Here is a 55,911-nt window from a genome sequence, read left to right as displayed (position 1 = left end):
ACGTCGCGCATTAGGTTGCGATCGACGAGACAAGAGCAGGAGAGTCTTCCGGCTTCGGACCGCTCGGGACCGCTGCCACAGCCGCCGCCCCCTGCGCGGGGCGACGGCCGCCCCCTTGACCCGAGGGGGCTCCAAGAAGCGACGCCGACCACGAAGCGGAGCACGACCATGAGCCAGCGACCCGACAACGCCGAGATCGCCGCCCGCCGCAAGGCGGCGCGCCGCACCGCGCTGTGGATCGCCGGCGTGGCGGTGTTGATCTACGTCATGTTCATCCTCAGCGGGGTGGTCGGCCGATGAATGCGCCCGAGCCACGGCCCCCGCAGCAGCCGGCCGGCGCACGCCGCGGCGCCGGGCTGGGCAAGCTGGTGCTGGTGTCGGTGGGCGCGTTCGCGCTGACCTTCAGCCTGGTGCCGCTGTACCGCATCGCCTGCGAGAAGGTGTTCGGCATCCGCCTGGAGCGGGGCGCCGCGCCGTCGGGCGAGGCGCAGGCCGCCGCGCCGGCGGCCAAGCGGGTGGTCACGGTGCAGTTCGACGGCGGGGTCAACTCCAAGCTGCCCTGGGAGTTCTGGCCCAACCGCACCAGCATGCAGGTGGTGCCGGGCGAGCCGTACGAGACCACCTACCACGCCCGCAACATCGCCGACCGCCCGATCGTCGGCAGCGCGGTGCCCTCGGTGGCGCCGGCGCGCGCGTCCGGCTACTTCAGCAAGACCGAGTGCTTCTGCTTCACCGCCCAGACCCTGCAGGCGGGCGAGACCCGCGACATGCCGGTGCGCTTCATCGTCGACCCGAACCTGCCGGCCGACGTGACCACCGTGACCCTGTCGTATACCTTCTTCAAGAACGACGCCCTCACCGCCCGCGCCGCCCAGGCCGCGCCCGGCTCGCCGCCGGCGGCGCCGTGAGGCCCACCCCTTCCAGGTAATCGCAGCACAACGGAACGCCGCCATGGCCCAAGCGCATACGCAAGACGCCAACATCTACTACGTGCCGCACAGCAGCCGCTGGCCGTTCCTCGGTTCGATCGCGCTGTTCACGACCATGATCGGCCTCGCCAGCTGGTTCAACGAGGCCGGCTGGGGCAAGCCGGTGTTCTTCTTCGGCATCGCGCTGATGGTCGGCGTGCTGTTCGGCTGGTTCGGCGACGTGGTGCGCGAGTCGGTGCGCGGCCTGTACAACCGCCAGGTCGACGTGTCGTTCCGGATGGGGATGATCTGGTTCATCTTCTCCGAGGTGATGTTCTTCGGCGCGTTCTTCGGCGCGCTGTTCTACGCCCGCCAGTACGCGCTGCCGTGGCTGGGCGGCGAGGGCGACGGCGTGCTCACCAACAGCCTGCTGTGGCCCGGCTACAGCGCGTCCTGGCCGAGCAACGGCCCCGGCGCGATCGGCGGCACCTACCAGACCATTCCCGCCTGGGGCCTGCCGCTGCTGAACACCCTGATCCTGCTGACCTCGGGCGTGACGATCACCGTCGCCCACCACGCGCTCAAGGCCGGCCAGCGCGGCAAGCTGCTGCTGTTCCTCGGCCTGACCGTGCTGCTGGGCTGCGTGTTCCTCGGGTTCCAGGCCGAGGAGTACATCCACGCCTACACCGAGCTCAACCTCACCCTGGGTTCGGGCATCTACGGCTCCACCTTCTTCATGCTGACCGGCTTCCACGGCGCGCACGTCACCCTGGGCACGATCATGCTCGCGGTGATCTGGTTCCGCTGCCTCAAGGGCCACTTCAGCAAGGACAACCACTTCGCGTTCGAGGCGGTGGCCTGGTACTGGCACTTCGTCGACGTGGTCTGGCTGGGCCTGTTCCTGTTCGTCTACGTGCTGTAAGGCCGGAACGACGCGGCGCCGGCGCACGCCGGCGCCCGGAAGCGGAAAAGCGACGGCATGCCGTCGCTCTTTTGCTTTTGCGGGATGCGATCCGCGCGGGCGTGCGTCAGGGATTGCGGCCGACGCCGTGGAACTCGATCCAGCCCATGTAGTTGGCGAGCACCACCAGCAGGATCAACGCGACCGAGAAGGCGATGCGGCGGGTCAGCGCGTTCACCGTGCGCTTGCTCTCGCCCTTGTCGACCAGCATGTAGTACAGGCCGGCGCCCAGGTTCCAGAGAATGACGATCAGGAAGGCGATGATCAGCAGGGTTTTCAGCGAATCGTTCACGGCGGCCTCCGATCGGCGCCTGGGGCGAAACAGCGATTATCGCAGGCGGGAGCGCGGCGCGTCGTGAGCCGCGCGCGCACCCTCGCGGTCGGCTGGCTGCTGGCGCTGGCGGCATTCGCCGCGTTCGCCTCCCTGGGCCTGTGGCAGGCGCGGCGCGGGCAGCAGAAGCAGGCGATGCTCGACGCCGCGGCGCAGACGCTGCGCGAGCGCCGCGCGCGGCCGCTCGCCGCCGCCGCCGAGCCGCGGCGCGCGCGCGCCTACGACTGGGCCGAAGGCGCGGGCGAATTCGACCCGCGCGGCGCGCTGCTGCTGGACAACCAGCAGCGCGACGGCCGCGCCGGGGTGCAGGTCTACCGGCTGTTCCGGCCGGACGCCGGCGCGCCGCTGCTGGTCGACCTGGGCTGGCTGCCGCTGGACGGCGCGCGCCGCCTGCCGGCGGTGCCGCGGCCGGCCGGACCGCAGCGCCTGCGCGGGCTCCTGGCGCCGCCGCCGTCCACCGGGCTCGCGCTCGGCCCGGCGCTCGCGCGCGAAGGCGAGGCCTGGCTGATGACGCGCGTGGACATGGCGGCGATCGCGCAGGCGACGGGCCTCGAACGCATGCCGGCGCCGCGGGTGCTGCGCCTGGACCCGGGCCTGCCGCTGGGCTACGCGCGCGACCTGCGCCTGCTCGCCAACACCCTGCCGCCGGAACGGCACCGCGGCTACGCCGTGCAGTGGTTCGCGCTGGCGCTGACCGTGCTGGTCGTCGCGCTGGTGCTGAGCCTGCGCCGGCGGCGCGCCTGACGAGGACGACCCGATGAGCGACGACGCCACCCGCCTGCGCAACCGCAACCGCCTGCTGCTGATCGGCCTGTTCGCGCTGTTCTTCGGCAGCATGGCGCTGGCCGGCCTGCTGCGCTTCTCCGGCTGGCGGCCGGCCGGCATGAAGAACCACGGCGAACTGCTGGAGCCGCCCGGCGACCTGCGCCAGGTCACCCCGCAACTCGCCGACGGCGGCGATTACCGCTGGGAGCCGGCGGCGCGGCGCTGGCGCATCGCGGTGATGCCGCCGGCGGACTGCGGCGCCGCCTGCGCGGAACTGGCCCGCGAGCTCGACGTGGTCTGGCAGCTGTTCGGCAAGGACGCGGACGACGTGCACGTGCTGTGGATCTGCGGCGAGCCCGGTTGCCTGCCCCCGGCCGGCGCGCCGCGCCCCGGCAGCCTGCGCGTGCTGCGCCCGAGCGCGGCGCTGCGGGCCGGGCTGCCGCGCGCGGACGACCCGCGCGGCGTCCCGGCCTACGTGATCGATCCCTACGGCTTCGTCATACTGCGCTACCCTCCCGGCTTCGATCCGGCCGGCCTGCGCGCCGACGTGGCCAGGCTGCTGAAAGTGAAATGACCGCGCCCGCCGAACGCCGTCCGGAGAGCCGAACCGCATGACCCGAGCCGTTGCCTACCGACACTTCCACCGCATCGCCTGGCTGGCGGTGGCGCTTGCGCTCGGCGTGATCGTGTTCGGCGCGTTCGTGCGCCTGTCCAACGCCGGCCTGAGCTGCCCGGACTGGCCGACCTGCTACGGCCGCGCGACCTGGCCGACCGCCGCGCACCAGGTCGGCGACCACGCCGCCGTCGCGATCCGCCCGGTCGAGGTGCACAAGGCCTGGCGCGAGCAGTTCCATCGCATGATCGCCGGCCTGCTCGGCGTGCTGGTGCTGGCCCTGGCGCTGCTGGCCGCGCGCCGGCGCCGCTTCGGCATCGCCCGGATCCTCGCCGCGGCCGCGCTGGTGGCCGCGGCGATCCCGCTGTACATGCACGGCGAGCACGTCGCGGCCTCGGCGCTGGCGGTGCTCGGCGAGGCGATCCTGCTGTTCGCCGCGCTGCGCTGGAGCAACCTCGACCTGGCCCGGGTGGCGGCCCTGACCCTGGCGGTGATCGTGTTCCAGGCGCTGCTGGGCATGTGGACGGTGACCTGGCTGCTCAAGCCGATCGTGGTGATGGGCCATCTGCTCGGCGGCCTGCTGACGTTCTCGCTGCTGCTGTGGATGGCCTGGCGCGCGACCGACATCCCGATCCGCCTGGCGGAAGCGGCGGCGGTGCGGCGCGGCGTGATCGTCGCGCTGGTCCTGCTGGCGGTGCAGATCGCGCTCGGCGGCTGGGTCAGCGCCAACTACGCCGCGCTCGCCTGCGGCAACGACTTCCCGACCTGCGTCGGCCGCTGGTGGCCGCCGCACGACTTCCGCGAAGGCTTCGTGCTCTGGCGCGGCATCGGCGTCGACTACGAGGGCGGCATCCTCGACGGCGAGGCGCGCATCGCGATCCAGCTCGCGCACCGGATGATGGCGGTGGCGGTGTTCGTCTCCCTGCTGTGGCTGGCGGCGAAGCTGCTGCGCACGCCGGGCATGCGCGGCTGGGCCACGCTGCTGGGCGCGCTGGCGCTGGCCCAGGTCGGCCTCGGCATCGCCAACGTCAAGCTCGGCCTGCCGCTGGCGGTGGCGGTGCTGCACAACGCCGGCGCGGTGCTGCTGCTGTTCGTGCTGGTGTCGCTGCTGGCGCGGCTGCGTCCGCCGGAGCCGTGAGCGCCGCCATGTCCGCCGTCCGCCAGTACTGGGACCTGACCAAGCCGCGCGTGGTGGCGCTGATCGTGTTCACCGCGCTGGTCGGCATGTGCCTGGCGGTCGACGGCCTGCCCGACGCCGAACAGGCGCGGCGCGGCGCGCTCGGCCTGCTCGGCATCTGGCTGGCGGCCTCGAGCGCGGCGGCGATCAACCAGCTGCTGGACTCGCGCATCGACGCGAAGATGGCGCGCACCGCGTGGCGGCCGATCGTGTCCGGCCGGGTCACGCCGCTGCAGGCGCTGGTGTTCGCGCTGGTGCTGGCGGCGCTGTCGATGGCGGTGCTGTGGTTCGGCGTGAACGGAATCACCGCGGCGCTGACCTTCGCCTCGCTGATCGGCTACGCGGTGGTCTACACCGCCTTCCTCAAGCGCGCCACGCCGCAGAACATCGTGATCGGCGGCATCGCCGGCGCGGCGCCGCCGCTGCTGGGCTGGGCCGCGGTCACCGGCATGCGCGGCGAGTGGGACTGGGCGCACGCGCTGCTGCTGGTGCTGATCGTCTTCGTCTGGACGCCGCCGCACTTCTGGGCGCTGGCGATCTTCCGCCGCGCCGACTACGCGCGCGCGATGGTGCCGATGCTGCCGGTCACCCACGGCGTGGAGTACACGCGCTGGCAGATCCTGCTGTACACGGTGCTGCTGACGGCGGTCACCGTGCTGCCGCGGCTGGTGGAGATGAGCGGCGACTTCTACCTGATCGGCGCGCTGGTGCTGGACGCCGGCTTCCTGTGGTACGCGTGGAAGCTGCTGGACCCGCCGGACGAGTTCTTCGCGATGCGGGTGTTCAACTACTCGATCGTCTACCTGATGGCGCTGTTCGGCTTCCTGCTGCTCGACCACTGGCTGCTGCCGGTGCTCGGCCCGGCGCCGTTGCTGCCGTTGCGCGCGGTCGGCTGAGCGGGATCGCCGCGGACGACGGCCCGGGCGCAGTTCGCCGGCGCGATGCCCGGCGAGCGCTGCGGCCGGGCCCGCGGGCGCACGGCGCGCCGCGGCTCCGCCGGCCCCCCCCCCACCGCCGCTGCCCACGACGCCGGGATAGGCCGGGCCGCGCTAGTTCGCCGCGACCGCCGCGGCGGCGCCGCCGATCAGCACCTTGGCCGGCGGCAGGCGCGCCGGGTCGAGCTGCGCCGCGACCGTGGCGTCGCCCGGGTAGCGGGCGCCGTCGAATTCCAGCGCGACCACGCCGGCGGCGTCGTCGCCGCCCACGGTGACCAGCAGGTCGCCCCAGCCACCGTGGGCGTAGCCGCTCAGCGAGATCGGCGCCCGCGCGGACGCGGTTTCGCCGACCAGCCGGAACGCCTGCCCCTCGCCGCGGAACACCAGCAGGGTGCAGCCGTCGCGGGTGCACCAGTTCGGGTCGTCGAGCAGCAGCACCAGGTCGTCGCTGCCGTCGCGGTCGAGATCGGCGAAGGCGTCGCGGTAGCGCGGCGTTTCGGCGATCTGGCGCGCTTCGAGGAACGCCGCCAGCGCCGCCTGCGCCCGCACCTGCGGATCGGGCGGCGGCGGCACCACGGCTCGCGGGGTGTCGTCCGCGCGCGGCGGCTGGCAGCCGGCGCACAGCAGCAAGAGGCACAGACCGACGGCACGCACACGCATGGCCCTTCTCCTTGGCGACGGACGCGTCCGCCTAAGAGAACGCGTGCGGCGTGGAGATCAGGTCAAGGCGCGGCCGCGACCGCCAGCGGGGCCGTCCGCCGCAGGCGGGCGCTCCCGGCGGCGGGAAGCCCGCTGCGCGGCCGGCCCCGGCCTCAGTCCGCGCCGCCGATCAGGTGCTGCTGCCAGAACAGCATCGACGCCGCGGTGAAGTAGTCGGCGTTGCGCTTCTTGCGGAAGCCGTGGCCCTCGTCGTCGAACAGCAGGTACCAGACCGGCTGGCCGTTCGCACGCACCGCCTTCACGATCTGCTCGGCCTCGGTGTAGGGCACGCGCGGGTCGTTCTTGCCCTGGGCGACGAACAGCTTGGCGCGGATCCGGTCGGCGTGGTTCAGCGGCGAGATGCGCTCGAACACCTCGGCCATCTTCGGGTCGCGCTCGTCGCCGTACTCGGCGCGGCGCAGGTCGCGGCGGTAGCTCTCGGTGTTCTTGAGGAAGGTGCCGAAGTGGGAGATGCCGACCACGTCGACGCCGGCGCGGATGCGGTCGCTGTAGTGCATCAGCGAGGCCAGCACCATGTAGCCGCCGTAGCTGCCGCCGTACACGCCCACGCGCGCGGCGTCGAGCTCGCGCTGCTTGCCGATCCAGTCGAGCAGGGCGCCGATGTCCTTGACCGAGTCCTCGCGCTTCTCGGCGTTGTCCAGGCCCAGGTAGGTCTTGCCGTAACCGGCCGAGCCGCGCACGTTCGGCACCAGCACGGCCACGCCGAGCTCGTTGACCAGGAACTGCACGGTCGGGTTGAAGGTCGGCAGCGATTGGCTCTCCGGGCCGCCGTGGATGTTGATCAGCACCGGCAGCTTGCCCCGTGCCGGCGCCTTGGCCGGGCGGTAGTAGAACGCCGGGATCATGCGCGGCTTGCCGTCGACCCGGTCGAAGGTCGGGTAGTGGATCAGCGTCGGCGCGACGAATCCGGCCGGGTCGAGCCCGCCGACCTCGCTGCGGGTCCAGCGCGCCAGCGACCGGGTGGCCAGGTCGATGACGTAGACGTCGCTGGGGGAGGTCGCCGAGTTCAGGGTGACCGCCAGGCGCTTGCCGTCCGGGGAGAAGCCCAGCCCGGCCACCACGCCGACCGGCAGCTCCGGCAGCGCGACCGGCGCGTGGTCCGGCAGCGAAAGCACGTGCAGCTTGTAGATGCCGTCCTCGTTGGTGGTGTAGGCGAGGTAGCGGCCGTTGTCGCTGATGTCCAGGTCCTCCACGTCCCACGGCGTGGACGCGGTCAGCACCACCGGCTTGCCGGCGGCCGGGTCGTGGTGGCGCAGGGTGCGGAACTCCTGCGGCTTGCCGTCGACCGGCTCGTCGGAGACGTAGTACACCGCGCGCCCGTCCGGGGCGAAGCGGAAGGCGGCGAACGAGGCCTTGCCGCCCTCGACCGGGAACATCGTCAGCCGGCCGCTGTCGAGGTCGACCACGCCCGGGTACGACTCGCTGGCCGAGACGTAGCGCATCACCAGCAGGCGCTTGCCGTCCGGCGAGAAGTCCTGCGCCGACCATTGCCCGCCCTCGGTCACCAGCGGCCGCGCCTGGCGCGTGGCGAAGTCCATCAGCCACACGTCGGTGTCCTGGCCGTTGCGCGCGGTGCTGCTCCAGGCGAAGCGCTTGCCGTCGCGCGAGAACAGCGGGCCCTGGTTGCGCGCCTTGCCGTCGGTGAGCAGGGTCGTGGCGCGGGTCTCCAGGTCGAACCAGTGCAGCTGCCAGAACTCGTTGCCGCCCACGTCCTTGCCGAACACGAAGCCGTCCAGGCCGGAGCCGGCCGGCGCGGTCTCGATCGCGGCCAGCGGCTCGGGGTAGAAGGTCAGCTGCTCGCGCATGCCCAGCGGCTGGCAGACGCGGTGCGCCTGCGCGGTCTCGGCGAAGCGGGTGCTGACCAGCAGGCAGCCGTCGCCGGTCCAGCCGGCGAAGCTCGCGCCGCGGGTGTTCTGGTAGCGGTCGAGCCGCTCCAGCAGTTCCGGCGGGATCGGCGGGATGTTCTCGCTGGTGCGGTTGCCGACCACCTCGCGCTGCGGCGTCGGCGCCTCCCGGGCGAGCGCCGGCGCGGAGGCGAAGGCGAGGGCGGCGAACAGGACGGCGTGACGCAAGCGCATGGCGGCTCTCTTCCCCAAGTGCGGAATGCCCGAGCTTAGCGCGGGCGCCCAGGCCCGCTGCCGGGCCGGAAGTCACGGGCGGGGTTCCGGGGCGCGCCGCGGGGCTGCCGCCGCCGGGTGACGTGCCGGGGTGCGCTTCGGCGGGATCCACGGCATTGCCGGAGGCTTGCCCTCACCCCGGCCTTCCCGCGCAAGCGGGAGAGGGAAGCGCGCGCGCTTTCAGGTGCGCGCGGGCCCCTCCGCACCCGTCGGAACCCGCGTCCCGCATGCAGCGGTCCGAAGCCCGCCGCAACCGGGCCGAAGTGGAGGCACGTGCGCTCCAGGCTTGCGGACCGGCGTTCACGCACCGCGGTGCGAGCCGGGATGCTCGAGCGCCGCAACCGGGCCGCCCTCGCCTGCGTGCGCGGCAGCGACCAGGGTGCGGGCTCAGGCGCGCATCGAGCGCGCCTGCAGCAGCGCGCGCAGTTCCTGCTTGTCGTCCTCGTCGAGGCCGACCTCGCGCTGCTTGGCCTGCAGCTCCTCCAGCCGCTGCCGTGCGGTCAGGCGCTCGAGCTGGGCGACCGCATCCCGCAGCTCGGCGCGCCAATGGGATTCGTCGCCGGGCGGCGTCTGCGAGGCCAGTTTCTGCAGTGCGCCCAGTTCCTCGCGGCCGTCGTAGTGTTCGAGCAGCGCGCCGGTGCTGATGTCCGGCCGCTGCGCGACCAGCTCCAGCAGTTCGATCAGCAGCGGTACGCCCGGTTGGCGCAGCGCGGCGAAGCGGTACGGCGGCGCCACGTCGAGGCCGAGCGCGGGCCGCTGCAGCAGCAGCGCGATCGCGCTGCGCACCACGCTGCGCTTGGGCGCCGCGTGGCCGCGCGCGGCTTGCGCGCGCTGCGCCGGAACGTGGCTCTGCGGCGCGCTGGCGCGCGCGCCGACGCCGGTCAGTTCGGTCAGCCGCTGCCGCATCAGGTCGCCGAACGCGCCGTCGGGGATCTGCGCCAGCAGCGGCTTGGCGCGCTCGGCCAGCCGGCCCTTGCCTTCCAGCGTGGCCAGGTTGACGTCGGCGCTCAGCGAATCGAAGAAGAACCGCGACAGCGGCGTCGCCTCGCGCAGGCGCGCGTCGAAGCCGTCGCGGCCTTCGGCGCGCACCAGCGAGTCCGGGTCCTCGCCCTCGGGCAGGAACAGGAAGAACGCCTGGCGGCCGTCCTTCATCCGCGGCAGCACCGATTCCACCGCCTTCCACGCCGCGCCGCGCCCGGCGCGGTCGCCGTCGAAGCAGAAGTACACGTCGGGCGCGTTGCGGAACAGCAACTCGGCGTGGTCCGGCGTGGTCGCGGTGCCGAGCGTCGCCACCGCGGTGTCGACCCCGTGCTGGAACAGCGCGACCACGTCCATGTAGCCCTCGACCACGATCAGGCGCTCGATCCTGTTGTGCGCCTGCCGCACCTGCCACAGGCCGTACAGCTCGCGGCCCTTGTGGAACAGCGGCGTCTCCGGCGAGTTCAGGTATTTCGGCGAATCGTCGGCGCCGATGACCCGCCCGCCGAACGCGATCGGCCGGCCGCGGCGGTCGAAGATCGGGAACATCACCCGGTCGCGGAACTTGTCGTAGACGTGGCCGCGCTCGTTCTTCGAAAACAGCCCGGCGCGCTCGAGCAGGCGCATGCGCCGCTCGTCGCCGCCGAGGGCGTCGCGCAACGCGGAGAAGCCGTCCGGCGCGTAGCCGATCTGGAACTGCGCGCGCACCGCCTCGCCGACCCCGCGCTGGTCCAGGTAGGCCTGCGCCTTCGCGCTGCCGGCCAGCTGCTTGCGGAAGAAGCGCGCGGCGGCCTCGGTCGCGCCGTACAGGTCCTGCAGGTCGGGATTGGCGTTGCGCTGCCGGGTGTCGCGCGGCACCTCCATGCCGGCGCGCTTGGCCAGTTCCTCGACCGCGTCGAGGAACTCGAGGCGGTCGTAGTTCATCAGGAAGCTGATCGCGGTGCCGTGCGCGCCGCAGCCGAAACAGTGGTAGAACTGCTTGGCCGGCGACACCGTGAAGCTGGGCGAGCGCTCGTCGTGGAACGGGCAGCGCGCCGAATACTCCTTGCCCTGGCGCTTCAACGGCACGCGCGCGCCGATCACCTCGACGATGTCGGTGCGCGCGAGCAGGTCGTCGATGAAGGCGTCGGGAATGCGGGCCATGGGATGCTTTTACCCGGTTCTCCGCCGGCCGCGGTAGCGGCTCAGAAACTCGCGGCCAGCCGCGCCAGGGCGTCGCCGGTCAGGCGCTGCACGGTCCATTCGTCCATCGGCGCGGCGCCGAGGCGGCGGTAGAAGTCCAGCGCCGGCGTGTTCCAGTCCAGCACCGACCATTCGAAGCGGCCGCAATCGCGCTCGATCGCGAGCCTGGCCAGATACGCCATCAGCACCTGGCCGACGCCGCGGCCGCGGTACTGCGGGCGGACGAACAGGTCTTCCAGGTACAGGCCGCGCTTGCCCAGCCAGGTCGAGAAATTGTGGAAGAACAGCGCGAAGCCGGCCGGTTCGCCGTCCACCTCGGCGATCACCACCTCGGCGCCGGGGCGGTCGCCGAACAGGCCGGCGGCGAGGGTGGCCTCGTCCGCCTTCACTTCGTCCGGCGCGCGCTCGTACTCGGCCAGTTCCCGGACGAGGGCCAGGATCAGGGCGGTATCCGCGGGTGCGGCGGGCCGCAGGACGACGCCGGGACGGCGGGTGGGAATGCGCATCGGGCTAGGCTCGATTCGGGCGGCGCGGGCGCGCCGCGCGGTCGCTTACCGGCTCAGGCGCTGCTTGACGAGCGCGGAGACCTGGCCCATGTCGGCCTGCCCGGCCAGCTGCGGCTTGAGCACGCCCATCAGCTTGCCCATGTCGGCCGGGCCGCTGGCGCAGGTCTGGGCGATGGCGGCGTCGATCGCGGCCAGGATCTCGGCCTCGCCGAGCTTCGCCGGCAGGTAGCGCTCGATCACCGCGATCTCGGCCTTCTCGGCGTCGGCCAGGTCCGCGCGGCCGGCGCCCTCGTACTGGGCCACCGAGTCCTTGCGCTGCTTGACCATCTTGTCGAGGACGGCGACCACCTGGGCGTCGTCGAGCTCGATGCGCTCGTCCACTTCCTTCTGCTTGATCGCCGCGTTGATCAGCCGGATCACGCCCAGCGTGTCCTTGTCGCCGCTCTTCATCGCGGCCTTCATGTCGTCGGTGAGGCGTTGTTTGAGGGTCATGGCGGGTCGGTCGGAATCGGGACGGGGAAGGGGCGGGCGCCGCGGGGCCGGCCTAGGCGCCACCGGGTCCGGCCCCGCGCGGGAAGGAGACCGTAGCACGCGCCGCGGGCGAGCTCGCGCGCCGCCCGGGCCGGGGCGGCGCGCCGGCCCGGCCCGGGCGCTTCGCCCAAACGCAAAAAGCCGGCGGCGCAGGGCGCGGCCGGCTTCGCTGCAGCCCGCCGCGCCGAAAGCGGCGGCGGACGCGGGAAAACGCGCTCAGTACAGGCGCTGGCGCTTGGTCACGTCGCGGGCGGCGCGACGAGCCTGGCGCTTCACCGCCGCGGCGGCCTTGCGCTTGCGTTCCTGGGTCGGCTTCTCGTAGAACTCGCGCTTGCGGGTCTCGGCGAGGATGCCGGCCTTCTCGCAGGTGCGCTTGAAGCGACGCAGAGCAAACTCGAAGGGCTCGTTTTCGCGGACTTTGACGCTGGGCATACGTGATCTCGGGATTCAGGGACCGGCCCGTGGGACCGGGCGAGCCGCGCATTATAGCGGCGGGCCCCTCGAAGGTGCAAGATAGCCTATTCCGCGAGGCGCAGGCCCGCGCAACGCCGCGAATTCCCGTGAAAGTCCTGGGCATCGAAACCAGCTGCGACGAGACCGGGGTGGCCGTGTACGACACCGCCGCCGGCCTGCGCGCGCACGCGGTCTACAGCCAGATCGAACTGCACGCGCAGTACGGCGGGGTGGTGCCGGAACTGGCCAGCCGCGACCACGTGCGCAAGCTGCTGCCGCTGATCCGCCAGACCCTGGCCGAGGCCGGGCTGGAGACGGCCGGGATCGACGGCGTCGCCTACACCGCCGGCCCCGGCCTGGTCGGCGCGCTGCTGGTCGGCGCCGGGGTCGCGCGCGCGCTGGCCTGGGCGCTGGACGTGCCGGCGATCGGCGTGCACCACATGGAAGGGCACCTGCTCGCGCCGCTGCTCGAGGACGATCCCGCGCGCGGCCGGCCGGAACCGCCGTTCGTGGCCCTGCTGGTCTCCGGCGGCCACACCCAGCTGGTACACGTGGCGGCGATCGGCCGCTACCGCCTGCTCGGCGAGACCCTGGACGACGCCGCCGGCGAGGCCTTCGACAAGACCGCCAAGCTGATGGGGCTGCCCTACCCGGGCGGACCGCAGCTGGCGGCGTTGGCCGAGCGCGGCCGCCCCGGCGCGTTCAGGTTCGCCCGGCCGATGACCGATCGCCCGGGGCTCGATTTCAGCTTCAGCGGCCTGAAGACCCAGGTGCTGCTGGCCTGGCAGGGCAGCGACCGCGGCGAACAGACCCGCGCCGACATCGCCCGCGGCTTCGAGGATGCGGTGGTGGAGACGCTGGCGATCAAGTGCGAGCGCGCGCTGGACGCGGCCGGCTGCGAGACCCTGGTGGTGGCCGGCGGCGTCGGCGCGAACAAGCGCCTGCGTGCGCGGCTGGAGGACATGGCGCACCGCCGCGGCGGCCGGGTCAGCTTCCCGCGCCCGGCGTTCTGCACCGACAACGGCGCGATGATCGCCTTCGCCGGCGCGTTGCGCCTGCAGGCCGGCCAGCACGACACCGCCGCGGTGCGGGTGACGCCGCGCTGGGACATGGCGAGTCTGGCGCCCGTGACGAGCGAATGAGGAGCGGGCGAGGAGGCAAAAGCGAAGAGGGAAAACCCGCGACGGGCGATCGGCTACCATGCCGGTGCCGCCTTCTTCCGTTTCCCGGTCCTCTTCACTCGTTCTCTCCACCCGTTCCCGGCCCATGGATAGCGTCTTCATCGAAGGCCTCGAGATCGAGGCGCTGATCGGCATCTACGACTGGGAACGGCGCATCCGCCAGCCGCTGGTGTTCGACCTGGAGATGGCGTTCGACAACCGCGTGCCCGCGGCGACCGACGCGATCACCGACACCCTGGACTACAAGGCGATCAGCAAGCGCATCGTCGAGTACGTGTCGCAGTCCGACTTCGGCCTGGTGGAGACGCTGGCCGAGCGTGTGGCGGCGCTGGTGATCGAGGAGTTCGGCGTGCGCCGGGTGCGGCTGAAGCTGAGCAAGCCCGGCGCGGTGCGCGGCGCGCGCGCGGTCGGAGTGAAGATCGAGCGTTCCGCGCCATGACCCGCCTGCCACGGGCCGCCGGCCGGCGCCGGCGCTGCCTCGTCCCCGGCCCCGCTGCCGCGTGAGCCGCGCCTATCTCAGCCTCGGCAGCAACGTCGAGCCGCTGCCGCACCTGCGCGCCGCGGTGCATGCGCTGCGCGCGCGCTTCGGCGCGCTGCGGCTGTCGCGCGCCTACCGCACCCGCGCGGTCGGCTTCGACGGACCGGACTTCTGCAACGCCGCCGCGGTGATCGACACGGACCTGGACCCGCTGGCGCTCAACGACTGGCTGCACGCGCTGGAGCAGGCGCACGGCCGCGATCGCAGCGGCCCGCGCTACGGCGACCGCACGCTCGACATCGACATCGTGCTGTACGACGGGCGCGTGCTCGAAGGCCCCGGCAACCTGCGCATCCCGCGCCCGGAGCTGCGGCACGCGTTCGTGCTGCGGCCGCTGGCCGAGATCGCGCCGGAGGCGGTGGTGCCCGGCGACGGCCGCACCCTGGCGCAGCTGTGGGCGGCGCACCCCGAGCACGGCGCGGCGTGGGAGGCGTTCGAGCTCTAGCGGCGGGCGCGTCGCCGCGCCCGCGCAGGGCGTCCGGAGCGCCGCCCGGGACCCGCGGGGCAGGCGTGCGCGCAGGCCCGGTTCCGCCGAAGCGGGAGGGCGACGCGGCGAACCGCGCGCTGCCGCATCCCGCGCCGGGGCGACGCCGCGCGGCCGCCGCGGGGGCGTTTCCTCTCCCGCGGGACGCGGCCCCGCCGCTAGGCGCCGAGCAGGCGGCCGCCGTCCAGGCGCAGCACCTGGCCGGTGCAGTAGCTCGCGTCCTGCAGCAGCCAGCGCACCGCTTCGGCGACCTCCTCCGGCGCGCCAGTGCGCGCCAGCGGCGTGCGCTGCAGCATCGCCTGCCGCGCGGCCGGGTCGCCGCCGTGCTCCGGCCACAGGATCGCGCCGGGCGCGACCGCGTTGACCCGTACCTCCGGCGCCAGTTCCAGCGCCAGCGAGCGGGTCAGCATCAGCAGCGCGGCCTTGGCCATGCAATAGACGGTGTGCCGCGGCAGCGGGCGCTCGCCGTACAGGTCGGCGAGGTTGACGATCGCGCCGCGCGCGGCGCGCAGGTGCGGCGCCGCGGCCTGGGCGAGGAAGAACGGCGCGCGCGCGTTGCTGGCGAAGAGGGCGTCCCACTGCGCCGGCGTGGTCGGGCCGAGCGGCGTCGGCGCGAACGCGGAGGCGTTGTTGACCAGGGCGTCGAGCCGGCCGTAGCGGCCGACCGTGTGCGCGACCAGCTCCGGCAGCCGGTCGAACTCGGCCAGTTCGGCCTGCAGCAGCAGCACGCTGCGCGGGCGCGCGCGCTCCAGCTCCGCGGCCAGCGCCTCGGCCTCCGCGCGCGAGCGGCGGTAGTGCAGGGCCAGGTCGTAGCCGGCCGCGTGCAGCGCGCGCGCGATCGCCGCGCCGATGCGGCGCGCGCCGCCGGTGATCAGGGCCACGCGAGGCGTTGCATTCATGACGGGCGTCTCCCGGGCGGTGCCGTATCCTGTACGCCAGTGTCCCACGCAAGCCCCGCATGTCCATCGATCCCCGCCCGCAGGACGCCGCGCGCGCCGCGCAGAGCCTGCCGCCGCCCGACGCCGACGCGCTCGCCCACAGCCGGCGCCTGGAGGCGCTGATCCGCGAGCAGATCGCCGCCGCCGGCGGCGCGATCCCGTTCTCGCGGTTCATGGAGCTGGCGCTGTACGCGCCCGGGCTGGGCTACTACAGCGCCGGCACGCGCAAGTTCGGCGAGGGCGGCGACTTCGTCACCGCGCCCGAACTCGGCCCGGTGTTCGCCGCCTGCGTGGCCGAGGCCTTGAGCCCGGTGCTGCGCCAGCTCGGCCCGCAGGCGCGCCTGCTCGAACTGGGCGGCGGCACCGGCGCGTTCGCCGAGGTCGCGCTCAAGCGCCTGCTGGAACTGGACGCGCTGCCGGACCGCTACGCCATCCTGGAGCCCAGCGCGGAGCTGCGCCAGCGCCAGCGCGAGCGGCTGCGGCAGCGGCTGGTGCCGCCGCTGTTCGAGCTGGTCGAGTGGGTCGACGGCCCGTTCGCCGACGATTGGGACGGCGTGGTGTTCGCCAACGAGGTGATCGACGCGCTGCCGACGCCGCGCTTCGCGATCGGCGAGGGCGCGCACGCCGGCGAGGTGTTCGAGGAGCACGTGGCGGTCGAAGGCGGCGAGCTGGCGCGGGTGCTGCGCCCGGCCGACGCGTTCCTGACCGGCGCGGTGCGGCAGCTGGAGCGCAGCCTCGGCCGCGCGTTCGAGCCCGGCTACCGCTCCGAGGTGCTGCCGCAGCTGCCGTACTGGCTGCAGGCGGTGGCGGGCGGGATGCGCCGCGGCGCGCTGCTGTTCGTCGACTACGGCTACGTGCGCGGCGAGTACTACCTGCCCGGGCGCCGCGACGGCACCCTGCGCGCGTTCTACCGCCACCGCATGCACGAGGCGCCGCTGCTGTGGCCGGGGCTGCAGGACCTGACCGCGTCGGTCGATTTCACCGCGCTGGCCGAGGCCGGCGTGGCGGCGGGTTTCGACCTGGCCGGCTACTGCTCGCAGGCCAGCTTCCTGCTCGGCAACGGCCTGGCCGGGGTGCTCGAGCGGATCGAGCGGATCGAGGACGAGCGCGAACGCCTGCGCCGCACCCAGGAAGTGAAACGCCTGACCCTGCCCAGCGAAATGGGCGAGCGCTTCCAGGCGATGGGATTCGAGAAGGACGTCGAGTTCGGCGTGGCCTTCCTCGCCGGCGACCTGAGCTTCCGCCTGTGAGCCCGTTGCGCGATTTCCGCAGGCCCCGGCTGTGGCTCGGGCTGTGGCTGGCGATGCTCGCGGCGGTGGCGTGGACCTCGCTGCTGCCGGCGCAGGCGCTGCCGCCGGCGCCGTTCGCCGGCTTCGACAAGATCGAACACCTGCTCGCCTACGCGGCGCTGTCGGGGTACGCGGTGCTGCTGTTCGCGCGCCTGCCGGCCCAGGCGCTGGCCGCGGCGGGGCTGGTCGGGCTCGGCGTCGGGCTGGAATTCGCCCAGGCCGCGCTGACCGCCTCGCGCCAGGCCGATGCCTACGACGCGCTGGCCAACGCGCTCGGCGCCCTGGCGGGCCTGCTGCTGGCGCCGACGCCGCTGGCGCGCGGGCTGGAGCGGCTGGATCGGCGCCGGGCCCGTCCGGATTGCGACCGGCATCGCAATATCAAGGATTTGCCGTAAAGCCGGATCGGGCAAAGTTCTCCGCCATCTTGCGCAAAAGTTAAGAAGTGGTAAGGCTGGGTCGGGGGATCCGCAGCCGCCATCGCAAGAGGGAGAGAGAGCCGTGCCTGCCCCGATCCGCAATCGCCTGACCCCGGCCATCGCCGCCGCTTTGGCGGCCGTCGCGCTGTCCCCGTCCGCCCCGGCCCAGCCACCGGCGAGCGCCGCCGCGGGCCAGGAACCCACCACCCTCGACCGCATCCAGGTCACCGGCTCGCGCGTGCGCGGCCGCACCGCCGAGGACACCGCCGCGCCGGTCGACGTGATCGGCCGCGAGGAGCTCAACGCCACCGGCGCGCTCGAAGTCGGGCAGATCCTGCAGATGCTCGAGCCGTCGTTCAATTTCTCCCGCACCTTCGTCTCCGACGGCACCGACATCCTGCGCCCGGCGACGCTGCGCGCGCTCGGCCCGGACCAGGTGCTGGTGCTGGTCAACGGCAAGCGCCGCCACCAGCAGGCGCTGGTCAACGTGCAGCAGACCATCGGCCGCGGCTCGGCGGGCACCGACATCAACGCGATCCCGGTCGCGGCGATCGAGCGCATCGAGGTGCTGCGCGACGGCGCCGCGGCGCAGTACGGCTCGGACGCCATCGCCGGCGTGATCAACATCATCCTGAAGAAGCAGACCGACCACACCGAGGTGTCGGTGGAAGGCGCGCAGTACTACGCCGGCGACGGCGAGATGCTGCACGGCTCGGTCAACACCGGCTTCGCGCTCGGCGGCGAGGGCTTCCTCAACCTCACCGCCGAGGCGCGCAACCGCAACGAGACCAACCGCGCCGGACCGGACCGCCTGCGCGTGGATCCGCCGCGCGTGACCCAGCGCCTGGGCGACGCCGACGCCCGGGACCACTACCTGTGGTTCAACGGCGGCCTGCCCGCCGGCGCCGGCGAGCTGTACTGGTTCGGCGGGGTGTCGCGGCGCGAGGGCGACTCCTCCGGCTTCTTCCGCAGCGCCGGCGACAACCGCACCGTGCCGGCGCTGTACCCGGACGGCTTCCTGCCCAACATCCTGACCACGGTCGAGGACGCATCGGTCGCGGTGGGCTACCGCGCGCCGCTCGGCGACCGCTGGGACTGGGACGTGTCGATCAACCGCGGGCGCAACAAGTTCGGCTTCGAGGAGAGCAATTCGGTCAACGTCAGCTGGTGGTACGAGCCGCGCGACCCGGCCGACCCCGCCGCCGGCATCTACGCCGAATCGCCGACCTCCGCCGACACCGGCACGCTGCGGTTCGACCAGACCACCTTCAACCTCGACTTCAACGGCAGCGTCGACGGCTGGGGCGGCAACCCGCTGTACCTGGCCACCGGGTTCGAATGGCGCCAGGACGACTACCGCATCGAGGCCGGCGACCCGGTGTCGTACACCTACGGCCGCACCAACGACCGCGGCATTCCGATCGTCGGCCAGGCCGGCGAGATCGCGCAGCCGGGCATCCAGGGCTTCCCCGGCTTCTCGCCGAGCGAGGCGGTGGACGACGGCCGCCACAGCATGGCGGTGTACCTCGACGCCGAGACCCACCTGGGCGAGCGCCTGCTGATCGGCGCGGCGGTGCGCTTCGAGGACTACTCCGACTTCGGCAACACCACCACCGGCAAGCTGTCGGCGCGCTTCGACGCCAGCGAGCGCTTCGCCGTGCGCGGCACCCTCGCCACCGGCTTCCGCGCGCCCGGCGTGCAGCAGCTGTTCTACAGCCAGCGCTCGACCAACCTCAACGCCGAAGGCGTGCTCACCGACACCTTGACCGCGCGCCAGGACAGCGCGGTGACGCGCGCGTTCGGCATCGAGCCGCTGCAGGAGGAGACCTCGACCAGCGGCACGCTCGGCTTCGTCTGGAAGCCCAACGAACGCTTCTCGGCCACGCTCGACGTGTTCCGCATCGACATCGACGACCGCATCATCTTCTCGTCGAACATCCAGCCCGAGAGCGTCGGCACCGACGGCAACCCCTGCGCCGCGGACCTGGCGAACTGCCCGATCCGCGCGATCCTCGATCCGATCGGCGTCGGCCAGGTGCTGTTCTTCACCAATGCCATCGACACCCGCACCACCGGCGTCGACCTGGTGCTGAACCACGGCACCGAGTTCGCCGCCGGCAGCCGGCTCGACCTGACCGCGCTGGTGCACTTCAACAAGACCGAGGTCGAGGCGCGGCGTTCGCAATCGCCGATCCTGCCGCCGGCGGCGCTGTTCGACGACGCCCAGGTCACCCTGGTGGAACAGGGGCAGCCGCGCGCGCACCACGTGCTGCAGGCGGTGTACGAAACCGGGCCGTGGCAGATCACCGGCCGCGGCAACTACTACGGCTCGGTCGCAGGCGAGGGCTTCACCCCGGGGTTGAAGCAGACCTGGGACGGCAAGTGGCTGTTCGACCTGGGCGTGCGCTACGCCTTCTCCGAGAACCTGGCCCTGACCGTCGGCGGCAACAACCTCTTCGACGAATACCCCGACGAGTGGACCGTCGGCGCCGACGATCCGGGCGTCAACCCGTTCCCGTCGCTGGGCTTCAAGTACGGCTGGGAGACGATGCCGTTCGGCATGAACGGCGGCAGCTACTACGCCCGCCTGGACTACCGCTTCTGACCGGCGACGCGGGCCGGACCGGCGCGTCCGGCCCGCCGCGATGCGGGCGCCGGCGGCGCGACCGCGCTTCTGCCGCGGATCGGCGCGGATGCGCGCGACCCACCGGTTGGAACCCCGATGCCGGAGACGGGGCGGCGCGCCGGCACGGCCCCATCCCGCGAGCGGGCGTGCGCACGTGCGGCGAGCGAGGCGCGCTCGTTCCTTCCGGCTCGATCCGCGCCGGTCCGCAGCGACGGACCCTGCCTACTCGCGCTTGCCCGTCGCCTGCGCGATCGCCGCGATGCGCGCGCGCCGCAGCGCCTCGCCCACGGCGGGGCCTTCGAGCTGCGGCGGCAGGTCGGCCGCCTTCACCGCCAGCGCCGCGCGCAGCGCCGCGACCAGCGCCGGGCCCTGCGGGTAGGGCCGTTCGGACAGGCCGGCGCGGCCGCGCTTGTCGGCCTCGCACACCAGCGCCATCCGGGCGATGCGCTCCGGGTTGCGGAAACCGTCGCAGCGCGCCAGCAATTCGTACACGGTGGACGCGCGCAGTTCGTCGAAGCGGTGCACGTTGAGGTGCTCGCGGCACGCGGCCTCGGCCAGGCGGCGGTGCTCGGTCGGCACCTTGAGCCGCTCGCACAGCGCGCGCAGCGGCGCCAGGCCGGCGCGCTCGTGGCCCAGATGCCTGGGCCACGCCTCGGCCGGCGTCAGCGCCTTGCCGAGGTCGTGGGTCAGCGCGGCGAAACCGATGCGGTCGTCGCCCGGCGCGAGCCGCGCCGCCATGTCGCAGACCAGCTCGACGTGCGCGCCGGTGTCGACCTCCGGATGGAACTCGGCGCGCTGCGGCACGCCGTACAGCGCGTCCACCTCCGGCAGCACCGCGGCGAGCGCGCCGGCCTCGCGCAGGGTGCGCACGAAGGCCGACGGCGCGGCGCTGGCCAGGGCGCGGCGCAGCTCCTGCCAGACGCGTTCGGCGCTCAGCTCGGCCAGCTCGCCGGACTCCGCCATCCGCCGCATCAGCGCCAGCGTCTCCGGCGCGACGCGGAAGCCCAGCGGCGCCAGCCGCGCCATGAAGCGGGCCGCACGCAGCACCCGCAGCGGGTCCTCGACGAACGCCGGGCCGACGTGGCGCAGCACCCGCGCCGCGATGTCGCGCGCGCCGCCGTAGGGGTCCACCAGCGCGCCGTCCTCGTCCTGCGCGATCGCGTTGACGGTGAAGTCGCGCCGGCCGAGATCCTCCTCCAGCGTCACCGCGGGATCGGCGTCGACCACGAAGCCGCGGTAGCCGCGCCCGGCCTTGCGTTCGGTGCGGGCCAGCGCGTATTCCTCGCCGGTGCGCGGATGCAGGAACACCGGGAAGTCGCGGCCGACCGGCTTGAAGCCCGCGGCTTCCATCGAGGCCGGGGTCTCGCCGACCACCACCCAGTCGCGGTCGCCCGGCGGCAGGCCGAGCAGGCGGTCGCGGACCGCGCCGCCGACCAGATAGACCTTCATGGGCTCCGCCTCAGCGCGGCGCGTGCTGCGCGATCAGCGCCAGGATGTCCTGCGCGCCGCTGTTGCGGCCGAGGCTGCGCGCGATCGGCTGCGCCTGGCCGGACACCCACAGCCGCAGCTCGGCCTCCATGTCGAAGTGGCCGGCGGTCTCGACCGCGAACATCACGATGCTGCGGTAGGGCACGCTCAGGTATTCGACCTTGCTGCCGGTGACGCCCTGCTTGTTGACCAGGATCAGCCGGCGGTCGGTGAACACGATCAGGTCGCGGATCAGGCCGAACGCGCGCTGCAGGCTTTCGCCGGGCGCGAGCAGCGGCGCGAACTCGCCGGCGAGCTTGTCGATCGGCTTCTCGCCGGCGTGGCCGAGCAGGGTGTCGAGCAGGCCCATGGCCGTCTCCTTCGGAACGGGCGTCCGATGTTAAACAGTTGCGGCGGGCGGCGCCGTCGCCGGGCGCGTTCAGCAGCCGGCGAGGATCTCGTCGAGCCTGGGCGCCACCGCGGTCGGCGCGACTCCGAGCCGGCGCAGGCCGTCGTCGGAACTGACCGAATCCAGCTGCAGCGAACGCCAGTTGTCGCGGCTGATCGGCTTGCCCGGCAGCCACTCGCCGACCCGCGCCTGCAACCGGCCGAGCGCCGGCGGCAGGCCGAGCACCAGGCGCGCGCGGCCGCGGCCGCGCGCGGCCAGGCGCACGATCTGCGCCAGGGTCAGCACGTCAGGGCCGACCAGGTCGTAGCTTTCGCCGACGCTGCGCGGTTCGTCGAGCGCGCGGGCGTAGGCCTCGGCCACGTCGCCGACCCAGACCGGCTGGAACTTCGCCTCGGCGCGGCCGATCGGCAGTACCGGCGTCCATTTCAGCAGCCGGTCGAAGCGGCAGAACAGGCTGTCGCCGGGGCCGGCGATCACCGAGGGGCGGAACAGCGTCCAGTCCAGGCCGGAGCCGCGCACGTGCCGCTCGGCGCGGCCGCGCGCCTGCAGGTAGTGGCTGTCGCCGTGGCCGGCGTTGAGCGCGCTCGTCTGCAGCAGGCGGCGCACGCGGTTGCGGCGCATCGCCTCGATCAGCGCGTCGGCGATGCCGACGAACACCTGCTCGAACTCGCGGCCGTCGTCGCGGCGTTCGTTGAGGACGCCGGCGAGGTTGACCACCGCGTCGGCGTCGTCGAGCACCGCGCCGAGGAATCCGACGTCGGCGACGTCGCCCTCGATCAGGCTGGCGCCCGGCGGCCGCCGCCCGCGCTTGCGCGGGTCGGCGCCGCGGCTGAGCACCGTGACCCGGTCGCCGCCGCGCAGCAGGCGCGCGACCAGGTGCCGGCCGACGAAGCCGGTGCCTCCGAGGACGACGATGTGCCGTTGCGCCATGCCGGCCAGTGTAGGCCAGCCGGCGCGCTCAGCGCTGTGACGCGCGCGCCGCCGCGGGCGCCGGCGGCGCGGCCGGGGGCGGACAGGCGAAGCCCTTGCGCGGGCCGTCGAGCCGGCCGAGCATGCGGTCGCCCAGGCGCAGCGCGTCGCCGTTGAGGCGCCAGTCGTAGATCACGCTGAACGCGAGCACGCGGGCGACGTACTCGCGCGTCTCCTTGTAGCTGATGGTCTCGATCCAGAAGTCTGGGTCCATGCCCGGGCGCTGCGCTTGCCAGCGCGCCAGCGGCGCCGGCCCGGCGTTGTAGCCGGCGATCGCCTGGTACGGCAGGCCGCCGTACCGGTCGAGCAGCTGGCGCAGGTAGGCGGTGCCGAGCACGATGTTGGTGTCCGAGTCGTACAGGCTCTCGGCGCCGCCCCAGGGCAGGCCGAGGTTGCGCGCGACCGCGGCGCCGGTGGCCGGCAGCACCTGCATCAGGCCCATCGCGTTGGCCGAGGAACGCGCGCGCGGATAGAACACGCTTTCGGCGCGGATCTCGGCCGCGACCCAGGCCGGGTCGAGCCGGTTGCGTGCCGCCTCGCGCCGGATCGTCGCGTCGTGGTGCAGCGGGAAGCGCAGGTGGTACAGGCGCAGCTCGTCCGGCTGCTTGCCGAGCGCGAACACGGCGCGGTCGAACCAGCCGTGGCGCTGCGCGACCTCCACCGCGAGCCGGCGGCGGCTGTCGTCGAAGCGCGCCAGCGCCTCGTCCCATTCGCGCACCGCCCAGCCGGTGCGGTCGATGCGGAACAGCCCCATCGCGCGCACGATCGCCGGGTCGCGCTCCACCGCCGCGCGCGCCGCCGCGTCGGCCGGCGGCTGCCACGGGCACAACGCGTAGGGCTGCTCGAGCCGGTCGGCGGCGAGGAAGCCGTGGAAGTCGCTCTTGCCGGCGACCTCGCGGTACAGCCGCTCGGCCGCGGCGCGGTCGCCGAGGCGCTCGCGCAGGCGCGCCTCGAAGTACTGCCAGCGCGAATCGCCGCGCTGTTTGGCCGGCATCCGCTCGATCGCCTGCAAGGCCGCGCGCCAGTCGGAGCGCGCCAGCGCCTCGCGCACGCGCCATTCGTGCAGCCGCTCGTCGTAGGCGGAGGCCGGCACCGCGGCGAGGCGGCGCGCCGAGTCCGGGCCGTACGAGGCCACGGTCCACAGCGCGATCTGGTACAGCACGCGGCCGCGTTCCTCCTCGCCGAAGCCGAGCGCCTCGGCGTAGCGCGGCAGTTGCGCCTCGGCGGCGTCGGGCGCCGCCCTGGCGTACCTGGCCAGGCCGTGCGAGGCGATGCGCCGGCTGCGTTCGGTCTTCGGCCAGTTCAGCGCGCGCGGGTGCGGCGCATCGAGGAACGCGGCGTAGTCCTCGGCCAGCGCCTGCTGGTCGCCGGGCAGGCCGCGGGCGGCGGCGCGCATCACCCCCGGCTGCCCTTCGGCCGCCGCCCGGTCGATGCGCTCCCAGCGCAGCTCCGGGGTCAGGCCGCCCTGCGCGGCGAGCGCGGCCATCGGCGCGTCGCACTCGTCCGGCAACGACGTGCCGGCGCTGCGCCAGACCGCCTGCGCGTCGCGCAGCCATTGCGCGTCGGCCCGGCCCAGGGCCTGGCGCGCCTGCAGCTCGCCGCAGCGCCGGGCCAGGCTCTTGATCCGCGGGTCCCAGGCGGCCAGGTAGGCGGCCCAGTCCTGGCGCCGCGCCGCCGCCGCCAGCCAGATCTCGCGGAACGCCTCGGCCACGGCCTGGCCGCGGTAACGGGCGAGGAAGGCCTGCGCCTGCGCCGGGTCGAGCAGGTCGACGTCGCGGCGCAGGCGCGCGTACTCGATCCACGGGTACAGCGGGTGCGCGGCGAGATCGGCGTAGCGCGCCGGATCGAAGCGGCCGAGCTCGGCCGCTTCCAGCGCCTCGCGCACGCGGCCCTGCAGCGGATCGGCCGGCGCTTGCGCCGGCATCGGCGGCGGCGCGGCCGGCGACTGCGCGCAGGCCGCGGCGGAAAGCGCGGCGATGCACGCCGCGAATACGAGCGTGAACGGGCGAAGCATGCCTCGGACTATAGCCCAGCCGGATGGATCGCCGGCCGTGCGGCGGCGTGCGCGTCAGGCGGCGTTCGGGTGTTCCAGGCGCGCGGATACGGGCCGCCGCCCGGCCGCGCCGCCCGCCTCCTGCGACCGCGCGCGGAGGCGGGCGCGCCGCGCCCGCGCTTCCCCGCGGAGCGGTGAGGGCGCCCTCGCGGTCGGATCGTGGCGCGTCGCCCACGCACCGGGATACGCGCAACGACCTGCGGTCCGCGCCGGCGCGCTCGCGTCCCCGCGGCAGCGGCACGCGGCCCTTCGATGCGACCACGCCGGCGCCGGCCGACGCCAGGCGCCGCCGCCGTGCCCGGCGGGCGGCAGACGCAGCGGCCGCTTTCGCCGCATCCGGTGCCGGACAGCCGCGACGCGGCCTGCCACACTTGCGCCGCCGGGCGCGCGCTCCGCGCCGTTCGGCAGGCACACGAATCCGGGTACACGAGCGAGGCGTCCGCGTGATCACCGCATGGCTGATGTTCCTGGCGCTCGGCGCCGTCGCCGGCATTCTCGCCGGGTTGCTCGGGGTCGGCGGCGGGCTGGTGCTGGTCGCGGCGCTGGCGTGGCTGCTGCCGCTGCTCGGCATCCCGCAGGAGGCGGCGATGCATGCGGCGCTGGCCAGTTCGCTGGCGAGCATCGTGCTGACCGCGGCCGCCTCGGCGCGCGCGCACGCGCGGCGCGGCAGCGTGCTGTGGCCGACGGTCGCGTGGATGGTGCCGGGGCTGCTGGTCGGCGGCTGGCTGGGCAGCGGCGTGGCGGTTCGGATCGACGACGAGGTGCTGCGCTGGATCGTCGCCGGCTACTGCTTCCTCGCCGCGGCGCAGCTGATGTTCGGCCGGTCGCGCGGCGGCGGCGATGCGGCGGCGCCGGCGCCGCGCGGGCTGCCGTACGCGGCGGCGGGGGTCGGCATCGGCGCGGTCTCCGCGGTGGTCGGCATCGGCGGCGGCAGCATGACCGTGCCGCTGCTGGTCTGGCGCGGCGTGGCGCCGGTGCGCGCGGTCGGCACCTCGTCGGCCTGCGGCGTGGCGATCGGCCTGTCCAGCGCGGTCGGCTACGCCCTGCACGCGCCGGCCGGCGCGCTGCCGCAGCACGCGATCGGCTACGTCTACCTGCCGGCGGCGGTCGGCGTGGCCTTGGCCTCGGTGCTGGCCGCGCCCTACGGCACCCGCCTGGCGCACTGCCTGCACGGCGATACCCTCAAGCGCGTGTTCGCCGCGTTCCTGGTCACCGTCGGCGCCAGCCTGCTGCTCGGCGGCTAGCGCGACCGGAGCCGCCCGGCTCGAATTTGCGACCGGTCGCGCGCTGTCTCGGCCTGGCCTGCGTCCTACCCGGACGACGCTCACACTTTGCCGCTTGTGGCGGCTGAACGGATTGTTTACAACCATACGACGCCGCCCGGAGGGGGGACGCGGCGCGCGAGTTCGCCTGTCCCATTCATCGCCACGGAGAGAGAGAACGATGAGATCCCTGCGTCGCAAGACCCTGGCCGTCCAATGCGCGCTGTGGCTGGCCCTGCCGGGCCTGGCCGCGGCCCAGGAGGCGCCCCCCTCCGACGATCCGACCACGCTCGATGCCGTCGAGGTCACCGGCACCCGCATCCGCAAGGCCGAGATCGAGAGCCAGACCCCGGTCCAGACCCTCACCCGCGAGGACATCGAGCGCACCGGCCTGACCTCGATCGGCGACATCGTCCAGGAACTGACCGGCTCCGGCTCGGCGCTCAACACCAAGTTCAACTCCTCCGGCAACTTCGGCTTCTCGCCCAACGGCGACGGCGTCGGCGCCGGTTCCGCGCAGGTCGACCTGCGCCACCTCGGCCCGAAGCGGGTGCTGGTGCTGGTCGACGGCATGCGCTGGGTCAACGAGTCCTCGGCCTCGGGCGTGGGCGCGGCCACCGACCTCAACACCATTCCGCTGGCGCTGGTCGAGCGCATCGAGGTGCTCGAGGACGGCGCGTCCTCGCTGTACGGCTCTGACGCGATCGCCGGCGTGGTCAACATCATCACCCGCCGCAACTACGAAGGCGGGCAGATCACGCTGAACTACGGCCAGTACGACAAGGGCGACGGCGAGCTGAGCGGCGTCGACCTGGCCTGGGGCACCAACACCGACAAGATGAACCTGTTCCTCGGCGCCAGCCACGTCGACCAGGAACCGGTGTACTCGCGCGACCGCGCGCAGGCGCGCGAACCGATCCCGGGCACCGGCCTGACCTTCGGCAGCTCGGCCACGCCGAACGGCCGTTTCGTGTTCTTCCCGAACGCGCCCAGCAGCGCCTGCCCGCTGACCGACGTCGACGACGACCCCGCCACCCCGGCGGTGCCGTTCTGCGACATCACCACGCCCAACGGCAGCAGCTTCCCGAACGGCGTCGGCTACCCGAACGACTTCATCGGCTTCGACACGCCCAACCGCTTCAACTTCGCCGAGTACAACATGGTGCTGACGCCGTCCAAGCGCAGCGGCGTGTTCGGCCAGATCCGCTACTACTTCACCGACGACGTCCACTGGTACGCCAAGGCGCTGTACAACCGCCGCGAGTCGACCAACCAGGCCGCGCCGGAGCCGCTGTTCTTCGGCCCCGACGCCGGCACCGGCAACCCGTACGCCGACGACATCACCATCTCCGCGCTCAACCCGTACAACCCGTTCGGCATCGATCTGGTCTCCAGCGGCCCGGGCGCGAACCTGGTGCTGATCGGCCGCCGCCCGGTCGAGGGCGGCCCGCGCGTGTTCGAGCAGGAGGTCGACACCCAGTACTTCGCCACCGGCCTGGACGGCAGCTTCGAGCTCGGCGAGCGCAGCTGGTTCTGGGACGTCAACGCGGCCTGGAGCAAGAACGAGGCCGAGCAGACCAACTACGGCAGCTACAACATCTTCAACGTCGCCATGGCGCTGGGCGACCCGGCGGTGTGCGCGGCCACGCCGGGCTGCGTGCCGCTGAACATCTTCGGCGGCCCGGGCACGATCACCCCGGAGATGCTGGCCTGGATCCAGCCGGTGGTGCGCGACCGCAGCGAGCAGAAGCTGAGCCAGTTCACCGCCAACATCTCCGGCGACCTGTTCGAGATGTGGGCCGGGCCGCTGTCGATGGCGGCCGGCTACGAGTACCGCAAGTACGAGGGCTCGTACACGCCCGACCCGCTCAACTACGTGACCATGCCCGACGGCACGGTCGAGAACCACTACAACGGCGTGCCCTCGCTGCCGACCTCGGGCGAGTACGACGTCAACGAGGTCTACCTCGAGCTCAACGTGCCGCTGTTCCGCGACAGCCCGTTCGGCAAGAGCCTGGACCTGAGCCTGGCCGGCCGCTACTCCGACTACTCCAGCTTCGGCGGCCAGTTCACGCCGAAGTACGGCCTGCGCTGGCAGGTCGCCGACGAGCTGCTGCTGCGCGCGACCTACGCCGAAGGCTTCCGCGCGCCGTCGATCGGCGAGCTGTACGGCTCGGCCAGCCGCGCCGACCTGCAGCTGGACGACCCCTGCCTGATCGGCGTCGACGGCTCGGCGCCGACCGGCAACGCGGCCAACTGCGCCGCGCTCGGCGTGCCGCCGGGCGCGGCCCAGTCCAATTCGCAGATCTCGGTGACCACCGGCGGCAACCCCGAGCTCGATCCGGAGACCGCGCGCAGCTTCACCGCCGGCCTGGTGTTCAGCCCGAGCTTCGCCAGCGGCGTGTCCTGGTCCGACCGGCTCGACTTGGAGCTGACCTTCTACCGCCACTCGATCGAGGGCGCGGTGCAGGCGATCGACGCGCAGACCCAGCTCGACCTGTGCGTGGCGACGCTGGACCCGCGCTACTGCGACGGCATCACCCGCTCCTCGGTCGGCAGCATCAACGGTTTCAACAACCGCCTGACCAACCTGGGCTCGATCAAGACCGACGGCTGGGACGCGGACGTCTTCTGGACCCTGCCGGAGACCTCGTTCGGCCAGTTCAAGCTGAGCTGGCAGAACACCTTCGTCACCCGCTACGAGGCGATCGGCGCGGCCGGGCAGGTGCAGCCGCGCCGGGTCGGCGTGGAGGTCACCGACAGCGCGATCCCGGACTGGACCTCGAACGCGACCCTGGACTGGCGCTACAACCACTGGAGCGCGTCGTGGACCGTGCGCCACATCTCCGAGCTCGAGGAGGAGTGCGGCGACGCGGTGGCGTTCCCGGTGTGCAGCGATCCGAGCGAGGGCACCAACAAGCTCGACGCCACCACCTACCACGACGTGCAGCTGGGCTACCGCTTCGACCTGCTCAAGGGCCTGCAGCTGACCGGCGGCGTCAACAACCTGTTCGACGAGGATCCGCCGATCTGCCTGTCGTGCTCGCTCAACGGCTACGACGCCTCGACCTACGACATCCCCGGCGGGCGTTTCTTCTACCTGCGCGCGGACCTGCGCTTCTGAGCCGCCGGGCCCCTCCCTCGCGCGGGAGGGGCCGCAGGCGAAAAGAAACGGGCCGGTGCGGGCACCGGCCCGGGCCGTCGTGCGACGCGGGAGAGGGGGGCGTCAGCGCGACGGCGAAACGGGCTTCTTCTTCGGGTAGACGACGATGATCACCAGGTCCTCGTCGCCGAGCTGCCTGAGCGCGTGGGTGCTGCCGTTGCGGGTCAGGATCGCGTCGCCGGGGCCGACCTCGCGGCGCCGGCCGTCGAGCAGCAGTTCGCCGCGGCCGGAGAGGACGTAGTAGATCTCGTCCTTGTCGTTGCGGTGCTCGCCGATGCTCGAGCCCGGATGCATCGCGCGCTGGCGGAACACGATGTCGAAGCCTTCGGCGTCCTCGAAGAACGGGTAGGCGGTGGTGGTGCCGGCGCCGTCGTGCGGGCCGGGCTGGCGCACGGCGACGTCGCGCGCCTGCTGCACGTAGGAGTCGCGGCGCGTTTCGGCTTGCGCGTGGCCGGCCGCGACGGCGGCGGCGAGCGCGGCGAGAACAGCGATGCGGAGTGCCATGGCCTTGTCCTGTGTCGAAGAGGCGGGATCGGCCGCGGATTCGCGCGCACGCAGCGGGGCGAACGGTACGCGCCGGGGCTTCGTCCGGCGCATCGCCGGAGGGGGCGGTCGCAAGCGGCGATTCCAGTCCGTGTCCATCCTCGCGATCCGTGTCGCGTCCGGCACGGCCGCCGCGGGCCTCAGCGCGCCAGCCAGCCGCCGTCCACCGGGATGATCGCGCCGTTGACGTAGTCCGAGGCGCGCGAGGCGAGGAACACCGCCGCGCCGCCGAGGTCGCCCGGCTCGCCCCAACGCCCGGCCGGGATGCGGCCGAGGATCTCGGCGCTGCGCTTCTCGTCGGCGCGCAGCTGCGCGGTGTTGTCGGTGGCCATGTAGCCCGGCGCGATCGCGTTGACGTTGATGTTCCGGCTCGCCCACTCGTTGGCCAGCAGGCGGGTGATGCCGGCGATGCCGCTCTTGCTGGCGGTGTAGGACGGCACGCGGATGCCGCCCTGGAACGACAGCATCGAGGCGATGTTGATGATCTTGCCGCCGCCCTGGGCGATGAAGTGGCGGCCGGCGGCCTGGCACATGAAGAACGCGGACTTGAGGTTCACGTTCATCACCTCGTCCCAGTCCTTCTCGCTGAAGTCCACCGCGTCGGTGCGGCGGATCAGACCGGCGTTGTTGACCAGGATGTCGAGGCGGCCGAGCCCGCCCAGGGTCTCCTCGATCACGCGCGGGATCGGCTCGATGCCGATCAGGTTGGCCTCGATCGCGACGAAGCGGCGGCCGAGCGCGCGCACCTTCCGCTCGGTCTCGGTCGGCGGCTGGATGCCGGCGGCGGCGATGTCCGCGCCGGCTTCGGCCAGCGCCAGCGCGATGCCTTGGCCCAGGCCGGTGTTGGCGCCGGTGACCAGCGCGACCTTGCCTTCGAGACTGAACGGATTGGCCATGAGCATTCCCCTGATCGCTTGGGTGGAGTCGTCCCGCAAAGGCGGGAATCCGATGGTGTGGTTCCCCGGAGACGCCGGTTCCCGCAGCCGCGGGAACGACGCGCGCGGAGGCTTACTTCAGCTGGCAGATGTCCAGCTGGTTCATGTCGGTGTAGTCGAGGTTCTCCCCGCCCATCGCCCAGATGAAGCAGTAGTTCCTGGTGCCAGACCCCATGTGGATCGACCACGGCGGCGACACCACCGCCTCGTCGTTGGCGACGACGATGTGGCGCATCCCGGCCGGCTCGCCCATGAAGTGCATGACCCGTTGGTCGCCCAGGCCGAAGTAGAAGTAGACCTCGGATCGGCGGTCGTGCAGGTGCGGCGGCATCGTGTTCCAGACGCTGCCGGGCTTGAGGATGGTCAGGCCGAGCAGCAGCTGGCAGGACTTCACCGTCGCCGGGACGATGTACTGGTAGATCGTGCGCTCGTTGCTGGTCTCCAGCGCGCCGCGCTCCAGCGGCACCGCGTCGGCGATCGAGATGTGCCTGGCCTCGTGGCGCGCGTGCGCCGGGGTCGAGGCGAGGTAGAACTTGGCCGGGCGCGCGGCGTCGGCGGAGGCGAACTCGACCCGGTCGCTGCCCATCGGCACGTACAGGCCGTCCTTGGGCTGCAGGGTGTAGGCGGTGCCGTCGACGGTGACCGTGCCGGCGCCGTCGCCGACGTTGACCACGCCGAGCTCGCGCCGCTCCAGGAACGGCTTGCCCGCGGCGGAGGCGGGCTCGGCCTGCACCGGCAGCGCCACGGGGGCGTCGGTGGGGGCGGCGCCGCCGATCACGAAGCGCTCGTAATGGGTGTAGTTCAGCACGACCTGGCCGGGCACGAACAGCTCCGAGATCAGGTAGCGCTCGCGCAGCTGCTCGTTGCTGGCGCCGGCCATCATGTCGGGGTGGGTGGCGTGGTAGGTCTTGCGGAACATCGGGCTCTCCGGAACGCATGGGGCCGGGCCTGCCGGCCGGGTGGCCCATCATAGCCCGCTTGAGGTAACCGGTGTCAAAAAGGCGTCCCGGCCTAGCGCGCGGCTGGGGTCGCGCATGGCGCGCGGCTGCTCGGGAGAACGCGCGGGAGGCGGGCCGGGCTGCCGCTCCGGGCCGGGAAGCTTCCCTCGTTCTAGCCCTTCGGGCGCTGGCTGGAGTCGCGCACCACCAGGTGCGGGGTCACGTCGCGCGGCTGCTCGAGGGCGGGGGCGTGGTCGTCGAGCAGCATGCGCGCGGCTTCGCGGCCGACGTCGCGGGTCGGCGAGTGGATCGTGGTCAGGGCCGGCCACAGCTGCGAGGCCAGCGGGCTGTCGTCGTAGCCGACCACCGAGAGATCGCCGGGGATGCCCAGCCCGCGCCGCATCGCGGCCTTGTACACGCCCGCGGCCATCTCGTCGTTGCAGGCGAAGATCGCGGTCGGGCGCGGCGACTTGGCCAGCAGGAATTCGGCGCCGGCGACCCCGGAATCGAAGGTGTAGCCGCCCTCGTAGACGTAGTCCGGCGCGAGCTCGATGCCGCGCGCGGCCAAGCCGGCGAGGAAGCCTTCGCCGCGCTCGATCGCCGAACGGTAGCGGCGCGGGCCGGTGATCAGGCCGATGGTGCGGTGGCCGAGCGACTCGAGGTAGTTCGCCGCCTCGGTGCTGGCCAGGCGGTCGCGGGTGACCAGCATGTTCGGCGCCGCGTCCAGCGGGATCGAGGCCACGCGCACGTAGCGGCAGCCGATCTCGCGCAGCGCCGCGGCCAGCTGTTCGTCCTCGGACACGCGCGGGATCAGGATCACCCCGTGCAGCTTCTGCTGCAGGACGAAGCGGCGCACGCCGTCGATGTAGTCCTCGCGGGTGCTGTCGCAGGGATGCACGACCAGCTCGTAGCCGGAGTCGCGCAAGGCGTCGAGCGCGCCGTACTGCATGTTGACGATGTACTGCGCGGTCGGGTTGTCGTAGACCAGGCCGATCAGGAACGAGCGCCGGAACGCCAGGCCGCGCGCCTGCGGGTCCGGCGTGTAGCCCAGCTGCTTCATCAGGGCCAGCACCTTCTCGCGCGTCTCCGGGTGCACCAGCGGCGAGTTGTTGATGACCCGCGAGACCGTCTTCTTCGATACGCCGGACAGCCGCGCGATGTCGTTGATCGTCGCCTTGCCCGCCGGCAACGCCGGCGCGTCCGCGGTGGGCGGCGCGGCGGCGGCGGAGCGGGAACGGCGGGGGCGCGGCGGCGTGGGGGTCATGATCGGTCGGGAATGGGCCCGGCCATTCTAAGCCGCCGCTCAGGGCAGCGCCCGGTAGCGGAAATCGAGGAAGCGGACCGCGCCGTCGCCGGCGGCGTAGATCCCCGGGCGCAGCGACAGGAACTTGCCGGCGACGTTGTGGTGGTAGCCGGACACTTCCATCTGCACGTCGTACTTCTTCCAGGTCCTGCCGTCGCGGCTGGTGTGGAAGGTGACGACGTGGCGATCGTTGGTGACCCGCAGCCACAGCTTGCCGCCCTTGCCCGGCGCCAGGCCGCCGGCGGGGCGCTCCTCGCCGTAGCGGTGCATCACGAACGATTCGCCGTTGGAACCGAGGCCGACGTACAGGCGGTCGCTGTAGAACAGCACCACGCCGCCGACCGCGCCGGGCGCGATCTCCATCTCGACCTCGGCCTGGTAGGCGCGGTCGCCCGGGATCGCGGTCAGCGGCGAGCTGTCGCGCGGGGCCCTGCCCTTGCCGCGCAGCACCAGTGCCTGGCCGTCGAAGGACACGCGCCGCATCTCGTCCGGCGCCGGGTCGAAGAACGCCCACTGCGGGCCGAGGCGATCGCCGTCGAACGCGTCGGACAGCGCCATGCCGTGGCGGCCGATCGATTCGCCCGCCGGCTTCCGCAGCGGTTTGCCCAGGTCGCCGCCCCTGGCGACGAACCAGCCGTCGTCGGTCCACTCCACCGGATCGAGCAGCGCCTGCCGCCCGAGCGTCCAGAAGCCCTTCTCGTAGCCGTGGTAGATCATCCACCACTGCCCGGCGACGTCCTCGACCAGCGTCGCGTGGCCGCGCGACCACCAGTACTCGTCGGCCGAGCGGGTGCGCACGATCGGGTTGTACGGCGAGTTCTCCCACGGGCCGTGGATCGAGCGCGAGCGCGCGGCGATCACCATGTGCCCGGTCGGCGGGCCGGCGGTGCCGCCGACCGCGGTGATCATGTAGTACCAGCCGTTGCGGCGGGTGATCTTCGGCCCTTCCTGCGAGTAGCTCTCCACGTCCCAGCTTTCCGGGTAGCGCCAGCCGTCGTAGGCGTGCCGGACCGGGCCGACCGTGCGCAGGCCGTCGTCGGACAGCGGCACGTAGTCGCCGGCGCTGAGGAACAGGTAGCGCTTGCCGTCCTCGCCGACCGCGTGGCCGGGGTCGATGTGGTCGGGCAGCTTCAGGTCGATCGGCTCGCTCCACGGACCGCGGATGTCGTCGGCCCAGACCACGTAGTTGCTGCGGCCGTGCGCGGTGCGCGCCGGGAAGTAGATGTAGTAGCGGCCCTGGTGCTTGACCAGGTCCGGCGCCCAGATCGCGCCGACGTTGGTGGCGATGGCGTGGCCGATCGGCTGCCAGTTGACCAGGTCGCGCGAGTGCCAGATCGGCAGGCCGGGGTAGGCGTCGAACGAGGACAGGGTCAGGTAGTAGTCCTCGCCGTCGCGCAGCACCGACGGGTCGGGGCGGTCGCCGGCCAGCACCGGATTGAGGAAGGTGCCGTCGCCGAGGTCGGCCTGGCGCTGGTGCTCGATGCCGCGCTTCCACTGCGGCGCCCCGGCCGCGGCGGCCGCGGGCAGGGCCAGGGCCAGGGCGAGGGCAAGGGCAAGGGCGGCGAGGGCTTGGGACAGGCGCATCGTTCTTCTCCTGCGGGTTGCGCCGCGCGTCCGGCCGCGGTGCGTTGCGCGCGGCCGCGACGCCGGCGGTGCTAGCGTGGGGGGTGCGGCTTCGCGCCCGCGCCGGTCCGCGCCTTCCACGCGGGATAGTCGCGTTCCAGCAGGGCCTGGGGCCAGGTGCCGAACCAGTGGTAGCCGGTGCGGCGCTCGCGCGGGATCTGGGCGTAGTCGCGCAGGCGCTCGCCGTCGCGGCTGGCCAGGACCACCGAGTTGTCGCGCAGGTCGTAGAAGCGCGCCCACAGCGGCGGCGCCTGCGGGTCGGCGACCAGGCGGCGGTCGAAGTCGGCGGCGTGGTAGGCCCAGCGTTCATGCGGCGCGGGGAAGGTCTCCAGCCGCTGCCCGCGCAGGGCGACGCGGCGCAGCCAGTCGACGCCGCCCTCGATCGCGGCGGTCACCGGCGGCGACGGCTGCGGGATCGACATCAGGTAGCGCAGCACCGACACGGTCTCGTCGGACACCAGCGCCGGCAGCTCGAAGCGCCGGCCCTGCGCCGGTTGCAGCGTGCGCGCGTCGTACTGCCCGGCCCAGCCGGCCAGGCGCCCGTCCTGGCGCACCTGCAGGCGCAGCAGGCAGGCGTCGCCGCGCGCGACCGCCGCCTCGATCCGCTGCCGCCGCGCCGGGTCGACGAACGGGAAGGCCGCCGCGCGCCGCAGCATCGCCAGCACGCCGGGCGTCACCTCGTCGGCGATGGTGATGTGCGGGTGGTAGGGCTGGCTCGCCGGCACCGTGTGCGGCCAGCCGCCGCAGCGCTCGAGCTGCCGGGCGAGAACGAAGTCGAGCCCGCGCAGCGCGGCGTCGCGGTAGCGCGCCTCGCCGGTGCGGGCATGGGCCGCGGCGAGGTAGTCGATCTGGGTGTAGGTGTTGCGGTTGTCGAAGCTGCCGCCGGGCAGGGCACGCTCGGCGCGCAGGCGCTCGCGCTCGGCGGCGCCGAGGACGCGCGCGGGGTCGCGGTTCTCCGGCCAGCCGCCGCTCTCGCGCTGCAACAGCAGCAGGTTGTCGGCGATCTCGCGCACCTGCTGCGGCGCGTAGCGCGGGTAGTCCGCGCCGTGGCGGTTCTGCCAGTGCGCGACCGCGTCGGCGAAGCCGTCCAGCGGAATCGCGCCGGCGCCCGGCTCCGCGGCGTGGCGCGGCGCTTGCGCGTGCGCCGTCGCGGCCGCGAGCAGCGCCCCCAGCGCGGCGGCGACGCGGCTCATGCCTTCAGCGCCGCCGGCAGCCACAGCGACAGCTGCGGGAAGAACGCCACCGCCAGCAGCACCAGCAGCGCCGCCAGCCAGAACGGCCAGATCGTGCGCATGCACTCGCCGATGCCGATCTTGCCGATCGCGGTGCCGATGAACAGCACGCTGCCCACCGGCGGCGTGACCAGGCCGATGCCGCCGGTCAGCACCAGCACCAGGCCGAAGTGGAGCGGGTCGATGCCGTAGGCGCGCGCGACCGGCAGGAAGATCGGCGTGCAGATCAGGATCATCGGCGCCAGGTCCATGAACGTGCCGAGCACCAGCAGGAGCAGGACGATCAGCAGCAGGACGGTGATCTTGTCGTGGGCGACGCTCTGCAGCGCCTCGACCGCGGCCGACGGCACCTGCAGGTAGGCCAGCAGCCAGCCGAACACCGCCGCGGTGGCGATCACGAACAGGATCGCGCCGGTGGTGCGCGCGGCGTGGGCGACGGTGCCGAGGAACTCGCGCCACTTCAGCTGGCGGTAGACCAGCGCGGTCACGACCAGCGCGTACAGCACCGCCATCGCCGCGCTCTCCACCGCGGTGAACACGCCGGCGCGGATGCCGACGAAGATCAGCGCCACCAGGCCCAGCCCCGGCAGCGCGCCGACCAGGCGCAGCAGCACCGCGCGCAGGCCGGGGAAGGGCTCGGTGCCGTAGCCGCGCGCGCGCGCCACCGCCCAGCCGGTGACCATCATCGCCGCGGTCATCAGCAGCGCCGGGGTGATGCCGGCCGCGAACAGGTCGGCGATCGACAGCCCGCCGCCGGCCGCGGCCGAGTACAGGATCAGGTTGTGCGAGGGCGGCACCAGCAGCGCCACCAGCGCCGCGGTGATGCTGACGTTGACCGCGAAGTCGCGGTCGTAGCCGCGCTGGATCATCTGCGGGATCATCGTGCCCCCGACCGCGGACACGTCGGCGATGGCCGAGCCGGACACGCCGCCGAAGAACAGCGACGACAGCACGCTGACCTGGCCGAGGCCGCCGCGCAGGCGCCCGACCAGTGCCGCGGCCAGGCCGATCAGCCGCTCGGAGATGCCGCCGCGCAGCATGATCTCGCCGGCGAAGATGAACAGCGGGATCGCGATCAGGCTGACCGAGCCCGCACCGGCGCCGACCTGCTGCACCAGCACCACCAGCGGCAGGTCGAGGTAGAACAGCGTCGCCAGCGCCGCGGCGGCGAGCGCGAACGCCACCGGCACGCCCAGCAGCAGCAGCGCGGCGAAGACCAGGAACAGGAGCGCGGTGGCCATCAGCGCGCCCCCCCGGCCGAGGCCGGCCGGCGGCGCAGGCGGTCGAGCGCGAACGCGGCCATCAGCGCGCCGCCCAGGCTCAGCGGCAGGTAGTTGATGCTCTGCGGCAGCGGCGCGCCGGCCAGGTGCACGTCCCAGCCGTCGGCCAGCAGCGCCGCGCTCCAGCCGGCCAGCACCGCGCCGATCGCGGCGACGACCAGCCCGCCCAGCGCCTCGACCAGGCGATGCCCGCGCGGGCCGAGCGCGTCGGCGAGCAGGAAGAAGCCGAAGTGGCGGTTCTCGCGCACGCCGGTCGCCGCGCCCATCGCCATCGCCGTGCTCAGCAGCAGCAGCGTCACCGGCTCGGTCCAGCTGGGCGAATCGTTGAGCACGTAGCGGGCGAACACCTGCCAGCCCTGCACCACGACCAGGCCGGCCAGCGAGGCCGCGGCGATGCCGATCGCGAGCGCGGAAAGGCGGTCGAGGACGCGTGCGAGCGCGTCGGCGGCGGGCGGTGTTGCGGTCGGCTGCATTGCGTCTCCCCTCCAAGCCACTTTGCTGATGCCCTCCCCCGCGGGCGGGGGTCGGGGTGGGGCAGGCGCGCCGGCGCGCTGCTGCCTCACCCCGGCCCCTCTGCCGCGAGCGGCGAGGGGCCCGAAACGCGCGCCGTCGGGAGAGCGCTCCTCCCGCGGCGGCGGGAGCAGGCCTCGCCGCCTTCAGGCCAGCGCGCGGATCTTGCGGTACAACGCGTCGATCTCCGGCTGGCGCAGGTATTCGTCCAGCAGCGGCTGCGCGGCGCGCCGGAACGCCGCCATGTCGACTTCGTTCATGTGCACGCCGGCCGCGCGCACCGCCGCGCCCGCCTCCTGCTCGGAGGCGTCCCACAGCGCGCGCATCACCGCCACCGAGCGCCGCGCCAGCTCGCGCAGCAGCGCGCGGTCGTCGGCGCGCAGCGCGTCGTAGCTCTTGCGCGAGACCAGCAGCACGTCCGGCGCGTAGGAATGCTCGCTCTGCGACCAGTGGCGCGCGACCTCGAACTGGCGGCTGGAATGGAAGCTGCGCAGGTTGTTCTCGGCGCCGTCGATCAGCCGGGTCTCCAGCGCCGAGAACACCTCCCCGTAGGACAGCGGGGTCGGGTTGGCGCCGAACAGCCGCAGCAGGCGGATGAAGATGTCCGAGCCGGGCACGCGGAACTTCAGCCCGTGCAGGTCGGCCGGCGTGCGCAGCGGCCGGCGCGTGTTGTAGAAGCAGCGCGCGCCGCAGTCGTAGATCGCCAGGCCGACCAGGTCGCGCGCCTCGAAGCCGCGCAGCACCCGCGCGCCGACCTCGCCGTCGAGCGCGCGGCGCAGGTGCGGCACCGAATCGAACACGTACGGCAGGCACAGCGCCCGGGTCAGCGGGAAGGCGTTGTTGAGCGCGCCGGCGTACACGCGGGTGATGTCGATGGCGCCGTAGCGGGCCATGTCGATGGCCTCGGATTCGCGGCCGAGCTGCCCGGAGTGGTACAGGCGCAGGCGCAGGCGGCCGCCGGTCTCGCGCTCGAGTTGCTGGCCGATCCAGCGCACCGCCTCGACGGTCGGGTAGTCCTTCACGTGCACGTCGGACGCGGTGAGCACGCGCGCGCCCGCGTCGGCGCGCGCCGCGGGCAACGCGCCGGCGGCGCAGGCCGCGGCCAGTCCGGCGAGGAAGCCGCGGCGGCCGTTCATGCCTGCGGCCCCGCGGCGAGCGCCGCCACCGCCTCGCAGTGCAGCTCGCCGTGGCGGCCGAAGCTGACCCGCGCGTGCTGGCCGGGGCGGATGTCGTGGATGCCGGTGGCGGCGCCGGTGGTCACCAGCGCGCCGGCGCGCAGCGGGTAGCCGCGCTGCGCGCAGCGGCCGAGGGCGAAGGCCAGCGCCGCGAGCAGGCCGCCGTGGATCGCGCCCGCGCCGCCCTCGCCGACGCGGGCGCCGTCGACGAAAGTCTCGCAGCGCAGCTCCGCCGGGTCGAGCCGGCGCCAATCCGGGATCTCCGGACCGAGGACCAGGCCGGCGTTGTTGCCGAAGTCCGAGGCCACCACCGCCGAGCCGAGCGCGTTGATCAGCGGCAGCGGGCTGCCGGCCAGCTCGATGCCGACCAGCAGCGCGTCGGCGAGGTCGGCCGCCTCCTGCGCGGTGTAGCGGCGCTTGTCCGCCGGCGCGTCGGCGCCCAGGCGGAACACGAACTCGGCCTCGACCGCGGCGAATCCCCCCGGAATCGTCGCGAAGCGCGCGCGCTCGCCGGGCCCCGGCCGTTGCACCGCATCGGCGAACACTGGGCCGACCACGCGCTCCTCGCCGAAGCGCGGCTGCAGGTCCGGCGGCACCAGGCCGACCTTCCAGCCGGCGATCGGCCGGCCCCACAGCGCGATCGCGGCGTCCTGGCAGGCATAGCCCTGGTCCAGGGTCTGCGGCAGCGCGCCCGGGTAGTCCGGCAGCGCCCGCGCCTCGCGGCGCGCCGCGACCAGGCGCCGGGCGACGGCACGGGCGTCGTCTTCGGTGGGCGCGTAGTTGTCCATGCCGGCCGGTGTCCCCTGGCGTTCGTCGATGGTGGAGTTGTATAGGAAACCGGTGTCATTGACAATCGGTCGACCACACTCGAAAAACGACCGGGGAGGGCAGGCGATGCGGCATGCAGGGCGGGAACGGGAAATCCGACGGGTCCGGGCGCGCCGGGCAGGGGCGTGGCTGGCGCTGCTGGCGGCGCTGGTGCTGCCGGCGCCGGAACCGGCCCGGGCCGCCGACCTGTCCCACGGGACAGCGGCGCTGGCGTTTCCCGGCGCGGCCGGCTGGGCCGCGCACACCCCGGGCGGGCGCGGCGGGCGGATCCTGCGGGTCACCACCCTCGCCGCCGACGGCCCCGGCTCGTTCGCCGAGGCGATCCGCGCCAAGGGCCCGCGCATCGTCGTGTTCGAGGTCGGCGGGGTGATCGACCTGGGCATGCAGGAACTGCGCATCGACGAGCCCTACCTGACCATCGCCGGGCAGACCGCGCCGCAGCCGGGCATCACCCTGATCAAGGGCGGGCTGACCATCGCCACCCACGACGTGATCGTGCGCCACCTCCGCATCCGCCCCGGCGACGGCGGCCTGCCGAAGAGGGCCGGCAAGGACATCGACGCGATCACCACCGTGCGCGGCGCCCGCGACGTGATCGTCGACCACTGCTCGCTGAGCTGGGCCACCGACGAGAACCTGTCGGCCTCCAGCACCCGCTTCCACGGCGAGAGCGAGCAGGCATGGATGGAGGCGGCCTCGCGCCGCATCACCTTCAGCCGCAACATCATCGCCGAGGGCCTGGCCGACGCCACCCACGCCAAGGGCGAGCATTCCAAGGGCTCGCTGATCCACGACCACGTCAACGACGTGCTGATCGTCGGCAACCTGTACGCGCACAACTACGAGCGCAGCCCGCTGTTCAAGGGCGGCGCGCGCGGCCAGGTGCTCAACAACCTGATCTACGATCCCGGCCAGCGCGCGATCCACTACAACCTCATCGCCGAGGAGTGGCTGGGCCATCCGTACTCGCGCGGGCAGATGGTCGTGCGCGGCAACGTGCTGCGCGCCGGGCGCTCCACCGAGGACCTGGCGTTCTTCATGGTCGGCGGCTCCGGCGACGTGGACGTGTACCTCGAGGACAACCTGGCGGTGGACCGGATCGGCCGGCCGCTGCCGATGACCGGCCGCTACACCACCACGCCGGTCGAGATCGCGCGGATGAAGCGCGCGCCGGCGCTGCCGTTCGGCATGAGCCTGCTGCCGTCGGCCGAGGTGCAGGACGCGGTGATCGCCGACGTCGGCGCCACGCCCTGGGCGCGCGACGCGGTCGACCGGCGCATCGTCGCCGACGTGATCGAGGGCCGCGGCGGCATCATCGACAGCCAGGAGCAGGTCGGCGGCTACCCGGACTACGCGCCGACCCGGCGGCCGTTCGTCGAGGCGGACTGGAACCTCGACACGATGGAGCCGCTCAAGCCCTACCAGCGCGGCGAGCCGCTGCGCTGAGCGGGGCAGCGGCGATGCGCGGGCACGAGCACGGGCGCAAGGGCGCGCGCGGCTGGGCGCGCTGGCTGGCCGCCGCCGCGTTGGCGCTGGCGGGCGCCGGCGCGCCTGCGGACACGCCCTCGGCGGATACGCCGCGGGAGGCGGCCTCGCGGATCTGGCTGTGGCCGCAACAGGTCGCCCCCGGTTCGCGGCGGCTGCGGTTGCAGCAGCGCATCCTCGAGCGCAGTGCCGACCCGCGGCTGCCGGACCGCATCGTCACCGGCGTCACCCGGCCCTACCTGACCGTGCACCGGCCGGCGCGGCCGAACGGCGCGGCGTTGCTGGTCGCGCCGGGCGGCGGCTACCGCCGCATCGTGCTCGACAAGGAAGGCAGCGCCCTGGTGCCGGCGTTGGCGGAGGCGCACGGCTACACGCTGTTCGTGCTGCGTTATCGCCTGCCCGGCGACGGCCACGACGACGGCCGCGACGCGCCGCTGGCCGACGCGCAGCGCGCGTTGCGGCTGATCCGCGCGCGCGCCGGCGAATTCGGCCTGGACCCGCAGCGGATCGGCGCGATCGGCTTCTCCGCCGGCGGCCACGTCGCCGCCAGCCTCGGCACCCGCTACGACGAGCGTGTCTACGCGCCGGTGGACGCTGCCGACCGGCTCAGCGCGCGTCCGGACTTCCTGCTGCTGCTGTACCCGGTGATCGACATGGGCGGGCACGCGCATCCCGGCTCGCGCGAGCGGCTGCTCGGCGCGGCGCCGAGCGCGGCCGACGTCGCCGCCCACTCGCTGCAGCACCGCGTGCGCGCCGGCATGCCGCCGGTGTTCCTGCTGCACGCGGCGGACGATGCGACCGTGCCGGTGGAGAACAGCCTGCAGCTGTACGCCGCGCTGCGCCGCGCCGGCGTGCCGGCCGAACTGCACGTGTACCCGCGCGGCGGCCACGGCTTCGGCGTGCGCCAGATCGCCGATTCGCCGCTGCGGCTGTGGCCGGCGCTGGCGGCGGCGTGGATCGAGGCGCAAGGGCGCGCGACGGAAAGGCAGGCGCGCTAGGGCGAGCGCGCCGCGCGGGCCGGCGTTCGCGGCCGCTGCGCGCCGCGCCCGCGCGCGGCGGCACCCGTCCCGGCCGCGAGGACCGGCGTCCGCGCCGCACTCGCGTTGCTCTTCCGCCGCGGGAGAGCGGCCGCGCCGCAGGCGCAGGCCTCGAACCCGCTTCGTCGAGGCGCTTCCACAACCCCATCATCCGGAGAAATCGCGATGCGCGACCCCGCCGTTCCCGAAGTCCCGATCGATCCCCGGCGCCGCGCGCTGCTGCGCGGTGCCGCCGCGCTCGGCGCGGGCGCCGCCGTGCCGCGGTGGGCGCACGCCGCCTCGGGCGAGCGCGCCAGCCTCGCGCGCGTGCGCGGCGGCCGCGTCGCCGGCCGGCTCGAGGGCGGCGTGCACGTGTTCAAGGGCCTGCCCTACGGCGCCGACACCCGCCCGCGCCGGTTCCTGCCGGCCATGCCGGAGCCGAAGTGGCGCGGCGTGCGCGAGGCCGCCGCCTACGGCGCGGCGGCGCCGCAACGCGGCGCCCGCGAGCCGGTGAGCGAGGACTGCCTGTTCCTCAACGTCTGGACGCCCGGCCTGCGCGACGGCGCGCGGCGGCCGATCCTGGTCTACCTCCACGGCGGCGGCTACCACAACGGCTCCGGCAGCGATCCGCTGTACGACGGCGGCAATCTGTGCCGCCGCGGCGACGTGGTCGTGGTCACCGTGAACCACCGCCTCAACGCGTTCGGCTACCTGCACCTGGGCCGGCTGCTCGGGCCGGACTACGCCGCGTCGGGCAACGTCGGCCAGCTCGACTTGGTGCAGGCGCTGCGCTGGGTGCGCGAGCACGCCGGCGAGTTCGGCGGCGACGCCGGCAACGTCACCGTGTTCGGCCAGTCCGGCGGCGGCGCCAAGATCGCCACGCTGATGGCGATGCCGGCCGCGCGCGGGCTGTTCCACCGCGCCTGGACCATGAGCGGCCAGCAGGTCACCGCGGCCGGCCCGCGCGCGGCGACCCAGCGTGCGCAGCGCTTCCTCGACGCGCTGGGCCTGCGCGCGGAGCAGGCGGCGCGGTTGCGCGAACTGCCGATGGAGCGGCTGCTGGAGGCGGCGCGCACGCCCGACCCGTCGCGCACCGAGGCCGCTTCGCTGTACTTCGGCCCGGTGCTGGACGGCGTGGCATTGCCGGTGCATCCGTTCTGGCCGCAGGCGCCGGCGCAGTCGGCGGCGATCCCGATGGTGATCGGCAATACCCGCGACGAGACCCGCGCCTTCCTCGGCCACGATCCGGCGAACTTCGCGCTCACCTGGGAGCAACTGCCGGAGCGGCTCGAGCGCGAGCAGTACGTCGACCTGCCGGTGGCGCAGGTGATCGCCGAATACCGGCGGCTGTACCCGCACTACACGCCGTCGGAGGTGTTCTTCGCCGCGACCACCGCCGGGCGCTCGTGGCGCGGCGCGGTCGAGGAGTGCGAGGCGCGCGCGCGCCAGGGCGCCGGCGCGGCGCCGACCTGGGCCTACCAGCTCGACTGGGGTTCGCCGCTGGAGCCGCGGCTGCGCGCCTACCACACCCTCGACATCCCGCTGGTGTTCGACAACGTGCATCAGCCCGGGGCGCGCACCGGCGCCGGCGCCGACGCCCGGCGCATGGCCGAGCTGATGAGCCGGGCGCTGCTCGCGTTCGCCCGTAGCGGCGATCCGAACCATCCGGCGCTGCCGGCCTGGGCGCCCTACACCCTGGCAAAGCGCGAGACCCTGGTGTTCGACCTGGCCCCGGCGCTGGTGGAGGACCCGCGCGGCGGCGAGCGCCGGCTGTACCGGCAGGCGCCGTTCGTGCAGCGGGGGACGCTCGGATGAGGGCCGCGGCGCATGCGATGCGGCGCGCCGCGCCGTGGCTGCTGGCACTGGGGCTGGCCGCGGCGCACGCGGCGCCGGCGTCGCGGCCGCCGCCGGTGCCGGTCCGCGCCGACAAGATCGTCCTGGTCGGCGATTCCACGGTGCAGGCGCACAGCGGCTGGGGCGGCGCGTTCTGCGCCCGCCACGCCGCCCCGTTCCTGGCCTGCCTCAATCTCGGGCGCGGCGGGCGCAGCAGCTACAGCTACCGTGCCGAAGGGTCCTGGGAGCTGGCGCGGCGCGAACTGCGCGGCGGCGGCTACGGGCGCGTCTGGGTGCTGATCCAGTTCGGCCACAACGACCAGCCGGGCAAGCCCGAGCGGTCGACCGACCTGGCCGAGGAGTTCCCCGCGAACCTGCGCCGCTACGTCGACGAGGCGCGCGCCGATGGCGCCCGGCCCGTGCTGGTGACGCCGCTGACGCGGCGCCAGTTCCGCGACGGCCGGCTGGTGGACGACCTGGCGCCGTGGGCGGAGGCGATCCGCCGCGTCGCGCGCGAGCGGCAGGTGCCGCTGGTCGACCTGCACGCGCGCAGCGTGGCCGCGGTGCAGGCGCTCGGGCCGGTGGCGTCGATGCGCTTCGCGCAGCGGCCGGCGACGCCGGAGCTGGTCGCCGCCGCGCTGCAGGGCACCACCGCCGAGGCGCCGCCCGCGCCGGCGCCGCCGCCGGCGGCAGCGGACGCGACCGCGCCGCTGCGCCTGGCGTTCGACTACACCCACCTCGGCGGGGCCGGTGCCGAGTTCTTCGCCGCGCTCGTCGCCGACGAGCTGGCGCGGGCGGTGCCGGAACTGCGTCCGCGCCTGCTGCCCTGAGCGGCGGCGCGCCGCGCGCCGCGTCAGCGGAACGGGCCGGCGCCGCGCATACCGAACCGCCGCGCCGCCCGCAGCGGGAGGACATCGCGTCGTCAGCGCCGGCGCGCGGCGCGCGGGGTGTCGTTTCGTTCGTCGCTCCTGCCGGGAGCGGGAAACGAGGAGCGGGCCGGGGCCGGCGCGGTACCACGACGCATGCGCCGCACGGCCATCGGGCGAACAGGCCGCGGCGGTCCGGCCCTGCGCCCCGGGCCGCCGCGCAAGGGGTCAGAACTTGTAGCGCAGGCCGAGCAGGTACTGGCGGCCGGTCTCGCTGTAGTCCAGCGGCAGGTGCGAGGCCGCGCCGACCCACGAGGCCGAAGGTTCGTCGGTGAGGTTGATGCCCTCCAGGCTCAGCTCGAGCTGCTCGTTGAGCTTGTAGCGCAGCGAGGCGTCGATCATGGTGGTGCCGTCCTGGCCGTGCACGTCCGAGGTGAAGCCCTGCTCGGTGCCCGGCACCTGGATCAGGTAGTTGTCGCGGTTGGTGGCCGAGACGCGGGCGGAGAAGCGCTCGCCCTCGTAGAACAGCGTCGCGTTCCAGGCGTGCTTGGACAGGCCGGTCAGGTCGGTCTTCAGCGACGGCTCGCCGTTGCCGGTCAGGTACTGGATCTGCGACTCGACATAGGTGTAGTTCAGCTGCACGCCGAAGTTGCGCCAGAAGCCCGGCAGGAAGGTGAAGGGCTGCACGTAGGTGGCCTCGAAGCCCTTGAGCTCGCCGCCGGGCGTGTTGACCGGCACGCTGAACACGAACTCGTCGTTGACGCCGACGCCGGTGCCCTCGAGCAGGCTGGCCGGCAGGCCGCTGCTCGAGTACGGCCGCACTTCGCGGGTGGTCTGCACGAAGCTCTCGATGTCCTTGTAGAACAGGCCCAGGCCGAGCAGCGCGCCGTCCTCGAAGTACCACTCGAAGCCGAGGTCGTAGTTCGTGGCGCGGATCGGGTCGAGGTTCGGGTTGCCGCCGCTGACCGTGCGCGCGCCGCCGCTGACGTTGACGGTCACGCCGGGCGTCAGGCTGCCCAGGCCGGGACGCGACATCACCTTCGCCGCGCCGAAGCGGATCAGGAAGTCGGGCGCGACCTCGGCCACCAGGTTCATCGACGGCAAGGTATCGCTGTACTCGCGCTCCACCGTGGTCTGCACCAGCGCGCTGCCGACCGTGGCGTAGCCGGTCGAGGTCTGCTCGGTGCGCACGTAGCGCACGCCGACGTTGCCCGACAGCGGCACCGGGCCGAGGTCCAGGTAGAAGTCGCCCTGCAGGTAGACGCCGCGGTCCTTCTCCTCGACGCTGCGGGTGTTCACCGCGCGCTCGGCGAGCGCGTAGATGCCGCTGTTGCTGTACAGGTCGAACATGTTCACGAACGCGTCGTAGTCCGGCACCACCCAGGTGGACGGCGCGCCGTCCAGCTTGGCCAGGCTGGCCAGCTCGGTCATGTCGGCCGGGACGATGCGGGTGCCGTCGACGAACGCGGGCACGGTCGCCTCCGAGGCGCGGCGCCACTCCTTGGTGCCGAAGCCGTAGTCCTTGGCCTGCACGCCGCCCTTGAGGCGGAAGCCGTCGGCGAGGCGCCAGTCGAAGTCGATCTGCGCGGTGTCGAAGTCGTTCTTCACCCACTGCGGGCGCAGGCGGATCTCCGCCAGGGTCCAGCCGTTCGGGTCGGTCGGGCCGATGCCGTAGTCCAGCACCGGCGCCCACTTGTCGCCGCGGTAGTCGTAGCTGTAACCGTCGACGTTGAGCTTGTCCATGATGATCGTCGTCTGGATCGGGTTCTCGTGCTCGGAGCTCGAGGTGCCGACCTTCGCGGACAGCTTGAAGTCGTCGGTGAAGGCGTGCTCGCCGCTGAGGGTGAACTGCTTGAACTCGGTGTTCCAGTCGTCGTAGCGCGACTCGGAACGCACGTCGACGTCGTCGAACAGGCCGTACACCAGCGCGTTGTTCCCGTCGATCGCGCCGTCGCGGACGATGGTCTGCGGCTTGCCGCCCTGCGACGCGCCGCGGCTGAAGGAGATCGCCTCGATGTAGCTCTCGGTGCGGGCGGCGTCGATCTTGGAATACAGCGCGTCGAGCGAGATCTCGGTGCGGTCGGTCGGCTTGAACTGCAGCGAGCCGGTCACGCCCAGGCGCTGCTGGTCGTGCTCCATGTAGGTGTAGCGCGGGAAGCGCGGGTGGAACACGTCGGCCGAGCGCGCCGCCTGGAACGGCGAGGCGGGGTTGAAGCCGCCGTTGCTGGTGCCGTTGGCCCAGCGGCCGCTGCCGGTGCCTTCCTCGATCGTGCGCCGCTCGGTGTAGGCCACCGACAGCAGCGCGCCGACGCGGCCGTCCGCCCAGGTGTTGGAGACCAGCGCGGCCATGCGCGGGTCGGTCTTCTCCGACAGCTCGCTGTAGCCGAGCTGGCCACTGGCGGTGAAGGTGAAGCCGTCGTAGTCGAACGGCCGCGCGGTGCGCAGGTCGACGGTGGCGCCGAGCGAGCCTTCCTCGACTTCGGCCGAGGCGGTCTTGCGCACCAGCATCTGGCTGAAGAGGTCGGAGGCGAAGACGTTGAAGTCGAAGCCGCGGCCGCGGTTGGTGCCGCCCTGCTGGTCGGTGGAGCCGACGGTGGTCAGCGCCTCCATGCCGTTGATGCGCACGCGGGTGAAGTCCGGGCCGAGGCCGCGCACCGAGATCTGCCGGCCCTCGCCGGCGTCGCGGGTGATCACCACGCCGGGGATGCGCTGCAGCGACTCGGCCAGGTTGAGGTCGGGGAACTTGCCGATGTCCTCGGCGACGATGGCGTCGACCACGCCGGCTTCGCCGCGCTTGATGTCCAGCGCGCGCTCGACGCTGGCGCGGTAGCCGGTGACGGTGATCGTTTCCAGCTCGGTGGCCTGGTCCCGGGCGGCGTTGGCGCCCTGCTCGGCCGCGGTGTCCGGGTCCTGGGCGTAGGCGCCGAAGGTCGCCGTCTGCAGGGCCAGGCCGATCGCCGCGGCGAGCACGGTAACCGGTGTCTTTTTTGCCGCACGCTGTGAATGCATTGAAATCCCCTCCCGAGTTCCGGCGCTTCTAGGTGCCTTATTGACTGGTTGTCGGCGCTTGCTATCGTGTCCCCACGGCGCAAATGACACCGATGGTCAAAACCTAGCAGGTTGCATGGCCGGTGGCATGCTGCAGTGCGCAACGCCCGGCCCGGTACGATCGCGGGTCGCAATCCGAGCAGGGGAGGGAACGTGAACGGAACTGTCGTGTGCTTCGGCGAGCTGCTGCTGCGCCTGAGCGCGCCCGGGCGCGAGCGGCTGCTGCAGACGCCGCGGCTGCAGGTGCAGATCGGCGGCGCCGAAGCCAACGTGGCGGTGTCGCTGGCCCGCCTCGGCCACGACGCGGCGATGGCCGGCACGGTGGCCGACAACGCGCTCGGCGAGGCGGCGCTGGGCGAGCTGCGCCGCCACGGCGTGGACACCCGCCGGATGCGCGCCGCGCCGGGGCGCATGGGCCTGTACTTCCTCGCCCCGGGCGCGCTGCAGCGGCCGAGCGAGGTGCTGTACGACCGCGCCGATTCGGCGTTCGCGCGCACCCCGGCGTCCGCCTACGACTGGGACGCGCTGCTCGAGGGCGCGGCCTGGCTGCACCTGTCCGGGGTGAGCCCGGCGCTCGGCGCCGAATGCGCGCAGGCCACCCTGGACGCGGCGCGCGCGGCGCGCCGGCGCGGCGTGCGGGTGTCGTTCGACGGCAACTTCCGCGGCAAGCTGTGGCAGGCGTGGAACGGCGACGCCGGCGCGATCCTGCGGCAGATCTTCGCCGAGACCGACCTGCTGTTCGCCGACCACCGCGACATCGCCGTGGCCCTGGGCCAGACGTTCGCCGGCGAGGACCACGAAGCGGCGGTCGCCGCGGCGGCGCAGGCGGCGTTCGCCGCGTTCCCGCACCTGCAGCGGCTGGCCTGCACGCAACGCCAACAACGCAGCGTCGACCATCACCACCTGTCGGCGTTGCTGCTGACCCGCGCCGGCGGGCGCGAACGCGCGCCGGGCTACGAACTGGCCGGCATCGTCGACCGCATCGGCACCGGCGACGCGTTCGCCGCCGGCGTGCTGCACGGGCTGATCGACGGCATGGACGACGCGCGCGCGCTGCGCTTCGGCCTGGCCGCCGCCTGCCTGAAGCACTCGGTGCCGGGCGACTTCAACCTGGTCGGCCGCGCCGAGATCGAAGCGCTGGTCGAGGAGGCCGGGTTCCATGTCCGCCGTTGACGAGGCGCCTTCGCCGGCGCGCGCGCTGGGCGGCCAGCGCATCGTCCCGGTGTACACGCCGCGCGGCGCCGACGAGGCGCTGGCGGTGGCGCAGGCGCTGTGGCGCGGCGGCATCGGCGCGATCGAAGTGACCCTGCGCACGCCGCAGGCGCTGGAGGCGATCGCCGCGATCGCGCAGGCGCTGCCGCGGATGGCGGTCGGCGCCGGCACCGTCCTGGACGCCGGGCAGATGCGCGCGGCGCGGCACGCCGGCGCGCGCTTCGCGGTTTCGCCGGGCTCGCTGCCGGAACTGCTGGCGCTGGCGCGCGAGCTCGACCTGCCCTACCTGCCCGGCGTGGCCACCAGCAGCGAGCTGATGGCCGGGCTCGCCGCGGGCTACCGCTGCTTCAAGCTGTTCCCGGCCGAGCCGCTCGGCGCGCTCGGGCTGCTCGCCGCATGGCAAGCGCCGTTCCCGCAGGCGCGCTTCTGCCCCACCGGCGGCATCGGCCTGGCGCGCGCGCGCGAATACCTGCGCCGGCCGAACGTGCTTTGCCTCGGCGGTTCCTGGCTGACGCCGGACGCCGCGCTGCGCGCGGGCGACTGGGCGCAGGTCGAGGCGCTGGCGCGCGAGGCCGCGGCGCTCGCCGGCGCCTAGCGTCCCGGTCGGCGCGCCAGCCTGCGCGCTGGCGCCGGCTCGCGGCGAACCGCCGGTGCGGGCGCGCTCGCGCGAGAGCCGCCGGGCGCGGCCGTCCTTCCGCCCGATGCGAAGGCGGCGTTCAGCGCAACGCCTGCTCCGGCACCTCCAGCTCCAGCGACAGCGCCAGGTGGTCGGAGAGCGCCGCCGGCAGCGCGCGCAGGTTGGAGGCGCGCAGGCCGTCGCCGACCAGGATGTGGTCGATCGCGCGTTGCGGGCGCCAGCTCGGGAACGTCGGCACCACGCCGCCGGGCGGCTGCAGGCGGGTGCGGCGGAACAGCACCTGCATTTCCGGCCGGTCGAGCGGGCAGTTGAAGTCGCCCATCAGCACCGCGTTGCGCTGGCCGTGCAGCAGCTCGGCGATGAAGCCGAGCTGCGCGGCGCGCGAGGCCGCGCCGAGCGAAAGATGCGCCACCGCCACGGTGAGCGCGTCGTCGCCGTCGCCGAAGCGCGCCAGGAGCACGCCGCGGCCGGCGATGCGGCCGGGCAGGGGGTGGTCGACCACCTCGCGCGGCTCGATCCGGCTGAGCAGGCCGTTGGCGCTGGAGGCGAAGCGGCCGACGCGCCGGTTCGGCTGGTGGCTCCAGTAGTCGAAGCCGGCGCGCTGGGCCAGGTAATGGGTCTGGTTGGTGAAGCCCGAGCGCAGGCTGCCGGGGTCGCTTTCGTTGAGCCCGACGATGTCGTGCATCCCCGCCAGCTGCGCGATCGCGTCCAGGCTGCCGCGCTTGTTCCCCGCCGGCAGCACGTGCGACCAGCTGCGCGCGACGTAGTCGTGGTAGCCGCGCGTGCTCGAACCGGCCTGGATGTTGGCGCTGAGCAGGCGCAGCCGGCGGGTGGGCTCCATGTCGTCCGCGCGGGCTCAGCCGCCGGCGGCGGCGCCCGCCAGCTTCGCGCGCTCCTGCGCGACCAGGTGGTCGGCGATGCGCAGCGTGTCCTCGAAGCTCTTGCCGGTGATCCGGTACTTGCCGTTGACCACCAGCGTCGGCGTGGCGTCGATGCCGCTGCGCATGATGAACTGCTGCGCGCGCTTCATCTTCGCGCCGACCGCGAAGCTGGCCATGGTGTTGGCGAACTGCTTGGCGTCGACGCCGTACTGGGCGTAGAACGCGCCGATCTGCTCGTTGCTCGGCAGCGGCTGCACCGGCAGCGTGCGCTGCACGTGGATCGCGTCGAACACCGCCTTGTGGCTGCGCTCCTGCACGCCCAGCGCCTGGGCGGCGAAGAAGGCCTTGGCGTAGGGCTCCCAGTAGCCGCCGAACGGCGCGGCCAGGGCGATGAACTTCACGTCGGCCGGCTGCCTGGCGCGCCAGGCCTCCACCAGCGGCTCGAAGTGCGCGCAGTGCGGGCAGGTGTAGCCGAACACCTCGACCACCTCGATCTTGCCGTTGGCCGGCTCGTACGGCTGGCCGCCGGGGATTTCGACGTAGTCGGTGCCGGCCACCGGCGCCGGGCCCTGCGGCGGCGTCGGCGCGGCGGCCGGCACCGGCGGCGCCGCCGGCTCGGGCTGCTGGGCGGCGGCCTGCGCGGGCGCCGGCGCGGCGGCCGGCGCGCTGTCGGCGGCGGGCGTGCCGGGCGCGGTCTGGGCCGGCGCCGGGGCCTGCTGCTGCGAACAGGCGGCCAGGCCGAGCAGGGCGGTCAGCAGAACCGCGAAACGGTACGGGCGCGAGGTCATGGGTCGGATCTCCGCAGGCTGGAACGGAAAGGAGCGCCGGCCGCGGGGCGCGGCCGGAGGATCGGAGCAAGGATACCCGCCGCGCGGCCGCATCGCCGGGAGCGGCGGCGCAACGTTCAGCGCGCCGCGCGCTCGCGCGCGATCAGCGCCTCGGCGATGCGCAGGTTGTCCTCGAGGCTGCGGCCGGTCACGCGGTACTTGCCGTTCACCACCAGCGTCGGCGTCGCCTCGACGCCGCTGCGGCGGATGAACTCGTCGGCGCGGCGCATCCTCTCCTGCACCGCCGGGCCGTCGAGCGCGGCCAGGAAGCGCGCCGGGTCGACGCCGTAGCGGGCGTAGAACGGCGCGATCTCCGCCGCGGTGGCGTTGCGCAGCGGCAGGCTGCCTTCCTCGTGCAGGGCGGCGAACATCGCCGCATGGCTGCGCTTGGCCACGCCCAGGGTTTCCGCGGCGTAGTAGGCCTTGGCGTAGGGCGTCCAGTAGCCGCCGAACGGCGCCGCCAGGGCGACGAAGTTCAGGTCCCGGGGCTGGCGCGCCAGCCACGCGTCGAGCTGCGGCTGGAAGTGCGCGCAATGCGGGCAGGTGTAGCCGAAGACCTCGACCAGCTCGACCTTGCCCTTGACCGGGGCGAACGGCCGGCCGTCGGCGATGACCTCGTAGTCGGTGCCTTCCACCGGCGCCGGCGCGGCCGGGGTGGCCAGGGCCAGCGGCGAAAGGGCGAACAGCAGCAGGGCGAGCAGCGGGCGTCGGATCATCGCGGCGGATTCGTCGGGAAGCGGAAAAAAGAACGCCGGCCGTGGATCACGACCGGCGCGCGGGACGCTGGGGACCGACGGCTGCGACCGCAGCCGCCGGCGCGAGTTCACGAACCGGTGGCCGGCGCGGGCGGCTGCCCGGCAGGTGCCGGCGGCGCCGGGGCCGGAGCGGCCGGCGCCGTCGGGGCGGCCGGTGCCGTGGCCGGTGCGTCCGCGGCCGGCAGGGCGGCGGCGGCGACGTCGTCGCGGCTCGGGTGCAGGCCTTGCAGGTAGCTGGCCAGCGAGCCGATCTCCTCGTCGGTCAGCTGCTTGGCCACGGCGGCCATCACGTTGAACAGGTGCGGGTCGCGCTGGTGGGTGGTGCCGGCGCGGTACTCCTCGAGACGGCGCTGGGTGTACGCGGCCATCTGCCCGGCGATGTGCGGATAGGCCGGGCCGGGGTTGCCGGCGCCGTCCGGGCCGTGGCAGGCCATGCACGCGGGGATGCCGCGCGTGGCGTCGCCGCCGCGGAACAGCTGTTCGCCCACTTGGTAGAACTTCTTGCCGGCGTTCGGGCCGGTGGCGATCACGGTATCGTCAGCCACGCCGGCGCCGGCCTTCTGGGTGGCGAAGTACGCGCCGATGTCGCGCGCGTCCTGGGCGCTGAGCGCGTCGGCGAACGGCTTCATCACCGCGGCCATGCCGGTGTTGCGCTCGCCGCTCTTGAACAGCGCGATCTGGTGGGCGATGTAGCGCTCGCTCTGCCCGGCCAGGCGCGGGTACTGCGGATCGCTCGGGTTGCCGTCCACGCCGTGGCAGGCGGCGCAGGTGCCGGCCTTGGCCTGGCCCGCCTTGGGATCGCCCCAGACCACCTTCTCCGGCGCGGCGTTCAGCGGCGCCGTCTGCACCGGCGCGTTGTCCGGCACCGGGTTGACCGTGGTCTGGGCGTAGGCGACGGCCGCGGCCGCGACAGCGGCGAGACCGAGGATGCCGAACACGCGGGCTTGGCTCATCTAGCTGGGCTCCGAAACACGGGAGGCGCGCGCGAGGCGGACGCCGGAACCGCGGAATTATCGACGCGCCGCCCCGAGCCGGTCAACGCGAGCCGCCCGCCTGCCTCGGCCCGGCCACCGGAAGCGGGCCGACGCCGCGCCGGGCGGTGCCGGCCGGGGCCGAAGAGCGCCTGCGGCGCCGCGCGGCCTGCGGGCGGCGATGCGGAACGGCGACTCGCGCGTCCGCTCTTCCCCCCGGTCCCGGCCGCCGCGCGTTCCCGTCGCGCGCGCTCGGCGGTCGGCCGCACGAGGCCGCGCGGGCGACGAATGCGACGCCGCGTGCGATCCTTGTCCGCATGGCCCATCCGTTCGCCCGCGCCCGCTACGCGCTCGCCGCCCACACGCCCGCGCAACTGCCGCCCGACGGCGGCTACGAAGTCGCCTTCGCCGGCCGCTCCAATGCCGGCAAGTCCAGCGCGCTGAACGCGCTGTGCCAGCAGAACGCGCTGGCGCGGGTGTCGAAGACGCCCGGCCGCACCCAGCAGCTGATCTACTTCGACCTCACCCCGCCCGAAACGGCGCCGGCGCGCTACCTGGTCGACCTGCCCGGCTACGGCTACGCCAAGGTGCCGCAGGAACTGCAGGCGCACTGGCAGGGCTTCATCGACGGCTACTTCCGCCACCGCGCCGCGCTGAAGGGGCTGGTGGTGGTGATGGACATCCGTCATCCGCTCAAGGACTACGACCGGCAGATGCTCGGCTACGCGGTCGCGCGCGGCCTGCCGGCGCACGCGCTGCTGACCAAGGCCGACAAGCTCGGCCGCGGCCAGCAGGCGCAGCAGCTGCAGGCGGTGCGTCGCGAACTGGCGGCCGCGTTCGGCGACACGGTGAGCGTGCAGGCCTTCTCCGGCGAGTCCAAGCAGGGCGTGGACGAACTGCGCGCGGTCGTGGCCGGCTGGTTGGGGCTGTAGCGGGGCGACTGACCGCCTCCGCGCCACGCATCGCCGCCGCACCGGCCGAAACGAAAAGGCCCCGCCGGGTAGGCGGGGCCTCGGTACGCCACGACCGCGGCGGTCAGAACTTGTAGGACAGCCCGAGCAGGTAGGTGCGACCCCACTCGATGTACTCGAGCGGCCGGTCCTTCGTGCCCGCGTAGGTCTGGTACGGCGAATTGGTCAGGTTGCTGGCCTCGAACAGCAGGGTCAGGCCGGCCAGGCTGCTGGTTTCGCCGAAGGTATAGCGGATCTGCGCGTCGACCTGGTCCTCGCCCACCACGTAGCGCAGGGTACGGTTGCCGTCGAAATTGCCGATCTCGCCGATGAAGTCCGAGCGCTTGCGCTGGCTCACCCGCGCCTCGAACCCGCCGCGCTCGAAGTAGGCGGTCAGGTTGTAGACCTCGTCGGACAGGCCCGGCAGGCTGATTGGGCCGCTGCCGACGCTGGAGGCGCTGTCGGGGTCGACGATCTTGATGTCGCTGTCGTTGAAGCTGGCGCTGGCGACCACGCCGAAACCCTGCAGCGGTGCCCACAGCAGGTCCAGCGGGATCGAGGCGCTCAGCTCCAGGCCCTGCAGTTTGCCGCCCTGGCCGTTGTACGGCGCGGTGAAGTTGCCGCGAGTCTGGGTCGGCGGCTCGCCGGGCGCCGGCACGTAGTCGGCGACGAAGTCCGAGAAGTCGTAGTTGTCGTTGGTCTGCGTGTAGATGTAGCTGCGCAGGTCCTTGTAGAAGTAGGCAGCGGCGACGTAGGCCTTGTTGCCGAAGTACTTCTCGTAAGAGATGTCGAACGCGTTGGCGCGCCACGGATCCAGTTCGGGGTTGCCGCCCGAGGCGCCGGGCCGGCCGGTGGTGGTGTCGACGCCGAATTCCAGCGATGCGCGCAGCTGGTCCACGCGCGGGCGTGCGACTTGGCGCGCCAGTGCGAGGCGCAGGGTCTGGTCGTGCGGGAACAGGAACGCCAGGTTCAGGCTCGGCAAGTAGTCGGTGTAGGTCTTGCCGTTTTCGATCGGGCGCACCTGGCTGCCTTCCGGCCGCGTGCCGTCCCAGTAGTTCGCGCGCGAGGACTGGTCCGCGTGCTGGATCTGCACGCCGATGTTGCCGCGCACGCCCACCGGGCCCCATTCGGCGTCGATGTTGGCGCGCACGTAGCCGGTGGTGAGCTTCTCGTCCACCGTCCAGGCCTTGGGAATCAGGTAGGACAGGTCGTCGCGCGGTTCGAAGCTCATGTAGCGCGCGATCGCGGCCGGCACGTTCCACGACGGGATGTAGCCTACGCCGGCGAAGCCGAGGTTCACCAGGCCGTACTGCAGGTCGCGCGCGATCGGGGTGTCGCCCTGCGCGCCCAGGTTGATGTTGCCTTCCGGCTGCGTCTTCTGCTTCTGGCGGTCGGCATAGTTCAGGCCGACATCGATGTCCGACAGCCAGCCCAGCGCCTGCGGCGCGGGCAGCGAGGCGGCCAGCGTGTAGGTCTTCAGCTCGTCCTCCACGCGCGGCACCTTGCCGTAGCCGGAGCCGTAGATGGTGTTGGTGAGGAACAGTTGCTCGGGGTTGGAGTAATCCAGCCCCGGTCTCAGCTGGGAGAAGTCCTTGTTGTCGTACGAGAGGTGGACGTTGTCCAGCTGCGGCCGCGGGATCATCTGCGTGTTGTTCTCCAACAGCAGCTCCTCGCGCTCGGCGCGCGACCAGCCGATGTCCGCCTTCACCCGCGCCGGACCGAGGTTGAAGTCGTTGTTCCAGCCGACCGCTTCGATCTTGTCCTCGCGCTTGCGGTACATGCCGCGCACCAGCGGGTACACGTTGGTCGCGGTGCCGCCGGTGAACGTGCCGTTGCCGTTGATCCGCGGGTCGAGCGTGAGCACGTCCGGGTCGTCGACGCCGTTGTAGCCGCTCAAGTTGACCTCGAACTGGTTCGCGGTGTCCTCCTGCTCGGCCTTGCTGTGGAACAGGTCGAGCGTGCTGGTCCAGTCGTTGGACGGGCGGTACTGCAGCGTCGCCATCACTGCGTCGCGCTCGATGTCGCCGGTGCGGCGCAGCGCCTTGATGCCGTCGGAGAAGTACACGCCGGCCGGCACGCCGTTGCGGAAGT

The 55,911-nt window shown here is 73.3% G+C and carries 51 protein-coding genes (2 of these 51 only partly in view); 23 read left to right on the top strand and 28 right to left on the bottom strand.

Going from position 1 to position 55,911, the window contains the following annotated elements; all coding sequences use genetic code 11:
• The 4 genes from ctaD to EDC50_RS14340 form a co-directional block, all read left to right on the top strand.
• Positions 1-14 carry the final stretch of a cytochrome c oxidase subunit I gene (ctaD, locus tag EDC50_RS14350; protein ID WP_123771161.1) on the top strand. The gene continues 1,600 nt to the left of window position 1, outside the view, so 14 of the gene's 1,614 nt are visible here — the last part of the coding sequence; the start codon falls outside the window, past its left edge; its stop codon occupies positions 12-14.
• Positions 15-168: 154 nt separating this feature from the next.
• Positions 169-300 (top strand): hypothetical protein, encoded by a 132-nt coding sequence (locus tag EDC50_RS16810; RefSeq protein WP_280530764.1) that lies wholly within the window; start codon positions 169-171, stop codon positions 298-300.
• A complete protein-coding gene (locus EDC50_RS14345; protein WP_123771160.1) occupies positions 297-908 on the top strand; it encodes a cytochrome c oxidase assembly protein in 612 nt (203 codons plus the stop codon). The genes EDC50_RS16810 and EDC50_RS14345 overlap by 4 nt, the downstream gene beginning before the upstream one ends.
• A 43-nt stretch (positions 909-951) precedes the next feature.
• The gene (locus tag EDC50_RS14340; protein WP_123771159.1) at positions 952-1,830 is read left to right on the top strand and encodes a cytochrome c oxidase subunit 3; all 879 of its coding nucleotides are present in this window, start codon (positions 952-954) and stop codon (positions 1,828-1,830) included.
• Positions 1,831-1,936: 106 nt separating this feature from the next.
• On the opposite strand, the gene EDC50_RS14335 is transcribed toward EDC50_RS14340, so the two are convergent.
• Positions 1,937-2,161, bottom strand: coding sequence for a twin transmembrane helix small protein (locus EDC50_RS14335; RefSeq protein WP_123771158.1), 225 nt, complete (start codon positions 2,159-2,161; stop codon positions 1,937-1,939).
• A gap of 63 nt (positions 2,162-2,224) precedes the next feature.
• On the opposite strand from EDC50_RS14335, the gene EDC50_RS14330 reads away from it, so the two are divergent.
• From EDC50_RS14330 to cyoE, 4 genes are read left to right on the top strand one after another with little or no spacing between them, the layout of a single operon-like run.
• Positions 2,225-2,944: an SURF1 family protein gene (locus EDC50_RS14330; RefSeq protein WP_123771157.1), complete on the top strand. Its 720-nt coding sequence runs from the start codon at positions 2,225-2,227 to the stop codon at positions 2,942-2,944.
• A 13-nt stretch (positions 2,945-2,957) separates the two neighbouring features.
• A complete protein-coding gene (locus tag EDC50_RS14325) occupies positions 2,958-3,539 on the top strand; it encodes a hypothetical protein (RefSeq protein ID WP_123771156.1) in 582 nt (193 codons plus the stop codon).
• A gap of 37 nt (positions 3,540-3,576) precedes the next feature.
• A complete protein-coding gene (locus EDC50_RS14320; RefSeq protein WP_123771155.1) occupies positions 3,577-4,716 on the top strand; it encodes a COX15/CtaA family protein in 1,140 nt (379 codons plus the stop codon).
• 8 nt (positions 4,717-4,724) lie between these two features.
• Positions 4,725-5,651, top strand: coding sequence for a heme o synthase (cyoE, locus tag EDC50_RS14315; protein WP_242003058.1), 927 nt, complete (start codon positions 4,725-4,727; stop codon positions 5,649-5,651).
• A 153-nt stretch (positions 5,652-5,804) separates the two neighbouring features.
• Here cyoE and EDC50_RS14310 read toward each other — a convergent pair whose 3' ends face one another.
• From EDC50_RS14310 to rpsU, 6 genes are all read right to left on the bottom strand, one after another.
• Positions 5,805-6,350 carry a hypothetical protein gene (locus EDC50_RS14310; protein WP_123771153.1) on the bottom strand — a complete coding sequence of 182 codons (546 nt, stop codon included), beginning with the start codon at positions 6,348-6,350 and terminating at the stop codon, positions 5,805-5,807.
• 152 nt (positions 6,351-6,502) lie between these two features.
• Positions 6,503-8,488, bottom strand: a complete 1,986-nt coding sequence (locus EDC50_RS14305) for a S9 family peptidase (protein ID WP_123771152.1) — start codon at positions 8,486-8,488, stop codon at positions 6,503-6,505.
• Positions 8,489-8,914: 426 nt separating this feature from the next.
• Complete coding sequence (gene dnaG, locus EDC50_RS14300; protein ID WP_123771151.1) at positions 8,915-10,648, bottom strand: DNA primase; 1,734 nt, start codon at positions 10,646-10,648, stop codon at positions 8,915-8,917.
• Positions 10,649-10,689: 41 nt separating this feature from the next.
• Positions 10,690-11,193 (bottom strand): GNAT family N-acetyltransferase, encoded by a 504-nt coding sequence (locus EDC50_RS14295; protein ID WP_123771150.1) that lies wholly within the window; start codon positions 11,191-11,193, stop codon positions 10,690-10,692.
• Positions 11,194-11,238: 45 nt separating this feature from the next.
• Positions 11,239-11,685, bottom strand: coding sequence for a GatB/YqeY domain-containing protein (locus EDC50_RS14290; RefSeq protein WP_123771149.1), 447 nt, complete (start codon positions 11,683-11,685; stop codon positions 11,239-11,241).
• Positions 11,686-11,940: 255 nt separating this feature from the next.
• Positions 11,941-12,156, bottom strand: coding sequence for a 30S ribosomal protein S21 (gene rpsU, locus EDC50_RS14285; RefSeq protein WP_123771148.1), 216 nt, complete (start codon positions 12,154-12,156; stop codon positions 11,941-11,943).
• A gap of 128 nt (positions 12,157-12,284) precedes the next feature.
• On the opposite strand from rpsU, the gene tsaD reads away from it, so the two are divergent.
• The 3 genes from tsaD to folK all read left to right on the top strand — a co-directional run bounded on the left by tsaD (position 12,285) and on the right by folK (position 14,341).
• Positions 12,285-13,319, top strand: coding sequence for a tRNA (adenosine(37)-N6)-threonylcarbamoyltransferase complex transferase subunit TsaD (gene tsaD, locus EDC50_RS14280; RefSeq protein WP_123771147.1), 1,035 nt, complete (start codon positions 12,285-12,287; stop codon positions 13,317-13,319).
• A 124-nt stretch (positions 13,320-13,443) separates the two neighbouring features.
• Complete coding sequence (folB, locus tag EDC50_RS14275) at positions 13,444-13,797, top strand: dihydroneopterin aldolase (RefSeq protein WP_123771146.1); 354 nt, start codon at positions 13,444-13,446, stop codon at positions 13,795-13,797.
• 61 nt (positions 13,798-13,858) lie between these two features.
• Positions 13,859-14,341 (top strand): 2-amino-4-hydroxy-6-hydroxymethyldihydropteridine diphosphokinase, encoded by a 483-nt coding sequence (gene folK / locus EDC50_RS14270; protein ID WP_123771145.1) that lies wholly within the window; start codon positions 13,859-13,861, stop codon positions 14,339-14,341.
• Positions 14,342-14,538: 197 nt separating this feature from the next.
• On the opposite strand, the gene EDC50_RS14265 is transcribed toward folK, so the two are convergent.
• Positions 14,539-15,279 (bottom strand): pteridine reductase, encoded by a 741-nt coding sequence (locus EDC50_RS14265; protein ID WP_123771144.1) that lies wholly within the window; start codon positions 15,277-15,279, stop codon positions 14,539-14,541.
• A 59-nt stretch (positions 15,280-15,338) separates the two neighbouring features.
• Here EDC50_RS14265 and EDC50_RS14260 point away from each other — a divergent pair, with 59 nt between their 5' ends.
• The 3 genes from EDC50_RS14260 to EDC50_RS14255 all read left to right on the top strand — a co-directional run bounded on the left by EDC50_RS14260 (position 15,339) and on the right by EDC50_RS14255 (position 19,628).
• Complete coding sequence (locus EDC50_RS14260) at positions 15,339-16,568, top strand: class I SAM-dependent methyltransferase (RefSeq protein ID WP_123771143.1); 1,230 nt, start codon at positions 15,339-15,341, stop codon at positions 16,566-16,568.
• Positions 16,565-17,002 (top strand): VanZ family protein, encoded by a 438-nt coding sequence (locus tag EDC50_RS16455; protein WP_170167639.1) that lies wholly within the window; start codon positions 16,565-16,567, stop codon positions 17,000-17,002. Before EDC50_RS14260 ends, EDC50_RS16455 begins: the two co-directional genes overlap by 4 nt.
• A gap of 103 nt (positions 17,003-17,105) precedes the next feature.
• Positions 17,106-19,628, top strand: a complete 2,523-nt coding sequence (locus EDC50_RS14255; protein ID WP_170167633.1) for a TonB-dependent receptor plug domain-containing protein — start codon at positions 17,106-17,108, stop codon at positions 19,626-19,628.
• Between the two features lie 243 nt (positions 19,629-19,871).
• On the opposite strand, the gene EDC50_RS14250 is transcribed toward EDC50_RS14255, so the two are convergent.
• From EDC50_RS14250 to EDC50_RS14235, 4 genes are all read right to left on the bottom strand, one after another.
• Entirely contained in the window at positions 19,872-21,098 is a 1,227-nt protein-coding gene (locus tag EDC50_RS14250; protein WP_123771141.1) for a multifunctional CCA addition/repair protein, read from the bottom strand.
• Positions 21,099-21,108: 10 nt separating this feature from the next.
• Positions 21,109-21,486: a PH domain-containing protein gene (locus EDC50_RS14245; RefSeq protein ID WP_123771140.1), complete on the bottom strand. Its 378-nt coding sequence runs from the start codon at positions 21,484-21,486 to the stop codon at positions 21,109-21,111.
• A 69-nt stretch (positions 21,487-21,555) separates the two neighbouring features.
• Positions 21,556-22,455 carry a complex I NDUFA9 subunit family protein gene (locus tag EDC50_RS14240; RefSeq protein ID WP_123771139.1) on the bottom strand — a complete coding sequence of 300 codons (900 nt, stop codon included), beginning with the start codon at positions 22,453-22,455 and terminating at the stop codon, positions 21,556-21,558.
• A gap of 28 nt (positions 22,456-22,483) precedes the next feature.
• Positions 22,484-24,508 carry a lytic transglycosylase domain-containing protein gene (locus tag EDC50_RS14235; RefSeq protein WP_425477939.1) on the bottom strand — a complete coding sequence of 675 codons (2,025 nt, stop codon included), beginning with the start codon at positions 24,506-24,508 and terminating at the stop codon, positions 22,484-22,486.
• Between the two features lie 482 nt (positions 24,509-24,990).
• Here EDC50_RS14235 and EDC50_RS14230 point away from each other — a divergent pair, with 482 nt between their 5' ends.
• Together EDC50_RS14230 and EDC50_RS14225 are read left to right on the top strand one after the other, a co-directional pair.
• Positions 24,991-25,791, top strand: coding sequence for a sulfite exporter TauE/SafE family protein (locus EDC50_RS14230; protein WP_242003059.1), 801 nt, complete (start codon positions 24,991-24,993; stop codon positions 25,789-25,791).
• Positions 25,792-25,990: 199 nt separating this feature from the next.
• Entirely contained in the window at positions 25,991-28,933 is a 2,943-nt protein-coding gene (locus EDC50_RS14225; RefSeq protein WP_123771138.1) for a TonB-dependent receptor plug domain-containing protein, read from the top strand.
• 102 nt (positions 28,934-29,035) lie between these two features.
• On the opposite strand, the gene EDC50_RS16720 is transcribed toward EDC50_RS14225, so the two are convergent.
• From EDC50_RS16720 to EDC50_RS14175, 10 genes are all read right to left on the bottom strand, one after another.
• Positions 29,036-29,476, bottom strand: a complete 441-nt coding sequence (locus EDC50_RS16720) for a cupin domain-containing protein (protein ID WP_425477938.1) — start codon at positions 29,474-29,476, stop codon at positions 29,036-29,038.
• A gap of 179 nt (positions 29,477-29,655) precedes the next feature.
• Positions 29,656-30,411 carry a 2-dehydro-3-deoxy-D-gluconate 5-dehydrogenase KduD gene (kduD, locus tag EDC50_RS14215; RefSeq protein ID WP_123771136.1) on the bottom strand — a complete coding sequence of 252 codons (756 nt, stop codon included), beginning with the start codon at positions 30,409-30,411 and terminating at the stop codon, positions 29,656-29,658.
• Positions 30,412-30,523: 112 nt separating this feature from the next.
• The gene (kduI, locus tag EDC50_RS14210) at positions 30,524-31,369 is read right to left on the bottom strand and encodes a 5-dehydro-4-deoxy-D-glucuronate isomerase (protein WP_123771135.1); all 846 of its coding nucleotides are present in this window, start codon (positions 31,367-31,369) and stop codon (positions 30,524-30,526) included.
• Positions 31,370-31,560: 191 nt separating this feature from the next.
• The gene (locus tag EDC50_RS14205) at positions 31,561-32,652 is read right to left on the bottom strand and encodes a LacI family DNA-binding transcriptional regulator (protein ID WP_123771134.1); all 1,092 of its coding nucleotides are present in this window, start codon (positions 32,650-32,652) and stop codon (positions 31,561-31,563) included.
• Between the two features lie 39 nt (positions 32,653-32,691).
• Entirely contained in the window at positions 32,692-34,275 is a 1,584-nt protein-coding gene (locus EDC50_RS14200) for a family 43 glycosylhydrolase (protein ID WP_123771133.1), read from the bottom strand.
• Positions 34,276-34,346: 71 nt separating this feature from the next.
• Positions 34,347-35,507, bottom strand: coding sequence for a pectate lyase (gene pelA / locus EDC50_RS14195; RefSeq protein WP_123771132.1), 1,161 nt, complete (start codon positions 35,505-35,507; stop codon positions 34,347-34,349).
• Positions 35,504-36,787 (bottom strand): TRAP transporter large permease, encoded by a 1,284-nt coding sequence (locus EDC50_RS14190; RefSeq protein WP_123771131.1) that lies wholly within the window; start codon positions 36,785-36,787, stop codon positions 35,504-35,506. The genes pelA and EDC50_RS14190 overlap by 4 nt, the downstream gene beginning before the upstream one ends.
• Positions 36,787-37,299, bottom strand: coding sequence for a TRAP transporter small permease (locus EDC50_RS14185; protein ID WP_123771130.1), 513 nt, complete (start codon positions 37,297-37,299; stop codon positions 36,787-36,789). Before EDC50_RS14185 ends, EDC50_RS14190 begins: the two co-directional genes overlap by 1 nt.
• Before the next feature lie 183 nt (positions 37,300-37,482).
• A complete protein-coding gene (locus EDC50_RS14180; protein ID WP_123771129.1) occupies positions 37,483-38,472 on the bottom strand; it encodes a TRAP transporter substrate-binding protein in 990 nt (329 codons plus the stop codon).
• On the bottom strand, positions 38,469-39,299 hold the full coding sequence (locus EDC50_RS14175) for a 2-keto-4-pentenoate hydratase (protein ID WP_123771128.1): 831 nt from the start codon (positions 39,297-39,299) through the stop codon (positions 38,469-38,471). The genes EDC50_RS14180 and EDC50_RS14175 overlap by 4 nt, the downstream gene beginning before the upstream one ends.
• A 106-nt stretch (positions 39,300-39,405) precedes the next feature.
• On the opposite strand from EDC50_RS14175, the gene EDC50_RS14170 reads away from it, so the two are divergent.
• The 4 genes from EDC50_RS14170 to EDC50_RS14155 all read left to right on the top strand — a co-directional run bounded on the left by EDC50_RS14170 (position 39,406) and on the right by EDC50_RS14155 (position 44,503).
• On the top strand, positions 39,406-40,785 hold the full coding sequence (locus EDC50_RS14170; protein ID WP_123771127.1) for a pectate lyase family protein: 1,380 nt from the start codon (positions 39,406-39,408) through the stop codon (positions 40,783-40,785).
• A 14-nt stretch (positions 40,786-40,799) separates the two neighbouring features.
• Complete coding sequence (locus EDC50_RS14165; RefSeq protein ID WP_123771126.1) at positions 40,800-41,822, top strand: alpha/beta hydrolase; 1,023 nt, start codon at positions 40,800-40,802, stop codon at positions 41,820-41,822.
• 204 nt (positions 41,823-42,026) lie between these two features.
• Complete coding sequence (locus EDC50_RS14160) at positions 42,027-43,655, top strand: carboxylesterase/lipase family protein (protein ID WP_123771125.1); 1,629 nt, start codon at positions 42,027-42,029, stop codon at positions 43,653-43,655.
• A gap of 17 nt (positions 43,656-43,672) precedes the next feature.
• A complete protein-coding gene (locus EDC50_RS14155) occupies positions 43,673-44,503 on the top strand; it encodes a rhamnogalacturonan acetylesterase (RefSeq protein WP_123771197.1) in 831 nt (276 codons plus the stop codon).
• 264 nt (positions 44,504-44,767) lie between these two features.
• On the opposite strand, the gene EDC50_RS14150 is transcribed toward EDC50_RS14155, so the two are convergent.
• Complete coding sequence (locus EDC50_RS14150) at positions 44,768-47,548, bottom strand: TonB-dependent receptor (protein WP_123771124.1); 2,781 nt, start codon at positions 47,546-47,548, stop codon at positions 44,768-44,770.
• Positions 47,549-47,740: 192 nt separating this feature from the next.
• Here EDC50_RS14150 and EDC50_RS14145 point away from each other — a divergent pair, with 192 nt between their 5' ends.
• Positions 47,741-48,760: a sugar kinase gene (locus EDC50_RS14145; RefSeq protein WP_123771123.1), complete on the top strand. Its 1,020-nt coding sequence runs from the start codon at positions 47,741-47,743 to the stop codon at positions 48,758-48,760.
• Positions 48,747-49,394, top strand: a complete 648-nt coding sequence (eda, locus tag EDC50_RS14140) for a bifunctional 4-hydroxy-2-oxoglutarate aldolase/2-dehydro-3-deoxy-phosphogluconate aldolase (protein ID WP_123771122.1) — start codon at positions 48,747-48,749, stop codon at positions 49,392-49,394. The genes EDC50_RS14145 and eda overlap by 14 nt, the downstream gene beginning before the upstream one ends.
• 121 nt (positions 49,395-49,515) lie before the next feature.
• Here eda and EDC50_RS14135 read toward each other — a convergent pair whose 3' ends face one another.
• The 4 genes from EDC50_RS14135 to EDC50_RS14120 all read right to left on the bottom strand — a co-directional run bounded on the left by EDC50_RS14135 (position 49,516) and on the right by EDC50_RS14120 (position 52,852).
• The gene (locus tag EDC50_RS14135; protein ID WP_170167642.1) at positions 49,516-50,253 is read right to left on the bottom strand and encodes an endonuclease/exonuclease/phosphatase family protein; all 738 of its coding nucleotides are present in this window, start codon (positions 50,251-50,253) and stop codon (positions 49,516-49,518) included.
• Positions 50,254-50,292: 39 nt separating this feature from the next.
• Positions 50,293-51,105: a thiol:disulfide interchange protein DsbA/DsbL gene (locus EDC50_RS14130; protein ID WP_123771120.1), complete on the bottom strand. Its 813-nt coding sequence runs from the start codon at positions 51,103-51,105 to the stop codon at positions 50,293-50,295.
• Positions 51,106-51,221: 116 nt separating this feature from the next.
• Positions 51,222-51,860: a thiol:disulfide interchange protein DsbA/DsbL gene (locus EDC50_RS14125; protein WP_123771119.1), complete on the bottom strand. Its 639-nt coding sequence runs from the start codon at positions 51,858-51,860 to the stop codon at positions 51,222-51,224.
• A gap of 107 nt (positions 51,861-51,967) precedes the next feature.
• The gene (locus EDC50_RS14120; RefSeq protein WP_123771118.1) at positions 51,968-52,852 is read right to left on the bottom strand and encodes a c-type cytochrome; all 885 of its coding nucleotides are present in this window, start codon (positions 52,850-52,852) and stop codon (positions 51,968-51,970) included.
• 335 nt (positions 52,853-53,187) lie between these two features.
• Between EDC50_RS14120 and yihA the strand changes: the two genes are divergently transcribed.
• A complete protein-coding gene (gene yihA, locus EDC50_RS14115) occupies positions 53,188-53,802 on the top strand; it encodes a ribosome biogenesis GTP-binding protein YihA/YsxC (RefSeq protein ID WP_123771117.1) in 615 nt (204 codons plus the stop codon).
• A gap of 103 nt (positions 53,803-53,905) precedes the next feature.
• On the opposite strand, the gene EDC50_RS14110 is transcribed toward yihA, so the two are convergent.
• On the bottom strand, positions 53,906-55,911 hold the 3' portion of the coding sequence (locus EDC50_RS14110) for a TonB-dependent receptor (RefSeq protein WP_123771116.1). It continues 742 nt past the right edge of the window; 2,006 of the gene's 2,748 nt are visible here — the last part of the coding sequence; its start codon lies off the right edge, out of view; its stop codon occupies positions 53,906-53,908.

It is taken from the genome of Vulcaniibacterium tengchongense, from assembly GCF_003814555.1.
In the GTDB taxonomy this organism is placed as follows: Bacteria; Pseudomonadota; Gammaproteobacteria; order Xanthomonadales; family Xanthomonadaceae; genus Vulcaniibacterium; species Vulcaniibacterium tengchongense.
The sequence above is the reverse complement of the archived record's forward strand: the minus strand, read 5'-3'. Positions and strand labels throughout refer to the sequence as shown.

Coding starts and splice junctions, on each gene's coding strand:
- EDC50_RS16810 (WP_280530764.1), top strand. CDS start 169: ATGAGCCAGCGACCCGACAACGCCGAGATCGCCGCCCGCCGCAAGGCG.
- EDC50_RS14345 (WP_123771160.1), top strand. CDS start 297: ATGAATGCGCCCGAGCCACGGCCCCCGCAGCAGCCGGCCGGCGCACGC.
- EDC50_RS14340 (WP_123771159.1), top strand. CDS start 952: ATGGCCCAAGCGCATACGCAAGACGCCAACATCTACTACGTGCCGCAC.
- EDC50_RS14325 (WP_123771156.1), top strand. CDS start 2,958: ATGAGCGACGACGCCACCCGCCTGCGCAACCGCAACCGCCTGCTGCTG.
- EDC50_RS14320 (WP_123771155.1), top strand. CDS start 3,577: ATGACCCGAGCCGTTGCCTACCGACACTTCCACCGCATCGCCTGGCTG.
- cyoE (WP_242003058.1), top strand. CDS start 4,725: ATGTCCGCCGTCCGCCAGTACTGGGACCTGACCAAGCCGCGCGTGGTG.
- EDC50_RS14310 (WP_123771153.1), bottom strand. CDS start 6,350: ATGCGTGTGCGTGCCGTCGGTCTGTGCCTCTTGCTGCTGTGCGCCGGC.
- EDC50_RS14305 (WP_123771152.1), bottom strand. CDS start 8,488: ATGCGCTTGCGTCACGCCGTCCTGTTCGCCGCCCTCGCCTTCGCCTCC.
- dnaG (WP_123771151.1), bottom strand. CDS start 10,648: ATGGCCCGCATTCCCGACGCCTTCATCGACGACCTGCTCGCGCGCACC.
- EDC50_RS14295 (WP_123771150.1), bottom strand. CDS start 11,193: ATGCGCATTCCCACCCGCCGTCCCGGCGTCGTCCTGCGGCCCGCCGCA.
- EDC50_RS14290 (WP_123771149.1), bottom strand. CDS start 11,685: ATGACCCTCAAACAACGCCTCACCGACGACATGAAGGCCGCGATGAAG.
- rpsU (WP_123771148.1), bottom strand. CDS start 12,156: ATGCCCAGCGTCAAAGTCCGCGAAAACGAGCCCTTCGAGTTTGCTCTG.
- folB (WP_123771146.1), top strand. CDS start 13,444: ATGGATAGCGTCTTCATCGAAGGCCTCGAGATCGAGGCGCTGATCGGC.
- EDC50_RS14265 (WP_123771144.1), bottom strand. CDS start 15,279: ATGAATGCAACGCCTCGCGTGGCCCTGATCACCGGCGGCGCGCGCCGC.
- EDC50_RS14260 (WP_123771143.1), top strand. CDS start 15,339: ATGTCCATCGATCCCCGCCCGCAGGACGCCGCGCGCGCCGCGCAGAGC.
- EDC50_RS14250 (WP_123771141.1), bottom strand. CDS start 21,098: ATGAAGGTCTATCTGGTCGGCGGCGCGGTCCGCGACCGCCTGCTCGGC.
- EDC50_RS14245 (WP_123771140.1), bottom strand. CDS start 21,486: ATGGGCCTGCTCGACACCCTGCTCGGCCACGCCGGCGAGAAGCCGATC.
- EDC50_RS14240 (WP_123771139.1), bottom strand. CDS start 22,455: ATGGCGCAACGGCACATCGTCGTCCTCGGAGGCACCGGCTTCGTCGGC.
- EDC50_RS14235 (WP_425477939.1), bottom strand. CDS start 24,508: ATGCTTCGCCCGTTCACGCTCGTATTCGCGGCGTGCATCGCCGCGCTT.
- EDC50_RS14225 (WP_123771138.1), top strand. CDS start 25,991: ATGAGATCCCTGCGTCGCAAGACCCTGGCCGTCCAATGCGCGCTGTGG.
- EDC50_RS16720 (WP_425477938.1), bottom strand. CDS start 29,476: ATGGCACTCCGCATCGCTGTTCTCGCCGCGCTCGCCGCCGCCGTCGCG.
- kduD (WP_123771136.1), bottom strand. CDS start 30,411: ATGGCCAATCCGTTCAGTCTCGAAGGCAAGGTCGCGCTGGTCACCGGC.
- kduI (WP_123771135.1), bottom strand. CDS start 31,369: ATGTTCCGCAAGACCTACCACGCCACCCACCCCGACATGATGGCCGGC.
- EDC50_RS14205 (WP_123771134.1), bottom strand. CDS start 32,652: ATGACCCCCACGCCGCCGCGCCCCCGCCGTTCCCGCTCCGCCGCCGCC.
- EDC50_RS14200 (WP_123771133.1), bottom strand. CDS start 34,275: ATGCGCCTGTCCCAAGCCCTCGCCGCCCTTGCCCTTGCCCTCGCCCTG.
- pelA (WP_123771132.1), bottom strand. CDS start 35,507: ATGAGCCGCGTCGCCGCCGCGCTGGGGGCGCTGCTCGCGGCCGCGACG.
- EDC50_RS14190 (WP_123771131.1), bottom strand. CDS start 36,787: ATGGCCACCGCGCTCCTGTTCCTGGTCTTCGCCGCGCTGCTGCTGCTG.
- EDC50_RS14185 (WP_123771130.1), bottom strand. CDS start 37,299: ATGCAGCCGACCGCAACACCGCCCGCCGCCGACGCGCTCGCACGCGTC.
- EDC50_RS14180 (WP_123771129.1), bottom strand. CDS start 38,472: ATGAACGGCCGCCGCGGCTTCCTCGCCGGACTGGCCGCGGCCTGCGCC.
- EDC50_RS14175 (WP_123771128.1), bottom strand. CDS start 39,299: ATGGACAACTACGCGCCCACCGAAGACGACGCCCGTGCCGTCGCCCGG.
- EDC50_RS14170 (WP_123771127.1), top strand. CDS start 39,406: ATGCGGCATGCAGGGCGGGAACGGGAAATCCGACGGGTCCGGGCGCGC.
- EDC50_RS14165 (WP_123771126.1), top strand. CDS start 40,800: ATGCGCGGGCACGAGCACGGGCGCAAGGGCGCGCGCGGCTGGGCGCGC.
- EDC50_RS14160 (WP_123771125.1), top strand. CDS start 42,027: ATGCGCGACCCCGCCGTTCCCGAAGTCCCGATCGATCCCCGGCGCCGC.
- EDC50_RS14155 (WP_123771197.1), top strand. CDS start 43,673: ATGCGGCGCGCCGCGCCGTGGCTGCTGGCACTGGGGCTGGCCGCGGCG.
- EDC50_RS14150 (WP_123771124.1), bottom strand. CDS start 47,548: ATGCATTCACAGCGTGCGGCAAAAAAGACACCGGTTACCGTGCTCGCC.
- eda (WP_123771122.1), top strand. CDS start 48,747: ATGTCCGCCGTTGACGAGGCGCCTTCGCCGGCGCGCGCGCTGGGCGGC.
- EDC50_RS14130 (WP_123771120.1), bottom strand. CDS start 51,105: ATGACCTCGCGCCCGTACCGTTTCGCGGTTCTGCTGACCGCCCTGCTC.
- EDC50_RS14125 (WP_123771119.1), bottom strand. CDS start 51,860: ATGATCCGACGCCCGCTGCTCGCCCTGCTGCTGTTCGCCCTTTCGCCG.
- EDC50_RS14120 (WP_123771118.1), bottom strand. CDS start 52,852: ATGAGCCAAGCCCGCGTGTTCGGCATCCTCGGTCTCGCCGCTGTCGCG.
- yihA (WP_123771117.1), top strand. CDS start 53,188: ATGGCCCATCCGTTCGCCCGCGCCCGCTACGCGCTCGCCGCCCACACG.